This is a genomic window from Vagococcus silagei (assembly GCF_004795745.1).
In the GTDB taxonomy this organism is placed as follows: domain Bacteria; phylum Bacillota; class Bacilli; order Lactobacillales; family Vagococcaceae; genus Vagococcus; species Vagococcus silagei.
The window spans coordinates 1-57,671 of the sequence record NZ_SDGV01000026.1 but is presented as its reverse complement, the minus strand read 5'-3'; the positions used below and the strand labels follow the sequence as shown (position 1 = coordinate 57,671).

Annotated in this window: 55 protein-coding genes and 2 pseudogenes; 38 read left to right on the top strand and 19 right to left on the bottom strand. The window is 33.9% G+C overall.

Features of this window, described 5'->3' with window-relative positions:
• Positions 1–98 precede the first annotated feature (98 nt).
• A pseudogene (locus tag ESZ54_RS11040) lies at positions 99–1,173 on the top strand (IS3 family transposase).
• Between the two features lie 257 nt (positions 1,174–1,430).
• Here the strand turns inward: ESZ54_RS11040 and ESZ54_RS11035 are convergent.
• Positions 1,431–2,621: a MalY/PatB family protein gene (locus ESZ54_RS11035; protein WP_136137710.1), complete on the bottom strand. Its 1,191-nt coding sequence runs from the start codon at positions 2,619–2,621 to the stop codon at positions 1,431–1,433.
• A gap of 738 nt (positions 2,622–3,359) precedes the next feature.
• Positions 3,360–3,695: a RidA family protein gene (locus ESZ54_RS11030; RefSeq protein WP_136137709.1), complete on the bottom strand. Its 336-nt coding sequence runs from the start codon at positions 3,693–3,695 to the stop codon at positions 3,360–3,362.
• Between the two features lie 180 nt (positions 3,696–3,875).
• On the opposite strand from ESZ54_RS11030, the gene ESZ54_RS11025 reads away from it, so the two are divergent.
• Positions 3,876–4,538 (top strand): helix-turn-helix transcriptional regulator, encoded by a 663-nt coding sequence (locus ESZ54_RS11025; protein ID WP_136137708.1) that lies wholly within the window; start codon positions 3,876–3,878, stop codon positions 4,536–4,538.
• Positions 4,539–4,832: 294 nt separating this feature from the next.
• Here ESZ54_RS11025 and ESZ54_RS11020 read toward each other — a convergent pair whose 3' ends face one another.
• Positions 4,833–6,002, bottom strand: coding sequence for an IS256 family transposase (locus ESZ54_RS11020; RefSeq protein ID WP_136137707.1), 1,170 nt, complete (start codon positions 6,000–6,002; stop codon positions 4,833–4,835).
• A 515-nt stretch (positions 6,003–6,517) separates the two neighbouring features.
• On the opposite strand from ESZ54_RS11020, the gene ESZ54_RS11015 reads away from it, so the two are divergent.
• Both ESZ54_RS11015 and ESZ54_RS11010 read left to right on the top strand, forming a co-directional pair.
• The gene (locus ESZ54_RS11015; protein ID WP_136137706.1) at positions 6,518–7,711 is read left to right on the top strand and encodes an amidohydrolase; all 1,194 of its coding nucleotides are present in this window, start codon (positions 6,518–6,520) and stop codon (positions 7,709–7,711) included.
• A 68-nt stretch (positions 7,712–7,779) separates the two neighbouring features.
• The gene (locus tag ESZ54_RS11010; protein WP_136137705.1) at positions 7,780–8,967 is read left to right on the top strand and encodes a hypothetical protein; all 1,188 of its coding nucleotides are present in this window, start codon (positions 7,780–7,782) and stop codon (positions 8,965–8,967) included.
• A 130-nt stretch (positions 8,968–9,097) separates the two neighbouring features.
• Here ESZ54_RS11010 and ESZ54_RS11005 read toward each other — a convergent pair.
• Positions 9,098–9,409: pseudogene (locus tag ESZ54_RS11005) on the bottom strand (transposase); the annotation flags it as partial.
• Positions 9,410–9,628: 219 nt separating this feature from the next.
• Here ESZ54_RS11005 and ESZ54_RS12520 point away from each other — a divergent pair.
• From ESZ54_RS12520 to ESZ54_RS10935, 16 genes are all read left to right on the top strand, one after another.
• Positions 9,629–9,781, top strand: a complete 153-nt coding sequence (locus ESZ54_RS12520; protein WP_162615176.1) for a hypothetical protein — start codon at positions 9,629–9,631, stop codon at positions 9,779–9,781.
• A 77-nt stretch (positions 9,782–9,858) separates the two neighbouring features.
• Entirely contained in the window at positions 9,859–10,107 is a 249-nt protein-coding gene (locus ESZ54_RS11000; protein ID WP_136137704.1) for a hypothetical protein, read from the top strand.
• Between the two features lie 601 nt (positions 10,108–10,708).
• A complete protein-coding gene (locus tag ESZ54_RS10995; protein WP_136137703.1) occupies positions 10,709–11,689 on the top strand; it encodes an acetylxylan esterase in 981 nt (326 codons plus the stop codon).
• Positions 11,679–12,386: an N-acetylmannosamine-6-phosphate 2-epimerase gene (locus ESZ54_RS12590; RefSeq protein WP_204249548.1), complete on the top strand. Its 708-nt coding sequence runs from the start codon at positions 11,679–11,681 to the stop codon at positions 12,384–12,386. The genes ESZ54_RS10995 and ESZ54_RS12590 overlap by 11 nt, the downstream gene beginning before the upstream one ends.
• A gap of 51 nt (positions 12,387–12,437) precedes the next feature.
• On the top strand, positions 12,438–13,280 hold the full coding sequence (locus ESZ54_RS12585; protein WP_204249549.1) for an ABC transporter permease subunit: 843 nt from the start codon (positions 12,438–12,440) through the stop codon (positions 13,278–13,280).
• A gap of 12 nt (positions 13,281–13,292) precedes the next feature.
• Positions 13,293–14,135 (top strand): carbohydrate ABC transporter permease, encoded by an 843-nt coding sequence (locus ESZ54_RS10985; RefSeq protein WP_239433801.1) that lies wholly within the window; start codon positions 13,293–13,295, stop codon positions 14,133–14,135.
• 39 nt (positions 14,136–14,174) lie between these two features.
• On the top strand, positions 14,175–15,512 hold the full coding sequence (locus ESZ54_RS10980; protein ID WP_136137702.1) for an ABC transporter substrate-binding protein: 1,338 nt from the start codon (positions 14,175–14,177) through the stop codon (positions 15,510–15,512).
• A gap of 14 nt (positions 15,513–15,526) precedes the next feature.
• The gene (locus ESZ54_RS10975) at positions 15,527–15,976 is read left to right on the top strand and encodes a NanQ anomerase/TabA/YiaL family protein (RefSeq protein ID WP_136137701.1); all 450 of its coding nucleotides are present in this window, start codon (positions 15,527–15,529) and stop codon (positions 15,974–15,976) included.
• Positions 15,969–16,844, top strand: coding sequence for an ROK family protein (locus ESZ54_RS10970; protein ID WP_136137700.1), 876 nt, complete (start codon positions 15,969–15,971; stop codon positions 16,842–16,844). Before ESZ54_RS10975 ends, ESZ54_RS10970 begins: the two co-directional genes overlap by 8 nt.
• A gap of 13 nt (positions 16,845–16,857) precedes the next feature.
• Positions 16,858–17,688 carry a MurR/RpiR family transcriptional regulator gene (locus tag ESZ54_RS10965; RefSeq protein WP_136137699.1) on the top strand — a complete coding sequence of 277 codons (831 nt, stop codon included), beginning with the start codon at positions 16,858–16,860 and terminating at the stop codon, positions 17,686–17,688.
• On the top strand, positions 17,675–18,595 hold the full coding sequence (locus ESZ54_RS10960; protein WP_136137698.1) for a dihydrodipicolinate synthase family protein: 921 nt from the start codon (positions 17,675–17,677) through the stop codon (positions 18,593–18,595). Before ESZ54_RS10965 ends, ESZ54_RS10960 begins: the two co-directional genes overlap by 14 nt.
• A 761-nt stretch (positions 18,596–19,356) precedes the next feature.
• The gene (locus tag ESZ54_RS10955) at positions 19,357–20,892 is read left to right on the top strand and encodes an endonuclease MutS2 (RefSeq protein WP_136137697.1); all 1,536 of its coding nucleotides are present in this window, start codon (positions 19,357–19,359) and stop codon (positions 20,890–20,892) included.
• Positions 20,893–21,033: 141 nt separating this feature from the next.
• Positions 21,034–21,525, top strand: a complete 492-nt coding sequence (locus tag ESZ54_RS10950; RefSeq protein ID WP_136137696.1) for a TetR/AcrR family transcriptional regulator — start codon at positions 21,034–21,036, stop codon at positions 21,523–21,525.
• A gap of 35 nt (positions 21,526–21,560) precedes the next feature.
• The gene (gene speD, locus ESZ54_RS10945) at positions 21,561–22,898 is read left to right on the top strand and encodes an adenosylmethionine decarboxylase (RefSeq protein ID WP_136137695.1); all 1,338 of its coding nucleotides are present in this window, start codon (positions 21,561–21,563) and stop codon (positions 22,896–22,898) included.
• Between the two features lie 408 nt (positions 22,899–23,306).
• On the top strand, positions 23,307–24,572 hold the full coding sequence (locus tag ESZ54_RS10940; protein ID WP_162615174.1) for a DUF4767 domain-containing protein: 1,266 nt from the start codon (positions 23,307–23,309) through the stop codon (positions 24,570–24,572).
• A gap of 167 nt (positions 24,573–24,739) precedes the next feature.
• A complete protein-coding gene (locus tag ESZ54_RS10935) occupies positions 24,740–25,906 on the top strand; it encodes an iron-containing alcohol dehydrogenase (protein WP_136137693.1) in 1,167 nt (388 codons plus the stop codon).
• A 114-nt stretch (positions 25,907–26,020) separates the two neighbouring features.
• On the opposite strand, the gene ESZ54_RS10930 is transcribed toward ESZ54_RS10935, so the two are convergent.
• Complete coding sequence (locus ESZ54_RS10930) at positions 26,021–26,719, bottom strand: TVP38/TMEM64 family protein (RefSeq protein WP_136137692.1); 699 nt, start codon at positions 26,717–26,719, stop codon at positions 26,021–26,023.
• Positions 26,720–26,818: 99 nt separating this feature from the next.
• Between ESZ54_RS10930 and ESZ54_RS10925 the strand changes: the two genes are divergently transcribed.
• The 8 genes from ESZ54_RS10925 (at position 26,819) to ESZ54_RS10890 (ending at position 33,705) form a co-directional block, all read left to right on the top strand.
• Positions 26,819–27,232: a YbgA family protein gene (locus tag ESZ54_RS10925; protein ID WP_239433800.1), complete on the top strand. Its 414-nt coding sequence runs from the start codon at positions 26,819–26,821 to the stop codon at positions 27,230–27,232.
• A gap of 178 nt (positions 27,233–27,410) precedes the next feature.
• Positions 27,411–28,484: an SIS domain-containing protein gene (locus ESZ54_RS10920; RefSeq protein ID WP_136137691.1), complete on the top strand. Its 1,074-nt coding sequence runs from the start codon at positions 27,411–27,413 to the stop codon at positions 28,482–28,484.
• Entirely contained in the window at positions 28,485–28,901 is a 417-nt protein-coding gene (locus tag ESZ54_RS10915; RefSeq protein ID WP_136137690.1) for a PTS sugar transporter subunit IIA, read from the top strand. It abuts the gene before it with no gap.
• A gap of 12 nt (positions 28,902–28,913) precedes the next feature.
• Positions 28,914–29,387: a PTS sugar transporter subunit IIB gene (locus tag ESZ54_RS10910; RefSeq protein ID WP_136137689.1), complete on the top strand. Its 474-nt coding sequence runs from the start codon at positions 28,914–28,916 to the stop codon at positions 29,385–29,387.
• Between the two features lie 21 nt (positions 29,388–29,408).
• Positions 29,409–30,194 (top strand): PTS mannose/fructose/sorbose/N-acetylgalactosamine transporter subunit IIC, encoded by a 786-nt coding sequence (locus tag ESZ54_RS10905; RefSeq protein ID WP_136137688.1) that lies wholly within the window; start codon positions 29,409–29,411, stop codon positions 30,192–30,194.
• The gene (locus ESZ54_RS10900; protein ID WP_136137687.1) at positions 30,187–31,005 is read left to right on the top strand and encodes a PTS system mannose/fructose/sorbose family transporter subunit IID; all 819 of its coding nucleotides are present in this window, start codon (positions 30,187–30,189) and stop codon (positions 31,003–31,005) included. Before ESZ54_RS10905 ends, ESZ54_RS10900 begins: the two co-directional genes overlap by 8 nt.
• A gap of 83 nt (positions 31,006–31,088) precedes the next feature.
• Entirely contained in the window at positions 31,089–32,954 is a 1,866-nt protein-coding gene (locus ESZ54_RS10895) for a BglG family transcription antiterminator (RefSeq protein WP_136137686.1), read from the top strand.
• A 79-nt stretch (positions 32,955–33,033) separates the two neighbouring features.
• Positions 33,034–33,705, top strand: a complete 672-nt coding sequence (locus ESZ54_RS10890; protein WP_136137685.1) for a B3/B4 domain-containing protein — start codon at positions 33,034–33,036, stop codon at positions 33,703–33,705.
• A gap of 68 nt (positions 33,706–33,773) precedes the next feature.
• On the opposite strand, the gene ESZ54_RS10885 is transcribed toward ESZ54_RS10890, so the two are convergent.
• Positions 33,774–34,640 carry an aldo/keto reductase gene (locus ESZ54_RS10885; protein ID WP_136137684.1) on the bottom strand — a complete coding sequence of 289 codons (867 nt, stop codon included), beginning with the start codon at positions 34,638–34,640 and terminating at the stop codon, positions 33,774–33,776.
• A 500-nt stretch (positions 34,641–35,140) separates the two neighbouring features.
• Here ESZ54_RS10885 and ESZ54_RS10880 point away from each other — a divergent pair, with 500 nt between their 5' ends.
• Complete coding sequence (locus ESZ54_RS10880; RefSeq protein ID WP_136137683.1) at positions 35,141–36,070, top strand: EcsC family protein; 930 nt, start codon at positions 35,141–35,143, stop codon at positions 36,068–36,070.
• Positions 36,071–36,103: 33 nt separating this feature from the next.
• The gene (locus ESZ54_RS10875; RefSeq protein WP_136137682.1) at positions 36,104–36,949 is read left to right on the top strand and encodes a DUF4767 domain-containing protein; all 846 of its coding nucleotides are present in this window, start codon (positions 36,104–36,106) and stop codon (positions 36,947–36,949) included.
• A gap of 245 nt (positions 36,950–37,194) precedes the next feature.
• On the opposite strand, the gene ESZ54_RS10870 is transcribed toward ESZ54_RS10875, so the two are convergent.
• Positions 37,195–38,955 carry an ABC transporter ATP-binding protein gene (locus ESZ54_RS10870; RefSeq protein ID WP_136137681.1) on the bottom strand — a complete coding sequence of 587 codons (1,761 nt, stop codon included), beginning with the start codon at positions 38,953–38,955 and terminating at the stop codon, positions 37,195–37,197.
• Entirely contained in the window at positions 38,952–40,682 is a 1,731-nt protein-coding gene (locus ESZ54_RS10865; RefSeq protein WP_136137680.1) for an ABC transporter ATP-binding protein, read from the bottom strand. Before ESZ54_RS10865 ends, ESZ54_RS10870 begins: the two co-directional genes overlap by 4 nt.
• Before the next feature lie 294 nt (positions 40,683–40,976).
• Between ESZ54_RS10865 and ESZ54_RS10860 the strand changes: the two genes are divergently transcribed.
• Entirely contained in the window at positions 40,977–41,942 is a 966-nt protein-coding gene (locus tag ESZ54_RS10860; protein WP_136137679.1) for a ribose-phosphate diphosphokinase, read from the top strand.
• 88 nt (positions 41,943–42,030) lie between these two features.
• On the opposite strand, the gene ESZ54_RS10855 is transcribed toward ESZ54_RS10860, so the two are convergent.
• The 5 genes from ESZ54_RS10855 to ESZ54_RS10835 all read right to left on the bottom strand — a co-directional run bounded on the left by ESZ54_RS10855 (position 42,031) and on the right by ESZ54_RS10835 (position 47,326).
• The gene (locus ESZ54_RS10855) at positions 42,031–44,565 is read right to left on the bottom strand and encodes a sigma 54-interacting transcriptional regulator (protein WP_136137678.1); all 2,535 of its coding nucleotides are present in this window, start codon (positions 44,563–44,565) and stop codon (positions 42,031–42,033) included.
• Between the two features lie 167 nt (positions 44,566–44,732).
• A complete protein-coding gene (locus ESZ54_RS10850) occupies positions 44,733–45,560 on the bottom strand; it encodes a PTS system mannose/fructose/sorbose family transporter subunit IID (RefSeq protein ID WP_136137677.1) in 828 nt (275 codons plus the stop codon).
• Positions 45,557–46,369 carry a PTS mannose/fructose/sorbose/N-acetylgalactosamine transporter subunit IIC gene (locus tag ESZ54_RS10845; RefSeq protein ID WP_136137676.1) on the bottom strand — a complete coding sequence of 271 codons (813 nt, stop codon included), beginning with the start codon at positions 46,367–46,369 and terminating at the stop codon, positions 45,557–45,559. Before ESZ54_RS10845 ends, ESZ54_RS10850 begins: the two co-directional genes overlap by 4 nt.
• Positions 46,370–46,397: 28 nt before the next feature.
• The gene (locus ESZ54_RS10840; RefSeq protein WP_136137675.1) at positions 46,398–46,895 is read right to left on the bottom strand and encodes a PTS sugar transporter subunit IIB; all 498 of its coding nucleotides are present in this window, start codon (positions 46,893–46,895) and stop codon (positions 46,398–46,400) included.
• An 11-nt stretch (positions 46,896–46,906) separates the two neighbouring features.
• On the bottom strand, positions 46,907–47,326 hold the full coding sequence (locus ESZ54_RS10835) for a PTS sugar transporter subunit IIA domain-containing protein (protein ID WP_136137674.1): 420 nt from the start codon (positions 47,324–47,326) through the stop codon (positions 46,907–46,909).
• A gap of 307 nt (positions 47,327–47,633) precedes the next feature.
• On the opposite strand from ESZ54_RS10835, the gene ESZ54_RS10830 reads away from it, so the two are divergent.
• Both ESZ54_RS10830 and ESZ54_RS10825 read left to right on the top strand, forming a co-directional pair.
• Complete coding sequence (locus ESZ54_RS10830; RefSeq protein ID WP_136137673.1) at positions 47,634–48,092, top strand: cysteine hydrolase family protein; 459 nt, start codon at positions 47,634–47,636, stop codon at positions 48,090–48,092.
• Positions 48,092–48,952, top strand: a complete 861-nt coding sequence (locus ESZ54_RS10825) for a hypothetical protein (protein WP_239433799.1) — start codon at positions 48,092–48,094, stop codon at positions 48,950–48,952. Before ESZ54_RS10830 ends, ESZ54_RS10825 begins: the two co-directional genes overlap by 1 nt.
• A gap of 129 nt (positions 48,953–49,081) precedes the next feature.
• Here ESZ54_RS10825 and ESZ54_RS10820 read toward each other — a convergent pair whose 3' ends face one another.
• Positions 49,082–49,603, bottom strand: coding sequence for a hypothetical protein (locus tag ESZ54_RS10820; protein ID WP_136137672.1), 522 nt, complete (start codon positions 49,601–49,603; stop codon positions 49,082–49,084).
• A 117-nt stretch (positions 49,604–49,720) separates the two neighbouring features.
• A complete protein-coding gene (locus tag ESZ54_RS10815) occupies positions 49,721–50,932 on the bottom strand; it encodes an MFS transporter (RefSeq protein WP_136137671.1) in 1,212 nt (403 codons plus the stop codon).
• Between the two features lie 217 nt (positions 50,933–51,149).
• Between ESZ54_RS10815 and ESZ54_RS10810 the strand changes: the two genes are divergently transcribed.
• Positions 51,150–51,929 (top strand): C39 family peptidase, encoded by a 780-nt coding sequence (locus tag ESZ54_RS10810; protein WP_136137670.1) that lies wholly within the window; start codon positions 51,150–51,152, stop codon positions 51,927–51,929.
• A 56-nt stretch (positions 51,930–51,985) separates the two neighbouring features.
• On the opposite strand, the gene ESZ54_RS10805 is transcribed toward ESZ54_RS10810, so the two are convergent.
• The 4 genes from ESZ54_RS10805 to ESZ54_RS10790 form a co-directional block, all read right to left on the bottom strand.
• Entirely contained in the window at positions 51,986–53,209 is a 1,224-nt protein-coding gene (locus tag ESZ54_RS10805; protein ID WP_136137669.1) for an MFS transporter, read from the bottom strand.
• A 3-nt stretch (positions 53,210–53,212) separates the two neighbouring features.
• Positions 53,213–53,908 carry a hypothetical protein gene (locus ESZ54_RS10800; protein WP_136137668.1) on the bottom strand — a complete coding sequence of 232 codons (696 nt, stop codon included), beginning with the start codon at positions 53,906–53,908 and terminating at the stop codon, positions 53,213–53,215.
• Positions 53,883–54,623, bottom strand: a complete 741-nt coding sequence (locus ESZ54_RS10795; RefSeq protein WP_136137667.1) for an ABC transporter ATP-binding protein — start codon at positions 54,621–54,623, stop codon at positions 53,883–53,885. Before ESZ54_RS10795 ends, ESZ54_RS10800 begins: the two co-directional genes overlap by 26 nt.
• A 100-nt stretch (positions 54,624–54,723) precedes the next feature.
• Positions 54,724–55,356 carry a TetR/AcrR family transcriptional regulator gene (locus ESZ54_RS10790; RefSeq protein WP_136137666.1) on the bottom strand — a complete coding sequence of 211 codons (633 nt, stop codon included), beginning with the start codon at positions 55,354–55,356 and terminating at the stop codon, positions 54,724–54,726.
• A 364-nt stretch (positions 55,357–55,720) separates the two neighbouring features.
• Between ESZ54_RS10790 and ESZ54_RS10785 the strand changes: the two genes are divergently transcribed.
• The 4 genes from ESZ54_RS10785 to ESZ54_RS10770 all read left to right on the top strand — a co-directional run.
• Entirely contained in the window at positions 55,721–55,954 is a 234-nt protein-coding gene (locus ESZ54_RS10785) for a helix-turn-helix transcriptional regulator (RefSeq protein WP_136137665.1), read from the top strand.
• Between the two features lie 429 nt (positions 55,955–56,383).
• Positions 56,384–56,701, top strand: a complete 318-nt coding sequence (locus ESZ54_RS10780) for a hypothetical protein (RefSeq protein ID WP_136137664.1) — start codon at positions 56,384–56,386, stop codon at positions 56,699–56,701.
• A 60-nt stretch (positions 56,702–56,761) separates the two neighbouring features.
• On the top strand, positions 56,762–57,079 hold the full coding sequence (locus ESZ54_RS10775; protein ID WP_136137663.1) for a hypothetical protein: 318 nt from the start codon (positions 56,762–56,764) through the stop codon (positions 57,077–57,079).
• A gap of 250 nt (positions 57,080–57,329) precedes the next feature.
• Positions 57,330–57,671: transposase (locus ESZ54_RS10770; RefSeq protein WP_136137662.1), on the top strand; the 342-nt coding region annotated here is incomplete at its 3' end.

Sequence of the window (57,671 nt, the reverse complement as noted above, 5' to 3'; positions counted from 1 at the left end):
TAAGGTGTCTATACTTAATAAAAAAACAGAGTAGGAGCTTATCTCATGACAACCAACAGAAAACCAAGGCAACCTTCAAAGAATCATTTAAGAAACAAATGGTAGAACTCCACAAATCAGGAAAACCTAGAAAAGATATCTTAAGAAAATATGATTTAACTCCATCAACTTTTGATAAATGGTCAAACAATACAATCAATCAGGTTCATTCAAAGAGAAAGATAATTTGACACCAGAAGAAAAAGAATTACATGAATTACGTAAACTAAATAAAGAGCTATTGATGGAGAACAATATTTTAACGCAAGCGGCGTTGATATTCGGACGAAAGTAGAAATCGTCAGAAAAAATAAAGAGAAATACAGTGTATCAGCGATGTGTCGAGAATTAGAGGTTTCTCGTGGGGCGTATTATTATGAAGTCAAAAGAAAAGAATCAGAGGCTATTTTAGAAAAAGCAGTCATTGAGTCCTTCACAAACAGTCGTAACTCCTACGGAGCAAGAAGAATTAAAGATGATTTAAACGATCAAGGTTTAATCGTTTCTAGAAGAAAAATTCGAAGAATTATGAATAAGTTCAATTTAATTTTAAGATATACAACACTGACATTCAAACCTCAAGTGATTAATAAGAACAAACAAGAAATCGCTAATGTCTTATCGCGTCAATTTGATAGAATGCTGCCTATGGAAGTATTGGTAACTGATTTGACGTATGTTAAAGTAGGTCAAAAGTGGCATTATGTTTGTTTTATTGTTGATTTATTTAATCGAGAAATAGTCGGTTATTCCAGGGGTCCGAATAAATCAGCGGATCTCGTGTTACAGGCAATCGGAACGATTGAACAACCATTAGATGTTGTTGAAATTTTTCATACAGATCGAGGAATTGAATTTGATAACCAAAGTATTGACAAATTATTAGATGTCTTTCAGATTAAACGTTCCTTATCACGTCCACGTTGTCCCTATGACAACGCCGTGGCAGAAGCAACTTATTGAGCGTTTAAGACTGAGTTTATTTACCAACAATTTTTTGACTCATTATTTGAACTACAGTATGAGTTAATGGATTATGTCAATTGGTGGAACAAATTTAGAAAGCATGGAAAGCTTGGGTATCAATCCTCGATTAATTATCGTTTAGACTGGGAATTGAAACAGGCTATTTAGTAGATTATAAAATAACTATTTGGAAAAAATATAGACCTTATAATTTTTGTACAGAAAAGTGTTGCCAATTCATCTTGATTTCTTTAAGCCCTTCATTGTACTCGTAATTCAAGGGATTGTATAATTCTTCAAAAAATACGCCTTATTATACTATTCTCTTATTAATGCGTTATACGAATCTATCGTTTTAATTTTGCTAAACAGATTTCAGATACAAAGAAACCTAACGAAATCAATCGCTAGGCTTAAATTTTTACTTAAATTGACTGTATACATGAAACGATAGCTGCAACACCTTTTTCTAAGGTTTCTCTTGGACATCCAATATTCACTCTGAAGTACAACTCATCCTCTTCAAAGAAATCTTCTCCTGTTTGAATTGCTACTCCATAGTCTACCATTTTTTGTCTTAACTCTGGTCCACTTAATGGCAGTTTAGAAGCATCTATCCAAACTAAATATGTAGCTTCCAAATTAGTTACTTCTAATTCAGGGCACTTTTGAGCTAATTCTGATTTCAAATAATTATAATTTGAATAAAGATATTCAGTTAATGTATCGACATACTCTCCACCATACTCATAAGATTTTTCCAAAGCAATGTAAGAAAATGAATTTAATAAATCAGTTGTTTTAGAGTATTCTTTAACTTTGTTTATTTTTTCTTGAAACTCTTTATTTTCTGTCATATAATATGCAACTTGTAATCCTGCCATATTAAATGTTTTTGTTGGAGCTGATAGCATTACCAGTCTTTGCTCATAATTGATTTTTCTAGCTACTTCCATAGCAGGTGTATATTTATTGCCTGGCATAATTAAATCTCCATGAATTTCATCCGAAATAATAATTACATTGTGTTTTTTACAAATTTCAAACATTTGTTTTAATTCAGATTTACTCCATACTCTACCAGTAGGATTATGAGGATTACATAGTATATAAGCCTTTACATCATTGTCTATTATTTTTTTCTCAAAATCTTCGAAATCAATCTTAAATACTTTACCCACTTTTTTCATTTTGGATACAACGGGTTTTCTTTCTGTAAAAATGGGTTGTTTTTCTAATGGTCCATAAGTCGGATTTAGTACTAATACTGTATCTCCTTGATTAGTTATAGCTCGTAATGTATTGTTCAAGGCAACAACTACATTAGGAACAAAAAAGATATTTTCCTTTTTATATTCAATATTATTTCTCTTTAAATGCCAATTTATAGGTGCATCCTTATAAAATTCCCCTGTTAAAGAATACCCAAACACACCATGCTCGGCACGTTTAATTATTGCATCGATTACTTCTTGAGGTGCTCTAAAATCGGTATCCGCTACCCACATCGGTACTATGCCACTTTTACCATAATATAGTTCTAAACCATCCCATTTAGCTGAACCACTTCCAACTCTATCTACCATTTTATCAAAATATGAGAAATCATAAGCCATTTTTATTTCCTCCTAAATTTTTATTTAATACTATTCATAGAATTTTCTTCAAAATTCGTAATTACTAATATAATTACTATAAATAAAGAAAAAACAAAAACTGATTTTAAAATAATTAGTTACTAGATCAAGTATAAATTTGGCCATTAAATTAACTACTAACGGTTCTAAAGCAAAACCTAAAACTTGTTAGAGCTCAAAAAGCGCTAATTCCAACAAGAATAGAAATTAAGTTTAGTAAAAAAGTCAACAAATATAGTAACTCTGTCATAACTGTTCCATAAACAAGACAAAATATCAAGGTACCTACAATAATCCCAATTTTAAGGTGAACTAACGAAATGATTAGGAACCCAGACGAAACCTACAATAAATACTACATTGTTTAAAAATCCCACCACTTTCTTAGCAATAAAAACAGGTACAACAAATAGAATATTAAAACTATTAAAAGCAACTACAGGTAAACTTAATAAAAATGGACTTGTTAAAATGATCTTTTTTGCGAAAGATAACTTTACATTTTCTTGCAACTAACGAAATCAAAAAACTCATTAATGCAACAAGTAAAATAATCATCTGTAGTTTAGATTGACTTACTCCTAAAAAGCTATTAAATAGTGGGGCCAATGCTGGCACTTTTCCTATTACATATGAGCAAACGAAAATTCATGTTGTAAGCCCTAATTGTATCTTTTTAATCGTTTTTCCCTCTTTCATTCTCTTCTCACTATTATTCTAAAGACTTGCAATCGCTTCTATTTCAACAGCTGCTCCCCCAACTATGCCACTTACTTCAAAAAGACTTCTTGTTGGATAAGCTGCTTCAAAAAAGTCATTGAATCCTTTATTGATATCAGCTAATCCAGATAATTCCGTTGTGAAAACGGTCACTTTAACGATATTATCTTTAGATAAATTATTTTCAATGAGAATTTTTTCTAAATTTTTTAAACATAACATAGTTTCTTCATAACAATCACTAATTTGTAAACTATTATCTTCATCGATTGGTAATTGCCCTGAAATAAACAATAAATCGTTACTTTTACGAGTGACTGAAAAGTTTTTCATTTGAGTATCTCCTCTCTATTTCTTAATTTATATATAATATATTATCATATCGAGAATATATTATCAACAAAACTTTTATTTATTATATAAATAATTCATTTTCATTCAGATAATTTATTATCAACTTCGTGAGTTTAATGTTATAATGTAAACTACAAACTATTGAAAGGGTTTTTAATAATGAAAAAAGAAAAGCTAGAGCGATACAAATCACTCACAATTTTTTTAGGTGAGACACTAGGTACTAACTATGAAATTGTACTCCACACTGTTGATCCTAATGGTAATGTAGAAATTGCTGCTATCCAAAATGGACATATTACCCAAAGAAAAGTTGGTGGACCTACTTCTGAGTTTGCTATTAATCTAATCAAAGATAAAACTTATGAAAATAAAGAATATCTTACTAGTTACAAAGCTTTTGCTAAAGACCACACAACATTAAAAGGATCTACTTTCTTTATAAAGGAGGAGGGCCAGTTAGTCGGATTACTTTGTATTAACTTTAATCCTGAAAAATATGTGAACTTGGCTGAAGATATCTTAGGATTAGTAAATCTCCCCGTGTCCTTTTTACAAAATAGTCCTCAATTAATAGAACTTGATAATGAATCCCCAGTTGAATTCTTCTCTGAGTCTATCGAAGAAATTATTTATTCTCTCATTGATCCAGTCTTGTTAGATGATCGAGTGACACTTAATCCAAAAGAAAAGCAAGCAATTGTTGAAGAACTTTATCTAAAAGGAGTATTTAATCTCAAAGATGCTGTTCCAGAAGTTGCCAAAATACTGAAAAGTTCAATACCTACAATTTATAGATACTTAAAAAAAATTCAAAATTAGATATATCGTTTACTCTTGTAATTTTCTAATTTAATACAAAAATTCTATTTATTATCAAATAAAATAAATAGAATTAACTACTAAATTATTCATACAATTAATATTTTAAGCAATGAAAGCAGTTAACTTTTATTGCTTATTTATTTTTCTCTAACATACTACTAGCATAAATTAAAATACATTTATTACATTTAATGCTTTTATCCAATTAACAACTAATATAATCATCCATTTATTTTTCAAGGTTGCGTCAAGAATTATGTGTAAATGGAAAATCCATTCCATTATTTTAAGTTAAAACATTGATTCTAATGTATCTTGAATTTCTTTAAACTCTTTATGAACTCTACCTAAAAATTTTTGGTTATATTCATTGAATTGAGAAACAAGGAATCTCTCTAGAGATTCTTCATTGGGAAATTGTTCTTTTCTTTTTGTATATTTTTTTAACTGTTTGTTAAATCCCTCAATCAAGTTAGTTGAGTAGATGGTTCTTCTAATTGATGGAGGAAAGTTATAAAAAGTTAATATAGCAGGGTTGAAGAGTAATTTAATGATTTTTGGATACTGACTTTTCCATTTTTCTGTCATAAAAGTTACTTGCTCAAGAGCTTCTTCTTTTGAAGTAGCTTGATAGACAGTTTTAAAATCATCACAGATTTCTTTTCTATCTTTAACGCGAACTTTATGAGCAATGTTTCTAGAGACATGAACACAACATTGTTGAAATTGAGCATTTGGATAGATACTATAAATACTATCGTGAATACCACTTAAACCATCAGTTACCACTAATAAAACCTCTTCTAAACCACGATCTTTTAGATCTTGAAGTATCTCTTTCCAAACATAAGCAGAATCGGTTGGAGCAATAGTAAATCCTAGAACCTCTTTGGTTCCATCTAATCGAATACCTATCACAATATAAACGGCTTCTTTTGATACAGTTTGTCTCTTTAAAGGAATATGAGTAGCATCCATAAAAATGACGGAGTATTTAGCTTCTAAAGTTCTTTCTTTAAAAGCTAAAACATCTTCAGATACCATTTTACTCATGTTGGAAATGGTTTGTGGCGTGTAATAATGACCATACATTTTTTCAATTAGATCAGAGATTTCAGACATAGTTATTCCTTTTTGAAATAGCTGAATAATAGTTTTTTCTAAGGAATCATTCGTTCTTTTGTAGGCAGGTAATGTTTGTTGAGAAAATTCACCATTCCTATCTCTAGGAATGACTAAATTGAGTTCTCCATATTCTGTTTTAAAAGAACGTGAGTAATTCCCATTACGGGAATTACCTGAATTAAATCCAGCTCTATCGTATTTTTCATAGTCAAGAAATGCTGTTAATTCAGCTTGTAGTAAAGTGTTAATAGCCATTTCTAAATGATGCCGGAACAAATCATTCAAATCACCTTTATTAATTAGTGTTTCCATTATTTCTGTAGTAAAATTGGTCATGAGAAAGTCCTCCTATAAAATTGTGGTTGTGGTAACTTTAATTTTACAGAATGGACTTTCTTTTTTTCTACTCTAAATTTCTATTTACACAAAATATTTTACGCTATTTTTTCAATCGAACTGTAAATAGCCTTTTAACCTTATAAAAAATAAAATATATACTATACACATTATCAGTTCCTGTAAAAGACACAATTATAAACAAATATTTTTTTATAGTATCTTTTTTATTAAAAACTATTGACTTATCATCTTTGAAATGATATTTTATTATCAAGATAATAAAAAAATATTATAAAGATAAAATAATATCGAAAGTGAAAGGAGGTATATTCTTAATTGAATAATTAAACTTTATAAAATATCCAAATCTAATCTTTATAATTTATATTCTATCCATTTTGGATGGAAAAGAAATCGCTTTTTTATCTAAATTTTATTAGAAAAAATTACATCTTTAATAATTTAATCTCACAGAGTTAATTGTAAGAAAACACTATTAGGAGGGTAAAAATATGATAACAAAAGAAGATATCATAAAAAAAACAAAAGAAATGGATGATTATTTAATTAAGACTCGTCGTTTCCTACATGAAAATCCTGAAGTATCATCTAAAGAATTTAAAACAAGCGAACTTCTAAAAAAGGAAATTGCAAGCATTGGTTTGGAAATACACCCTGTTCAAGGAACTGGTTTTTATGCAATCTTAGATACTGGAAATCCAGGTAAAACAGTTGCATTAAGAACAGATATTGATGCTCTCCCAATCCAGGAGCAAAAGAACAATTTAAAACAAGAACGTATTGTATACTCTAAAAATGATGGTATATCACACATGTGCGGTCATGATGGCCACATGGCGGTTACCTTAGCTGCTGCAAAAGTTTTAGTTGATTTAAAGGATCAATTAAAAGGAAAAATTATTTTTATCTTTGAAGAAGGCGAAGAAATCGGAAGCGGTATCCATGCTATGGTGGAAGCTTTAAAACCTCTTAATATTGATGCTATTTATGGTACACATTTAACCTCATTTATGGATACAGGTACCATTTGTTTAGATGGAGGACCACGAATGGCTGGAGCTGTTGAAATTGATTTTAACGTTATTGGAAAATCGGGTCATGGCTCGAGACCAGACTTATCGATTAACCCTCTTTTTGCAGGCGCTAATATTTTAAATAATATTACAAGTGCTTGGGCCAATCAACTTGATGTTGGAAAAACTGTGACGCTAGGAATTACACAATTTCATGCAGGTACAGTTAATAACGTTATTGCAGATAAAGCACATATCGGGGGGAGTCTAAGATATTTTGATGTATCCGAGGGGCTAAAGGCGCTTGATCTAATAAAAGATGTTGCTGAAAAAGTAGCTGCTGCTCATAAATGTCAAATTGAATACACTAAACATACTCGCATTGCAACAATACCTGTTGTTAATGATGCTAATCTAGCAGCAATTGCTCGAGATGGTGTTGCTGAAATATTTCCAAATTCTTTAATAACTGATGTCAAATGGTACGCATCTGAATCTTTTGCTCATTACGCGAAAGTGGCTCCTTCTGTTTTCTCTTTCGTCGGGATTAGAAATGAAGATCTAGGCAGTGGTGCGGAGCATCATAATGATTACTTTGATTTAGACGAAGCAGCTTTACCTTATAGTTTGGGAGCAACATTAAATTTTGTAAATAAATATTTAAATGATTAAAAAATTATTTTACAACGTGGTGGGAGATTAACTAATAGCTCAACACATTTAAAAAGGAGGAAATTATTATGGATTTATGGACCCCAGCTTTTTGTTTTGCAGTTGTTGCTTTTGCGATGCTTGCTGGAGAAATTGTCTCAAGTAAAACAAAAGGGACAGTTCCACAGATGTTAATTGTTGCAATTATTTTCTTGATTGGATTTTGGACAATTTTCCCTAAGGATATCTTAGATATTGGTCATATCACACCGATTTCTCAAGTTGTTATATCTTTTATTTTAATTCATGTTGGTACAATGTTTGATATTAAAAGTATTAAACAAGAATGGAAAGTCGTTGTGGTAGTACTTTGTGCAATTGTCGGAATTGTAGCTATAACAATTGGTGTAGGTACAATATTCTTTGGTAAAGAGATTGGATTTACTGCAGCTGCTCCTATGACAGGTGGAGGTATGGCGGCCCTAGTTATGGATCAAGCTGCAAGAGCCGCTGGAAAACCTGAACTAGGTATTTTAGCCATGATGATTTTTATTATGCACGGCTTCTTCGGTTTCCCTATAACAGCCTTTATTTTGAAGAAAGAATGTCAAAGATTGCTTGTAGGTTTTCGTGCCAACGATCAAGAAGTAGTAACTTCAGCAGTAAAAGAAGACAAGGAAGAAAAGGAGACACCAAAAAAATTAATTGATAGAATACCTAAGCAGTATCAGACTCCACTATTCTATATTGCTCAACTTGCTTTATGGGCAACTGTAGCTATAATTTTAGAAGAATTAACAGGGGTAAATAACGCTATCATACAGGTTCTTTTAGGAATTACTCTTAGTCATTTTGGACTTATATCAACTTCTCCACTAGTAAAAAGTGAATCAGGTGGTATTTTGACTATGGCGCTATTAGCTAGCTTTATGGGCTCATTTGCTTTTGCAACACCAAAGATGATTGCAACTAATGCCTTACAGATTGTTGTATTAATGACAGTAGCAACAATTGCTATCTTTATTTGTACAGTACCAATTGGTAAAAAGCTTGGTTATTCATCTTATATGTCAATTGCTATCGGTTTAAACTGTTTCCTTGGATTTCCTTTTAATTATGCCCTTACCAACGAAGCCATTAAAGGAGCGACAAATAACGAGGCTGAAGCAGCCTATCTTAATTCACAGCTAATGTCAAAAATGATTATCGCTGGAATTGTTTCAGTTTCGATAGTTTCTGCAGTTTTAGCCGGAATCATTGCTGGTGCAATCTTTTAATACTTTAAAGTATGAGTGTTAAAATAATATTTTTCATTTCTGATATAAGCTTTTACGTTCAAATCTAACTAATTAATTTCATAAATTCTTTAAACTCTATACATACTAAATCATGATAGTCGAATAAGTTTTAATGAAGAGGCTGACCAAAAAGTCTCTTAAAATAGAACAAGCGTTCAAAAATGATTAATGTCATTTCAGAATGCTTGTTTTTTCGTATTTTTTGGCTAGTATCCTTCCTATTCTTTCTTAATTTTCTCAAGTTTAGTGCCATAAACACAAATCCTAGTTCTTGTGTTACTTTATCTTTTCCTCTAACAGATAATCGATTGAACGCCACATTAGCCTTCAGATTTCCGAACGCTGGTTCCACATCTATTTTTCTCTGACGATAACTTTTCCCTGTCAGGTCGTCTTGTAATAACTCCCTTGCGCGAGCCTTAAAGTATTCCCAGTTTCATTTTTTTGAATGAGGCAATTTTTATTGCTTTTGGCACGAGTACACAGAATATTAACTGGAGAATCTAAATAAGATTCGCATTTATACATTTTAAGTTTTCTTTTAAATCCGTTCTTATCTGTTCGAGTAGAATAATTTTTAAATTTAACTTTTTGATCTTTTTGGCAATTATATGTATCTTCTAATTCGTTATAAGGCCAGTTGTCATATAATCCATATCTATTAAATAATCAATCAATAAAAATTAAACACAATGAATCAGTAAAAATTGTGACTGCATCAATGGGCGTGGATTTTGGAGTTGGATTTACACCGACTTCTGGGGTTGAGGCATCGATTATGATGGCATCTTAATCAGCGATGGTTACCAAAATAACCTCAATCTATGGAGCTGACATTGATAAGAAAAAAATGAAACTGCTCTTGTGGGTATGCTAGGCGTTTATATGGCTATGAATTCTGGAAAATCAATTGCGAGTGGAATCGCTAAAATGGTACCTGGTGTAGGTACTAGTGGTAGTTTAATTTCAGTTGAAGTTGGCATGGTGATCACTGGAGCATTAGGCTATGCGTATATTGAATTAATGGAAGGACAAGTTGATTTAAGTTCAACAGCTCCAGAAGCTTTGACAGTTCTTTTGGTAGGGTTGTTGTCTAATTTTTTACCTAATGGTCAGTAAACGGGTCTGCTTAAAGTTAATTTGTTATCATATTTTTCATTTTTCTTGTACTATAAAAATGAAAGGAATGATGACGTGAGTATAAAAGTGGGCGAGCATTATACTAACTACACTGCAAGTGAAATCGATAAATTATAAGTATTAAGTGATTTGATACTATCTGTTGCTGAAGAATTAGATTAAACAGTAGCTGTAAGCATTGAATGGGAGAAATTATCATTTGCCTCTCAATTCGGAACACCTATTAGAATTGACCGTTTCGATATTGAAAGAATTGCATTATTTGTTCATTGTCAATACGCACAAACTGTTACCAATAAACGAGTTTAAAATGTGTATTCAAATGTCATTAACCTACAAAAATAATTAAAATGAAAAAATTCCAATTAACATTGTTAGTTTTGGGATTTTTTTGTTCAAAATGAATAAAGTAGGGATGTATGCTAAGCGTCGTTAGTCAATTTTGTTTAGATAAGTTTGTTTTTAAGTTAATAAAACTCAACTGAAAGAAAACAATTTTCTTATTAACTGTATTGATAAAATTATTTTCATGTGGTATATTTTATTTGAAAGCGATGCCAAAAGTCAGGGAGATAAAAAAATGCTAGATAATATGACATTAAAAGAAATGGAAAAATATCATGGTCAGCGTTTTAGACCAGTTGATTTTGATTCCTTTTGGGCAAGTGAAATAGAAAAATTACCAAAAGATATTTCATACAAAATAGTAAAAAGAGAGTTCGAAACAAATTACGTTGATTGTTTTGATATTCGTTTTTCAACAGCAAATGGCTCAGTTGTTTATGCCAAATATTTGCGACCAGTGACAAAAGCTAAAGTACCTGTAATTTTTCATTTTCATGGATATCAAGGTCGAAGTAGTGATTGGTCCGAATATTTTAAATTTATTTTGGCTGGTTATGCTGTTGTTGCAATGGATGTTAGAGGACAAGCCGGTTTATCAAGAGATAATGGTCAGTTTTCTGGGACAACAGTCAAGGGACAAGTCATAAGAGGAATGCTTGATGGCCCACAAAATTTATTTTTTAAAGATATCTATTTAGATGTTTATCAATTAATTGAAATTGTATCAAAATTAGAAGGCATTGATTCAGAGCGAATGATAACTTATGGTGCTTCACAAGGTGGTGCCTTAGCATACGTAGGTGGTGCATTGAACAAAAAAATTAAGCAAATAATTTGTATTTATCCATTTTTAGCTGATTTTGGTCGTGTTTTAGATTTGCAGTTGACGTGTGAACCGTATGATGAATTATTCAGATATTTTAAGTATGTGGACCCATTTTATGAAACAAAGGAAAAAATGTTGGGCACATTCGACTATATTGACGTTAAAAACTTCAGTGACCTTATAGAGTGTAACGTAAAGCTTGTGACAGGTTTAAGAGATGAAATCTGCGTACCATCAACACAATATGCGATTATAAATGGTTTAAAAACAAATAAAGAGCATATGATTTTACCAGAGTATGGACACGAAGCATTAAATGTATTTATGAATGATCAAGTAATGAATTGGATAACTGGAGAAAGAATTGGAGCGAAGAAAGATGAATATTAAAGAAAAAATTAATAAGGGATTAATTGTTTCTTGTCAGGCATTAGAGGATGAGCCATTGCATAGTTCGTTTATCATGTCTCGCATGGCACGAGCAGCAAAAGAAGCTGGTGCAATTGGTATTAGAGCAAATTCAGTGGTTGATATTCAAGCAATTAAAGATACCGTTTCGTTACCGATAATTGGTATTATCAAAGAAGTTTATCCTGATAGTGACGTTTTTATCACACCAACCTTAAAGGAAGTTCGTGCAGTTTGTGCGACGGGAGTAGAAATCGTTGCGATGGATGCTACGACAAGAGTAAGACCTAATGGTGAGAAACTAGCAGAGATTGTAGCAACGATTAAAAATGAATATCCTGACACTTTGCTTATGGCCGATACTGCATCTCTAGAAGATGTCGCGTATGCAGAAAAACTAGGATTTGATTTCATTGGAACGACACTTTATGGCTATACCGAAAGTACTCGGAATGCCAATATCGCAGACCAAAATTTTGAACATCTTAAAGCTATTATTGCGCAAACAACATTGCCAGTAATTGTTGAAGGTAAAATAGATACACCAGAAAAAGCGCGTAAATCCTTAGAGTTAGGAGGTTTCAGTGTTGTTTGTGGTGGGGCTATTACGAGACCACAAGAAATAACAAAACGATTTATTGATGAAATTGAATTAGGAGTTGAAAGGAGTAGAGCATAGTTGGAACTTAAAAAAGATAAGAAAAAAGTCTTAGATAGCATCAAAGAGTCAATGACCGGCTATCTTTTCGTGGGACCACAATTAATTTTGTTTGTCGTCTTTATTGTCTATCCGGTATTAGAAGGTTTCAAAATGAGTATGTATCGTCAAACTTATACTGAAGATTTGTTTGTCGGATTTGATAATTATAAAGAATTATTTGCTGATCCAGTTTTTATTCGATCTGTTTTTAACACCGTCCTTTTTGTAGTTGCAATCGTCTTTTTAACAATTGTCTTTGGTTTGTTTGTCGCCACAACTGTTTACGATAAATCATCCAAATACATCTCGTTTATCCGCGGCAGTTTCTATTTGCCAGTAATGGTTTCAATGGTTGTCATGAGTATGGTGTGGAATTTCTTACTGAATCCAGCAAATGGCTTAATTAGTTATCTTTTAGGAAATGCTGGGGTTAAAGATGTGAATCTCCTTGGGAGTGTAACCTGGGTTATGCCAACTATCATTTTTGTAACGTTTGTTGGAAATGTAGGTCAATCGATTATTTTATATATTGCCTCTATGATTGGAATTCCTGAAGACTACTTTGAGGCGGCTCAAATTGATGGCGCGACGAGGTGGCAAAGAATGACAAAAATTCTAATTCCATTAGTTAGACCCACAACTTTATATTTAATTGTCATTAACATTATTGCCGTTCTGAAAATTTTTGTTGTGATTCAGTTGTTGACAGGTGGAGGACCAAACAATGCTTCTGTCACAATGATGTATTATCTTTACCAAAATGCTTTTGTTTATAATAATACCGGCGTTGCAGCAGCAGTTGGTGTAATCATGTTTATCGTTGCTTTAATGTTATCCATTCCACAGTTTAGAGCGTTTGGAAATAAAAAATAAGGAGAGGGAAATATGCGTTGGGTTAAGAAAATAAAGAGTATGGAATGCTATGATTTGATTACCAATATTATTGTGATTATTCTCGCGATTCTAAGTCTGTTTCCAATTTACTGGTTGATCACGAATGCCTTTAAGACGTCTGCAGATATTTATAAAATGCCGCCAGATATTTTGCCTAAGTCGCTTTATCTAGGTAATTTTAAAGAACTTTTTCAAAATCAACCTGCACTCAAATGGACGTTTAATAGTTTCTTTGTATCAATCGTGACGACAACACTGAGTGTGATTTTGTCATCGGCGGCCGCTTATGCTTTTGCCAAATTGAATTTCAAAGGTAAAAAAGTATTATATGCATTGTTTATCGCATCTTTAATGGTTCCGAAAGAAACGTTTATTGTACCACTTTTTAAAACAGTCGTTGCTTTTGGCTGGGTTGATACCTATCAATCACTGATTGTTCCAAACTTAGCAATGTGCTTTGGTGTCTTTATGTTGAAATCATTCTTTGAGTCCATTCCAGATTCTATTAGGGAATCAGCGAAATTAGATGGTGCCAGTGAATGGTATATTTTTTGGAAACTGATGTTACCGATTGCAAAACCTGGAATAGGTGCCTTATTCATTCTAAATTTTGTTACATTTTGGAATGATTACCTCTGGCAACTGTTAATGGCACGTAGCAAAGGTATGAACACCTTAACGGTTGGTGTCGCAGGTTTAATGCAAGAAATCAATCCAAATATAGGATTAAGAGTTGCTGGTGCGGCAGTTGCTGCATTACCAATGATTATCATATTTATTATGTTTCAAAAATACTTTACAAAAGGAATTGCAGCTGGTGCTGTCAAAGAATAGGGGAGAGATAAAAATGAAAAAAATGTATTTCGTTCGTTATTGGTATTAGGTGTGGCAGGTTTAGCGTTAACTGGATGTGGTAAAGGACAAGAAAAAGCGTCTGAAGCAGATTCAAAAGGTAAATCTGGTGAAGTTGAAGTGTGGTTAACACCACAATGGAAAGGCGTCCAAGATCCTTCTGAAGAAGGTGCTGACTATGATAGTTTCTTTAAAGAAGCTGCAAAACGTTACAATGAAAAAAATCCTGATGTGAAAATTAAAGTTCAAGTTATTCCAGGTGAACAACGTTCAGACAAATTAAGTGTTGCGATGCAAACTAAAACATTACCAGACGTCTTTTTTGACTCAAGTTTTGCATTAAGTGAGTATGCGCATATGGGCGTATTGGCTCCTTTAGACGATATTGTTGATGAAAAAGCGAAGAAAGATATTCCAAGCTCGATTTGGGAAAATGTCACAATTAAAGACAATGTTTACTTCTACCCATTTGGTCATAATCCTGGAACATTAGCTTACAATGCAGATATGTTTAAAGCAGCGGGTTTAGAAAAATATGTTAGTGGTGAACATGATATTGCAAACTGGAGTATTGATGAATTCACAACTATTTTAAAAACATTAAAAGAAAAAAATCCTGATGTAGCTCCATTTGGATTATATGCAAAAAACAATCAAGGTGATACATGGAATATGTCATATATGAGAATGTTTGATAATCCATTCTTTGATAAAGATGGAAAAATTGTTCTAAATGATGAATCTGGTGAAAAAGCATTAACTTATATTAATGATCTAAGAAAAAATGGTTATACAACTAAAGGTGCTGAGTCATTAACAAGTAATGATGTTAATGCAATGTTCCAAAACAAACAAACAGCTGTTAACTTTACAAACAGTGTTTTATTCTCAGGCATCCAAAAAGATATGAAAGATGGAAAAGTTGAGCCATTTGATATGCGTTTGGCAAATATTCCTGGTGAAAAAAATCCAATTTCATTTACATATGTCACAAGTTCAGTGGTTTTTAATACTGGTGATGAAAAACGTATGGCAGCAGCAAAAGATTTTGTGAAATTCTATTCAACAGACGCTGAATTGGTTAAAGCATCAAAAAATACGTTACCAGTCAGAGAAAGTGTCTCTAAAGAATTATCAGGTGAGTTACCATATTTAGAAGCCTATAATAAAAATTCTGAAAATGTTATTAACTTCTCAAATAATACACCTGGTTATGCAGAATTAAGAAATGCCTTCTTCCCTGAGTTGCAAGCAGTTTTTACTGATGCTAAAACACCAAAAGAAGCTTTAGGAAACTTTACAGAACAAGGAAACCGCATTATTGAAACAAATAAAAAGAAATCAGTAATTCTAAAATAGAGGTGAATTGAGCGATGATTAAAGGTGAGTTTAAATTAATTGAACAAGATCAAGTCTTATGCAAAAGTATGCCGATTATCTTAAAATTTATCGCTGAATTACCGGAATTTGAATGTCAGTCAGTCCAACTAAATGAGTGGATTACGGCAAACTTTTTAGAGTATGAAACGTCAACCAGAAAAGAGCGAGTTTGGGAAGCACATAAGGAACATTTTGATCTACACTATTTGTTGGTTGGTCAAGAGTGGATTGATTTAGACGCGTCAAATAGTTTGGAAAAAGGAGAGTATCATAGAGAAGATGACTATTACCTTCTTTATGGTTCTCATACTGAGTCATGTGAACTAAATGCGGGACAATTTATGTTGTTAGACTTAGAAGAAGCCCATCGGACTGCCATAAATGAGCATAAAACAGTCGTAAAAAAAATTGTATTTAAGATTAGGAAGACAGCTGATGAATAATTATTTATGTGTTGACATTGGTGGAACGACAATCAAATCGGGGATTTATGATGAGAATGGGCAGGTCGTCTTGAGGTACCCTTTATCTGAAACGAATAATAGTATTGCGGAATTAAATATTGTCACGCGTTTAAAATATTTAGTTGAAGAGAGCATTAAAGACTATCCATTATCTGGTGTCTGTATTTCAACCGCGGGTGTTGTTAATCCAGAAACTGGTGAAGTTATTTATGCCGGTTATACAATTCCAAATTATTCAAATACGCCACTTAAGCAAATCATCGAAACAAATTTTCAGATTCCTTGTGAAGTTGAAAATGATGTCAATGCTGCTTGTTTAGGTGAAAAATGGCGTGGTAGTCTTCAAGGAATTGATGATGCTGTATGTTTAACTGTCGGAACTGGCATCGGTGGTGCTATTTTACAAGGTGGCTGTATTCAACATGGGGTAGGTTTTACAGCTGGTGAAGTGGGATATCTGCAAATTGATGGGGAGAATTATCAAGATATTGCATCAACTTCAGCCTTAATTAAAAAAGTAGCACGTATAAAAAATAAACAATATGATGGCAAACAAATATTTGAAATGGCACTAAATGGAGACAATGAATGCATCCAAGCGATTGATGAATTGGTGACAGCTTTGACAACAGGGTTAGTCAATATTATTTATTTATTGAATCCAGAAGCTATCGTTTTAGGTGGTGGAATTATGAGTCAACAAGCCTATCTTGAACCACTCATTTTGAAAAAAATAGCTACTAAAATTGAAGATAAACGATTCAATCAAACAAAGATAACTTTTGCAGCCTTGAAAAATGATGCAGGAATGATAGGAGCGTTGTATAATTTTAAGAAAAGACAATAAGTGAGGCAATCAAATGACCATTTTAGAAGATATTCAAAATAAATTTCCGTCTTTTTCAGAGAAAGAAAAGAAAATCGCAACGTATTTACTTAAGAATAGCGACACGTTAACGAATATAAATATTTCAACGTTGGCAAAAGAAACGGATACTTCTCCGGCTACAATCACGCGCTTTGCTAAAAAGTTAAATCAAGATGGGTTCGTTGATTTAAAAATTCAAATCAGTTCTTTGAAACAGACAAATTCAAGAGATAAAGACTTACAAAGTGATGTCTATGATTATTATACAAAAGTGATTGAGAATACTGAGCAACTTGTAAATAAAGATGATGTTGAGATGATTGTAAATAAGATTAAAGATGCGCCACGAATCTTTATTTTTGGGGTGGGCAGTTCTGGGCTAACAGCATTAGAATTAACACAACGTCTTTTAAGAATGGGGTTAAACGTAACCTCAACCACTGATTCTCATATGATGTTAATTACAAGTTCAATGGCAGTTGAAGGAGATTTAATTATTGGAATATCAGCGTCAGGAGAGACAGTCGAAGTCAATGATGCTGTAACTTATGCAAAAGCAAATGGCGCTCAGGTAATTAGTATTACAAGTTTTCCAGAAAGTACATTGTCAAAGATTTCAGATTTATCTTTAATTGCTTATAGTAGTGTCTTTATTGGCAATAAAAGATTCGTGAACTCTCAATTTGCTATTATGTACCAAATTGATGTGATTTCAACAATGTTATTAGAAGATGACAAATTAAATGAACGAATGAGTCAGACAATCAAAGTGATTACAAGAAGTAATCAAAATGAGGAGCGAAACAAAAATGACAAAACTTGATAAATATAAAGGTATCATTCCGGCTTTTTATGCTTGTTATGATGAACAAGGTGAAATAAGTCCTGAACGTGTTCAGGCTTTAACGCAATATTTTGTTGATAAAAAAGTTAAAGGGCTATATGTAAATGGTTCTTCAGGCGAGTGTATCTATCAAAGTGTAGCAGACCGAAAAATAGTATTAGAAAATGTCATGAAAGTAGCAAAAGGCAAGCTAACTGTTATCGCTCATGTAGCTTGTAACAGTACTAAAGAAAGTGTTGAATTAGCAAAACATGCTGAAAGTCTTGGTGTGGATAGTATCGCAGCAATCCCTCCAATCTATTTCAGATTACCTGAATATTCAATTGCCGAATATTGGAATAAAATTAGTGACGCGGCTCCAAATACTGATTTTATTATTTACAATATTCCACAATTGGCTGGAGTCTCATTAACTCCTAGTCTTTATCAAGAGATGTTAAAAAATCCTCGTGTCATCGGCGTGAAAAATTCTTCAATGCCAGTTCAGGATATTCAAACTTTTGTCTCACTTGGTGGAAGTGATCATATTGTCTTCAACGGTCCGGATGAACAATTTATTGGTGGTCGTTTGATGGGAGCTGAGGCAGGTATTGGTGGTACATATGGTGTCATGCCAGAACTGTTTTTACAGCTAAATGCCCTTTTTGAAGCTAAAAAGCTTACAGAAGCTAAAGAACTTCAATACGCGATTAATGATATCATTGCTTTAATGGTTTCAGGACATGGCAATATGTATGCCGTGGCAAAAGAAATTCTCCGAATCAATGAAAATTTAGATCTTGGTTCAGTAGCGTCACCATTAGCTCCAATTATTGCAAGTGACATGGAAAATATTAACCAAGCCGCACAATTAATTCAAAAAACGAAACAAGTATTTTGTAAATAAATGAGATTAAGGGATAACTGAAAAAGTTGTCTCTTTTTTGAATAAGAGCCACCGGAAAAAATAAAGTTTTTATTAAATGTGATAACATTTTTTTTGACAAAAAAATAATTGTCTGCTATATTACGTGTAACAAATTAACTAATCAAAGAAATGAGTGAACTTTTTGAGTGCGAAGATTATCTAAAACGAAACAATTGAACAACGAGGTTACCAATATACAGTAAAGTGTATGGTCTATTTTGTTCTACCCATTATTTTAGTTTGAGATATCTGTTAAGATTGCACTTTTTAAAAGTCGGCATTTTTTAAATAAGGTTAGTTTAACTTACCTTTATTTAGGCTTGATTTTTATAAGCAATTTTTAGAATATTAAACGACAAGTTTTGGGAAATTAGATTTTCTCAAAACTTTTTTGTTTAGTTTAAAAGGTTGAAGGCATGGAATAAAGTGCTTTTGTAGCGTCTGAGATAGACGGGATTTTATGTGCTGGAGCTTGGCATTAAGTCAATCATGATATTTTGACACAAACCGTCAAATTATCATGCCCGCCTTACTGATCAGCTCAAAGCGCTCACGTCACCACCTTTTTGACGGGGTTCCGCTGGCTGGGATTCGGCACCAAGTCAATCCTGGTAATAAATCAAAAACCGATTTTTTCCCAGGCTTGTCTTGCTGCTCATCCCAAAGCGCCAGCGTCACCACCTTGGTTAATTTGTTACGGCAGGTATCTCTTTTGACATTAAAGAAAAAGAGAAAGAAAAATGAAAAAACAAGCAATTGAACAAACACAGTTCAACGAAATAAAAGAATTGATTAGTAACTACGCCATCAGCAAGACAGTGAAACAACAAATTACGGAAGAAGAACCAATGAGTAATATCGGAAAAGTTAGACATGCTCAAAAAGAAACTGGCGAAGCACTAAACATTTTAGAAACGAAACAAAGTATCCCATTTATGGCAAGCGAACAGATTGATCGTCTATTCCAAAAAATTGAAAAAGGGTATGTCTTAGAACCAAAAGAATTATTAGAAATCGCAGAATTCTTAAGAACAATCCGTAAATTAAAAGATTTCTTCAACCGCAACATCGAGTTAGCACCAACGCTATCTGGATATGCAAGTAAGCTACAATCGTTTCGCTCAATCGAAGAAACGATTACAATTTCAATTAAGAATAACCAAGTCAGCTCAGAAGCTTCACGTGACTTGAAAAAAGTGCGTCAAAATATTCAAAAACATAAAGCAGATATTAACGACCGTTTGCATAAATTCATTAATAATGCTAGCAACCGTTCGAAGATTCAAGAATCAATGGTTGTTGACCGTGACGGTACCTTAACAGTACCAATCAAGTGTTCATTCAAACATAGCGTGAAAGGTCGTATCGTGTCAGAGTCAGGCAATGGATCGACTGTTTACATCGAATTAGACAATACACGCGAACTTAATCAAAAACTTCAAATGGCGCAAGCTGAAGAAATGAGTATCGTATATCAAATCCTAGCCAATTTAACTGAAGAAATTGCAACGGAACTAAAAGCAATGGAAAAAACAATGAAGATTATCTTTTCACTAGAATTAATCGTGGCTAAAGCGAAATTCAGCGAAGAAATTGGTGGCCGAAAAGTTAAAATTAACGATTCAGGTTACATCAATTTAGTAAATGCGAAACACCCATTACTAGGCGAGTCAGCCGTTCCATTATCAATTGAACTTGGTCAAACAGAGCGCGGCCTAGTGATTACAGGTTCAAACTCTGGAGGTAAGACGGTTGTCTTAAAGACTGTTGGACTATTGACACTCATGACAATGATTGGCGTCTTCATTCCAGCAGATTCAGAAAGTAATATTAGCTTATTCGATCAGATTTTGGTCGATATCGGAGACTACCAAGATTTCGATAATGCCTTGAGCACATTTTCAGGTCACATCAACAATATGAGAGAAATCCTCTCAATCGCAAATGATCGCTCACTAGTTTTAGTTGATGAAATAGGTAGTGGTACCGAACCAACAGAAGGTGCAGCGCTCGCAACAGCAATGCTCGAAAGTTTAGTGACCAGAAATGCAGTTGTCCTCGCATCAACTCATTATGGTGAGATCAAAGACTTTGCAGTCAAAGATCAAAACTTTATTACCGCAGCGATGGCTTTCGACAAAGAAACTTTAAATCCACTGTACCAACTACTTATGAATGAAGTTGGCGCAAGTAACGGTTTCTGGCTTGCGAAGAAAATGAATATTGGTTCAGATATCTTAGAAAGAGCAGCTTACCATTTAGCGAAAACAAACTAGTTTTTCACTCTAAAGTGACATCTTTGTCATTTTAGAGTGAAATTAATGATTTATAATTGAAATCTATTTTTTTTCGTGTTAAAGTGACAATGTTGTCACTTTTGGGAAAACAACTAAAATACAAATAAATTGGAGCTCAAGATGAAAATTGACGAAACAAAACAAAAAATAATTGAAAATTCAAAACAAGTCTTCATTGAAAAAGGTTTAAAAGATGTCACAATGACTGATTTAATCAGTGTTAGTGGATATAGTCGTGGTGGTGTTTATCGCTATTTCAAAACACCAACAGATATTTTTAAAGAATTAATGAAACAAAATATTTTGGATCTAAAAGAATCGTATCAAATGATTAGTTTTGCTGAATACTTGGCACAAGAAAAAGTAGAACTTTTAGATATTAAAAATAGTCTAAGTTTAGCAGGCTATGAGTTTATGACCAGTCGAGAAGATAAGGATGAACTGGGTTCTCTTATTTTTGAGACCCATTTAGAGATCATAATGAACACAAAAAATTGCTCCAAAGTGGAGGCTCAGCACATCTTCTTAGTTCTTGAAGGTTTAAGAGTCATGGCACTAACGGGCATTATTACTGAGAAAATTATTGAGGAAGCATTCTCAAGCTTTAATTAATTTAAAAAAATAATCGGAAAGGAGGACATCTCGAAATGGAAACACTAGAAATCATTCGTCATGACATTGGCTTATCACAGTCACTTGAGAGTTTTAAACTAGGATTGATTTATAGCTATCTTTATCAGACTATTTCAACTAAAGAATTGGCAAAAAAAATGGAAGTACCTGTTCCAATTGCGACGGCTTTTAAGAAAGAGCTTGTCAAGCATGGCTGGATGCAGCGCGCAAGTTTTTATACTTTGACTGAAGTTAGTCGCAATTATGTTTTAGAAGAGTTACATTATAAAAATGTGGATAAAGATCAGTATCTTCAAATATTAACTGATGAAACAAGTCAGGTGCTATTTTTAGAATCGATGAAAATTAAGCTGACAGATATTTACGCAAAACGTCCAGTGGCCAAGCGTGAATTAGATCAAGCCCACGCCACGATTGAAACGGTATTGAAACGAGTGGCGCTTTTATTAAATGATCCGCTAATTTTTGCTAAAGAAATTGCCTTCGTAGGTGATGACGATCTTGTGTCAATATTTTTAGCTCACTCACTTGCAAGTCTTGGCTTTGAAAGTAAGTCTAACCTATCTGTCTATGATATTGATGCAGATTTATTATTATATATTTCAGAAAATCAACCAGAGCAAGTGGAAATTAAGGTGTACCAGCAAGATTTTAAGGAAGAAATCCAAGAAATTGATAATCAAGTCGATATTGTTTTTACAGATCCTCCTTATACATCTGAAGGCATCTTAACTTTCATTGACACGGGAGCTAATCTCCTAAGAAATCAAGGTAAAATGTACGCTTCTTTCAACAATAAAACACCAGCATTTCAAAGTTTTATCCAACAAGAAATTGCTAAAAAAGATTTTAATTTTGTTGAAATTATTCCGAAATTTAATCATTATTTAGGTGGCTCAATTATTGGTAACGTTAGTCATTTGTATGTCTTACAAAAAAACAATATGGCGCAAACAAGTCTTGCGACTGAAAGTATTTATACATATCATTTGAAACGAAATAAAATGAGTCAACGGCTTGGCTTTCATACCTTATATGATTTACGTGGTTGTAATCAAGATTTATTAACGGATGTTGAATCCGTGACAGAAAAGCTGACGATGTTATCAAAGCAATTTAAGTTAAATGTTGTCACAGAAAACTTCCATCAATTTATGCCTTATGGTGTCAGTGGCGTCATGGTTTTAAAAGAATCGCACTTCACGATTCATACTTGGCCGGAATATGGTTATGCAGCTGTTGATTTATTTGTTTGTGAGGATACTGTCGATGAGCAAGCATTCATGAATGAATTGCAAAATGCTTTTGAATCAACAATGTGCGAAGTCAAAAAAATATTTCGAGAAAGTTAATTAATAATGCAACATCCGAATGAGTTTAATTTTCGGATGTTGTTTTTTTATTATCCTGTTTATCGATATATGTCTAATAAGTATATTTTGATACCAGTGTTCGCATCAATAATATATGTTTGCTGTCTTGAGCGATTAACAGTTACTATGTTATTATTTAAGATGTTATGAATTAATTAATATTTTTGGGGAGATTAAATGGTGGGATTAATACCGATGGCACACCAGCTAAAAGTCATATGTTTAATGCTTACTATAATATTTCGACAGGTGAATATGGTCTGTTTTAATTAAATATCAATCGTCTTACTTAATTTATGTTGATTAAGTAGGACGATTTTTTTTGAGATGACACATTTTTGAAAAAAGGTATAATTGAGATATGAAAAATAGTTAGGTGGTATGAAAATGAAGAAAAAAATGGGAGTAGCTTTATTTTTATTAGTAACGCTATTTACTTTTTCAGCTTGTGGTGGTGAAGCTTATGACCAATCAATGAAAAAAGTGAATGATGCAATCAAGGAACGAAAATTTATTCAAGCCGATATTTACGTCGAGAAAGCATTGGAGAAAAAACCGAAAGATCTGACGGCTCAAAATTATCAAAAACAGTTAAGCTTTTATCGTAAGAGTTTAGATGAACTAGAGAAGAAAAATCAAGATTTAGCCTTATCAAATTTAAAACAAGTTGTTGAAATCAAAGGTGGTTCAGCAAAATTGGTTTCTTATGCTAAAAAGGATATGGAGAAATTAGGAACATCAACGACTAAAACGAGTGAGACATCTAAACCAAAAGAAGAAAACAAAAAAACTGAGACCGTTTGGAATGCTGATAAAGAGAAAAAATTAAAGCAATATATGTCTGATTTTAGTCGAACTATGAAGCAACAATACGAAGAATATACATCAAGTAATAGTGTCGATATGTATGGGGCAAAATTGCCAGAAGATGTCTTTAGTGGCAAACACAAAATGGCTGTTAACGAACAGCCCGTAGAGATTGAATGGTCTGATACAGGTGAAGGTAAATTGCCATATCAGTTAGTCGCAGTCTATTCAGATGCAGCGACACAAAGTTATGGCGCAAAACATGTTTATTTTTTTGTGATTAAAAATGGGCAACCCAAAGTGTTTATTACGCAACAAAATCAAGGAATGCCCAATAATTACATTCATTTTAGTGAAACCGAAAATCAAGATTTACAACAAAATTTTGCCCAAATTGTAGGTGGAAATTTTGTGGCGAAAGAAGATAAAGCAAGTGCAACAAAAGATTATCCAAATAGTAAACTGCTCGCAGCTAAGGCAATGATTAAAGCTTTTAATCAAAATCCTGCGGATACGGATAATATTGGTCAGGCGAATGTTTCGTATGATTTAAGTACTGATGCCTCATATGAAATTTGGACAACGGGTGTCCATCTTCCAGAAGAAGTTACAATTGTTGCGGGTAGTCCAACTGCTGCAGGGTTACTGATGTATCATAATAATAATGACGGAACAGTAACGGTTTATCCAGTGCCATCTCATTATCAAGATCATGATTGGGATGATCCAGTTAAAGGTAAAGCAATGGCGTATGATGTTATCAATCAGGCGAGACAAATTGATATTAGTGATGTTCCAGATGATGCGGCTCAAAAACTTGTTGCCGTTTTTAATGGCGATGTTTAATCATTTCAGTAGTTTGTCATCTATTTATCAAAAAAAGCCTATTTTACAAAAAAGTCCTATTATTTTGTGACATTAATCACTAAGGAAAGACAATGTAAAATGATCCCTAAAGAGCTAAACTATAGGCAATGGAAAAAGCACAATTAACTATAAAGGGATGGTAAACGATGAAAGAAAATTATGATTTTATGATGCCAAGTGTTAACTTTTTCGGACCAGGAGTCATTAATAAAATTGGTGACCGTGCAGAAATGTTAGACATGAAAAAAGTTTTAATTGTTACTGATAGCTTTTTAAGAAATATGGAAAATGGACCTGTTAAACAAACTGAAGCAAGTTTAAAAGCTGCAGGTGTTGATTATGTCATCTTTGATGAAGTTGAACCTAATCCAAAACTTAGAAATGTTAGAGCGGGTGTTGCTTTTTATAAAGAACATGGTTGTGACAGTATTATCTCTGTTGGTGGTGGTTCAGCGCATGACTGTGGTAAAGGAATTGGTATTGCCTTAACAAATGGCGAAGATGTGACGAAACTTGCCGGAATTGAAACATTGACTAATCCGTTACCCCCATTAATGGCTGTCAATACAACAGCAGGAACAGCATCAGAAATTACACGTCATGCCGTTTTAACAAATGAAGAAACCCACTTAAAATTTGTAGTGGTGTCTTGGCGTAATGTACCACTAGTTTCTTTCAATGATCCATTGTTAATGTTAGAAGTACCCACTAAATTAACGGCAGCAACAGGGATGGACGCTCTTTGTCACTGTGTGGAATCATATGTTTCCGAAAATAGTAACCCAATTACAGATGCGCAAGCCATTCAAGGAATTAAATTAATTGGCGAAAACTTACGTCGTGCTGTTGCCAATGGTCATGATATTGAAGCAAGAACAAATATGGCATACGCATCATTATTAGCTGGAATGGCTTTTAACAATGCTGATTTAGGTTATGTACATGCGATGGCTCACCAATTAGGTGGACAATACGACGCACCACATGGTGTATGTTGTGCTGTGTTAATGCCAACTGTTGAACGCTGGAACATGATTTCTAGCCCAGAACGCTTTAAAGATATTGCTATTTTATTAGGTGAAAATGTTGAAGGTTTATCTAAAATGGAAGCAGCTGAACGAGGCATCAAAGCTTTAGAACGTATTTCGGAAGATGTTGGTATTCCAACTAATATCAAATCAATCGGAGCGAAAGAAGAAGACTTTGAATTGATGGCAGAAAATGCACTTAGAGATGGTAATGCTTTCTCAAACCCTCGTAAAGGGAATAAAGAAGATATTATTGAGTTGTTTAAACAAGCTTATGAAGCGTAGTAAATAAAAAATTGAGAAGTCATCATCTTGTGTGTGACTTCTTTTTATCTCTTCACTTTTGGTAACATATCATTAAAATTCTAACCACAAAACAAACCACCTAAAACAACAACACTAACTCGTTTTAGGTGGTTGTTTTCTTTCTGCTTGGCGTTTATCTCTCTCAATCAGAACAATCAACAATGTGAAAACAAGTACACTTGCAATCAATACTAATGAGGTTTTGGTATGACCTTTAAATAAAGCATCACCTCCAAAGGCGTAGATAATTGAAGTTGGTAGGACACCGATTACAGTGATTTTGATAAAATCTCGCCATGGAATTTTTAATAAACTAGCGGTGTAATTTACTAAAATTGTAGGAATCATAGGAATCATATAGCCGAAAGTTAAACTGAGATAAGGATGTTTTGCCTCAGATATTATTTTCACCCAATGGTTCGATGCTTTACTTTTATCAATTAATTTAAATTTTGGAATCAAATAAAAGACTAGCGAGTTACCTAAGATATTTCCTAAGATATTGATCATACTACCGATCAAAGGTCCGTAACAAAGACCGACGAGGACACCAATTACAGCAACCGGAAAACCTGGAATGGCTGAAAATAAACAAAGGAGTAAGACTAATAGAATACCAGTACTGAATCCGTGCGAACGAACACTCTTCATGAGTAGTGCTTTTTCTTTTGCATTTTCGAGTTTAATAAAAGCTTGAATATCTGGTAAGAAATTTTGGACGAGCTGATAAACAATAAGTGCAATAATTACAAGTCCAATGGTAAGAAAGAAGTATTTAATTTTTTTATTCATTCGGGTAAGTCTCCTTTCTTTTATTTTAGTACTATTAGTATACTATAAAGCTTAACTTATTTATTATTTATCACGTGTCTTTCTACTGGAATTGTTATAATGAGTGTAAGAAAAGAGGCGGGTATTATGGCGGAAGATAATAAAGAGTTACTCCATACGTTTCAAAAATCGTGGGCCCAGAATAAATACTGGGTGATGTCTCGTTCGCAACAACAATATAATGCGATTCGTTTGCTGGCTAAGGGAAATGACTGGTCTGAGGAAAAACATAAGCAATATCAAGAAATTTTGCAGCGTTTAGAGCATGTTTCACCAACTGAAAAAACGTTGCGTGTCACTTATCAACATATTTGGGGTTACTTTAAACGAAGTGCCACCCTTGATGAAAAAAATAAATTTAAAGAATTAAGTACGAATTATCTGGTAAATCAACCGCAAATTGAACCATTTTTAAAGACATTGGCTGATAAGTACAAACAAGAATATTTGTTAAATATGAGATGGCTATTGTAAATGAAAACGACAGTATTGTTTTAATATGTATTTTTATTATTGTTGATTTTTTGAAATGATGAACTAAAATATCCTAAAAACGGAAAATATTACAGGAAAGTGCACCTTACGAGGTGCACTTTTTTGAGTGGAAGCGATTTACTAGTTGTTTTATAGTGTGGTCAAAGGGGGAGACGAGATGACACAAGAACAAAGTATGTTGGAAGTCATTCAAAACATTCCAAATCAAATTTTAAAACGATTGCAAGCTAGTGGCGAGTTTAGTCAAAAATTGACTGGCGTGACACAAGATAAAGTTTTAATCGTTGCTTCAGGAACTTCTTATAATGCGGCTTTTACCGTCAAAGATTTTACTGAGAAAAAATTAGGTTTGCCGGTGACTATTGACTATCCAAACCATTTTTATCATCACTTCAATGAAAGTCTTTATGACGAACGTACACTTTACGTATTTGTTTCGCAAGGGGGAACAACAAAAACAGTTTTAGAGACCATTGAAAAGGTTAACAACTTAGGTGGGGTAACAGTTAGTTTAACCGAAAGTTTGGCAACACCGATTGCGAAAGCAGCGAAAATTTCCTTTGAAATTGGTAGTGAGAAGGAACCGTTTATTTTTAGAACTGCGGGGTACAGTCTAACAGCGGTTACTTTATATTTAACATTACTAGCAGTTGCTTTAGAAAAAGGAAAAATCACTAAACCTGAATGGGCGGACTTTTACAATGAGTTAGTCGGTCTGAAAAAAGATTTACCTGAAGTGATGACATTAGCCGAAGAATGGTATCAAAAAAATCAGGATATTTTATTAAGTCGTAAAGCATTGTTTTTTGCTGGTGGTGGGTCACTTTGGCCGATTGCTCAAGAAGCAGATATAAAGTTCATGGAAATGATACCGATTTTCACGAATAGTTTTGAAATTGAAGAAATTATTCACGGACCGCAAAATTGTTTTAACGATAGTATGGGCTTCTTCTTCTTAGTCGAAAATAAAATGGATGAAGAAAAAGCAGTGAGTATTGATTCCTTTATTAAGAAAGAAGTAGGCGCATTTTCACAAATTCTAACAACAACAAAGACGGACAGTGAGATGCTCTATATTGCATCTAAGAGTTCAAATTTCCATTCACTTGTCTTCATGACATTCTTCCAAGTTGTTGGATTTAAACTTGCGACAGATAGTGGTCGCAATCTCACTCAAAAAATGTATCCACAAATTGATCATTACATTAACAAAACAGTGGAGGTGAAGTAAGTGAAAGTAATTTTAGCAAGTCATGGCCAATTGGCAAGTGGGTTAAAATCGTCAATTGAAATTATTTTGGGGCAACAAGAACATCTCTATGCTTTAGATATGTATATCGATGAAGAAACACTTGAAGAAAAAGTCCAAAGTATTCTAGCAAGAACGGATAAAGATGAAAAAGTAACCGTTTTAACTGATGTTTTTGGTGGAAGTGTAAATCAAAAAATGATTAAACTTTTTGATTTAAATAAAGTGAATATTCTGACAGGTATGAATTTACCGATGTTGTTAGAATTATTAACAGCTAATTTAGACGAATTAGACAGTACTAAGATAAATAGGATTATCGCAAGTACGAAAGATCAAGTGATTTATGTGAATGATTATCTGGCAACAGATGATGACGAAGATGATTTTTTAGATTAGGAGGAAGAAGAAATGATTCAATTAGTAAGAATAGATGATCGATTATTACATGGTCAAGTTGCCTATAGCTGGAAAGCTGAACTAGGTTATGAAGCAATCGTGATTGTTAGTAATAGTGCTGCTGAAGATAATATTCGTAAAGCAGCAATTAAAATGGCTAAACCTGATGGTGTGAAATTGGCAATTCGTAACGAAGAAGAAGCAGTTGCGTTACTAAAAAACAGCAAACTTGAAGCCTTAAATGTTTTTGTTGTGGTTGATTCAATTCAAACTGCTGACTACGTACTAAGAGCACTTGATCAAAAAGTGAAGCTTAATATTGGTGGTATTCAAAAAGCTGACAATAAAGAACCTTTAGCATCATTTGCTTATGTAACAAACGACGATAAACAAATGTTAAGAGACTTAGAAGCGGACGGTTTTGATATTGAATTCAAACTTGTACCTTCTGACAAACCGAAGAAGTTAACTGAATTAGATAAATAAAAAAATAGGAGGGGATTGAAAATGACAGAAGCACTATTAGTTGGTTTAGTTGTTGCTGTTGTATGGTTTTTAGAAAAAATGGGTGGTACGCCCATGGTCAACCGACCAATCATTATTTCAACATTAATTGGACTTGTTTTAGGTGATTTAAAAACGGGTTTAATGATTGGCGCAAGCTTAGAACTTGTCTTTATGGGGGCCATTCAAGTTGGAGCTGCGGTTCCACCTGATGTACTTGTCGGTGCAAGCTTGGGGACAGCATTTGCGATTATGACCGGACAAGGCGCAGAAATTGCTTTAACTTTAGCTTTACCAATCGCAATATTAGCACAATCATTGAAAGTTATTATTTTTATTGTTAGAAGTTGGTTTATGAACTTTGCGGTTTCTTTAGCTGAAGACGCAAATGTTAAAGGGATGTTTGCCCTAAATATGTTTGGCTTACTCTTACAATGTTTAATGTATTTCATCGTTGTTTTTGTAGCAGTTCTATTCGGTTCAAATGCAGTTGAAGCCTTTGTAAATAATATTCCAGAAATTATTATGAATGGTTTACAAGTTGCGGGTAACTTATTACCAGCAGTCGGTTTTGCATTGTTATTACAACCAATGATGACCAACAAAAATATCCTGTACTTTATTTTAGGTTTCATTATGATTTCTTACGGCAAGCTACCAATTATCGCCGTTACAATTATTGGCGTTGTGATTGCCTTTATTATTGTCTTTGAAATTGGCAGTGGCCCCAAAGCTGTTGCAGCAGTAAATGATGGAGATCAAGAATTGGAGGACTTATTTGATGAGTAAGAAAAATTATACAAAAGAAGAGAAAAAGTTCTTTCGTGAAATGTTTTGGTATTCGTTTCTATTAGAAAATTCATACAATTATGAACGTCAACAAGCCTTGGGTTATTCATTAGGGATGTGGCCAGCGATTAAACGTTTTTATGATACTAAAAAAGACCGTGCCGCCGCGCTAACACGTCATATGCAAATTTTTAATACCACACCTCACTTGGTGACAACCATTACTGGTATTTCATCTGCAATGGAAAAAGAAGCCAGCCAAAACGAAGACTTCCAAGTGGATACGATTAACAACATTAAAGTGAGTTTGATGGGACCCCTTGCAGGTATGGGGGACTCATTCTTCTGGGGGACGTTAAGAATTATCGCGGCTGCTGTTGGGTTGCCGTTGGCACAACAAGGAAATATTTTAGGCCCAATTTTATTCCTATTAGTATTTAATGTGCCACATATTTTAATGCGATATTATGGTGGTGTTTTTGGATATTCATTAGGAACATCAATTTTGACGGATATTTCCGAGTCGAATGTCTTCCATAAGATTTCAAAAGCTGCAACGATTGTTGGTTTAATGGTAATTGGTGCCATGAGTGCACAAATGGTTAAATTGGAAACTAAAATTTCTTTTAATTTTGATGAAACCGTCTTTAAACTACAAGATTACATTGATCAAATTTTCCCATTAATGTTACCATTAGCTTATACATTATTTATGTACTGGCTTTTAAAATCTAAGAAGAAAAATTCAATGTTCTTACTTGGTGTAACAATTGCCTTTGGTTTAATCGGGTCAATTATTAGCTTATTCTAAAGAATTATATGATAATATAGAAAAAAGTACGAGAATGTTTCTTGTACTTTTTTCGTATCTTTAAAAAGAGAAAGGATGTCGGGATGAGTCGCTATTTTTCGAATCGAGAGATGTTAATATTGGATTATTTAAAACGCCATGATCTTGTTACTTCAGATGAGTTGGCAAACTACTTGTCTGTTTCAAAAAGAACGGTAAAAAAGGATATTGCCTATATTCGTGAAGTGTTGAATCAAGAGCAGGAGATTCTACAGTCGGTTCATGGTAAAGGTTACGCACTTAGTAAATCCTATATGAGTGTGATTGATCATAACTTTTTGTCACGAGATAAAGATTTGATTTTGAATAATTATGACCGCATCGCCTACATTATTCAGCGTTTACTTTTGGCGGAGACCGAAATTCGCTACGAAACTTTAGCGGATGAATTATTCATCAGTCCTTCTAGTTTAAGTAAAGATATGAAAAAAGTACGCTCATTTTTACGTGAGTATCAATTAACAATTGAGCACAGACCTGCATATGGTGTGCGAATTAAGGGAAGCGAATTTAATCGACGAATGGCGATTTCTTACTTCTTTTATCACAGTTTCCTCGCTTATCTCACAACGTATCGTCAAACTGTTTATAAACAAGATGCGATTATTCTAACGTATATTGAAAAAATAATTCGTGAGGTCTGTACCGATTCGTATATCAAAGTATCGTCGAATACGATTAAAGATATTAGTATTCATATCTTTATTGCGTTTGAACGAATGGCTTACGAAGCAGAGCTTTCCGAGTTAGATGAAAAAATTGATTTTAGAAGTTATCAAGCTGCCTCTGAAATTGTTCAGCGAGTGTCAGGGTTTATTAAGAGTAAGGAAAGTTCTAAGGCAACCATTGATTATATCTACTTACATCTCAGTCATAAACGCATGCTGAGTACGCATATGAATACAGCTTCCGAAGAAATTAAGGCGACAATTAAAGAAATCAATTTTGAAATTAAACAGAATTTTGATATTGATTTTTCAGCGGATTGGCAATTAAACCATGCTTTGGAGCTACATCTACAACAGTTAATTAAGCGGGTAGAGAATGAAGTTTCGATTCCTAACCCCTATGTTTTTCAACATTTTCGTGACTATTTATTTGCGGCAAAAATCTGTATTTCGGCGATTCAAATCATCGAAAAAAATCTATTAACACATGACGTGCCACTTGATGAATATGGCTATTTGATCTTGTATTATCAATATGGATTGAACCAACAGAGTACGCAAAAGTATCGGATTGCTTTATATACAGGTAATAATCGAGCGGAAGAGATGATGTATGAAACCTATCTACAAACACTTTTGAATGAATCTTTATATCAAATAAAAGTGATCTCATCGTTGGAGCAATTTGATGATCGCTTTGATGCATTGATTTCAACTGTTGCCGATCGACAGTTGAAGAAATCATCTAAATTGACCATGACAAACGTCACCAAAAATGATTTATTAGATATCGAATCACATTTTCGGAGAAAAGTTGGTATTAAAACGTTGCTTAAGAAATATCTTTCTGAATCGAGCATTGTCCGTTTGAATGTAACTTCTAAAAACGAAGTTGAAGAACAAATTATTTGTCATCTTGAACAAAATGGCTTTTTGAAAGAGGATTATCCGAAACGTAAACTTGAATATCATGAAGTCGGCAATGGAATGGTGCATATTCAAGATTTAAATAAAATGATAAAGCATCGGATTTGTTTAATTGTCCACCTCACACATCCAATTCTTTGGGAAAAGACAGTGATTAAGTCACTCTTTTTAATTAAAACTAAAAAGGATGGCGATAAAGACTTAACTGACCTTTGCGATATTTTTTCTAATTGGGCTAATTTTCCTGATAAAATTCAAGAAGTGTATGAGACGCAGGACTACTTAGAAGTTATTCAAATCTTAGGACAACAATAAAATGATTATTATCCGAATAACGTTTCTTTTTTGAAGTTAATGGTATACTAAACATATCAAGAAAAAGGGACGTGAAAAGATGGATTATAAACTAGATGATAGTTTAAAGACACTAGGTATTGATACAATTGTCGTTGCAACTGTTCATGGCTTAGACACTTTGGCCGCTTTACCAGAACAACTTGAAACGGAGTTACAACAAATTGAAGCAGCCGTGTTAAAACAATCGCTTGAGAGCTTAGAAGATAATCAAGTGGTCCAAGGCTACTATGAGATGATTCAAAAAATTAAGCGTAGTAAGAAAAAATATCCCCCAACTGTTGAAGCTTTAATTAAAAACGTTCAACGCCGTGAGAGTTTGCCGCGTATTAACAGTGTCGTTGATTTGTATAATTTAGAAGCATTGACTTCTTATTTTTCAATTGGTGCCCATGATTTACGAAAAATTACCTTTCCGATTGAGTTTACCGTTTCAGGTCGCGAAGATGTCTTTCATCCGATTATGTCGTCTGAGAAAAAAGTCATGCCTTTTGATTACTTGTATCGAGATCAAAATGGCGTGTTAGCGTATCTTGACTGTCGTGATTCAGAAGACTACAAGTTGGATGAACAAACAACTGATGCTATTTTTGTGATCCAAGGTAATGAGTATACGTCAACTGAAAGCCGAGTAGAAGCATTGGAGCGCTTCATCAAGAAATTACAAGTAATGACACCCGAAATTACGTATCAAATTGAAATAATAACTTAAAAAAAATGCAGAACCCTTTGAATAAGAGTTTTGCATTTTTTAGAATAAACCATCTTATAGAAGTAAATTTATTTTGTGCCTTCACTAAAAACTTTAAAGACTTCAGCATCACCATAGTTTGCGATAGTGTCCATTTTTTTGAGTTGTTCAAGATCATCATGAGAAAGGTTAAAATCAAGTTGCGCGTTTGCTTCAATGTGTGCAGGATTACTTGATTTTGGTAGAGGTAAAAGGCCAAGTGCTAAACAATATTTAATACAAAGTTGCGGAACAGATACGTTGTATTTTTTAGCCATCGTTTGGATATCAGGATGATTTAAAATTTGACCATGCGCAATTGGAGAATACGCTTCAATTAAGATGTCATTGCTTTGACAGTAATGAATCACTTCGTGTGGTGTATTTGTAATATGCGCTAAAAATTGATTGATGACAGGTTTTGATTTGCTATGAGCGATGAGATGCTCTAAGTCACTAACTTTGAAGTTCGAAACGCCAATTGAACGGACTAAGCCTTCATTTTGAGCTTCTTCTAATGCTCGCCACACTGCGAGATTCTCTTCAAAATATGTTTTATTTGTTCTAAAATCGGCCCAAGGTTGTGGACTGTGGATTAAAATTAAATCTAAATAATCCAATTCCATGATTTTAAGTGAATGCTTAATTGAAGCAAGTGCGTCATCATAATTTTTGATTTCTGCTTCAACTTTGGTTGTTATAAATAATGCTTCACGTGGTACGCCGCTCTTACGAATACCTTCGCCAACGCCGCGTTCATTGCCGTAAGCTTGTGCTGTATCAATATGACGATAACCAAGTTCGATAGCCGATTTCACGACATCTGCAACTGCCTCGTCTGCGATTTCCCATGTCCCTAAACCAAGTTTTGGGATTGATTTTCCGTCTGCTAATAAAAATTGTTCTTGTAAAATCATAATGTGAAGACTCCTTTAATTATATTTTAAAACCATCTTTATTGTAGGTAAAAGATGAGTATAAAACAAGTGTTGTCTTCTTTAATATGACTGAATTCAACAAAACTTCCGCTTGGATGACAGTTGAGGAAGGTGATAAACATGATTCAGTTTAAATAAATTGAAGCTGATAATATCGAAGATGTCGTTGTAATTGAAGTTTCAATAGCACAACAACGCTATTTGGAGACAACAAATCTAAGAAATTTTGCATTTCTTCTTCACCATATCGATAATCAAGCAACACAAAAATTATATCAATCATTTGATTTTTTAAGACGGATGTTATCGAAGATCACTCAGTGTTCAAAGTTAAAGCACTCAATTGATTTATTGTGTCAATGCGATTTTTTAAAGTTTTCAAAAACTGTTGTATAATAGAAGCACGGGATAATTGAAGTAGAAATCCAGACTTCAACGGGGGAACAAAATATTAATAAAAATGAATGGACGTGGACAATATGAGTAAAACAAGTCACGATAATTTAGCTGTAAATTTAATGAATGAAGCTTTGAAGTTACCATGGATAAAAGTCAATCGTACAGAATTTTTAGTCAAACTTTTTGGGAATCAAGTCCTTGATTTAAATCAATTAATCGCAAAAGGGCCACAAGTTTATTTCTCACAAGATGAATTGGATCAATTGGTTCAAGAGCGGATTAATTTACTCACGACACAATCAAGTTTTGTTTCATTTGCGACAGGTATTCCTGGTGGCTTTGCGATTGCTGCAACTATTCCAGCCGATATCGCTCAATTTTATGCATATTGTTTGAAACTAGCACAGGAAATTGCTTATATTTATGGTTATGAAGATATCTGGCTGAATGAAAATCAACTGGATGAAAATGCTAAAAACACTTTGATTCTTTACATCGGAATTATGTTAAATGTTGATACAGCTGCATCTGCACTGAGAGTGTTATCAAGTAGGTTATCTGCTAAATCAATGAAAAAATTAAATAATGATACATTGAATCAAGCAATTTATCAGCCTGTGACAGAAAATGTGTTGGCTATTCTTAACGAGAAATTAGCTAAGGTTTCCGTAACGAAGGGTGTTGCAAAATTAATCCCTGTAGTTGGTGGTGTTATCTCTGGTGGGACAAATTATGTTGAAATGAAGAAAATGGCTGAGAGATTGAAAGTTGAGCTTGGCTTACTTCCATCATATAATGTCGTTGATTTAGAAAAAGATTTACAAATGTTAAATCGGAATGGGATTCATGTAGAAGCGAAGACCAAATCAAAAGAAAAAAAAGAACATTCAAAGAAACGTAAACATGATTTAGAAGCGTTAGAAAAAGCGTTCCATCTCATGAATAGTGGTGTGATTTCAGAGCATGATTTTAAAGAAATTAAACGTAATATTTTATCGAAAATGAAGTAAGCATAATCTTTTTTGAAGTAAGGGGAGGGTACTATGAAGAAAATTTTGTTAGTATTGAGTATGATGGTGGTTTTAGTTGGTTGTACTAAAAATGAAACCTATGAACAAACGATGTTAGAAGCTAAAGAAGCTATTTTTGAACGTAAATTTCCTCAAGCCGAAGAGTTAATTGAAGTTGCGATCAAAGAAAGCAAAAAGGATGATACTGCGAAATACATTCAAAAACAATTGAAATTGTATCAATCCGGGCTGAAGAATGTGGAAGGAAATAAGAAAGATATCGCACAAGGTGAATTTGAAGAAGTCATTGCGACAACTAATGGTTCTCCGCAATTGATTATTTTTGCGCAAGAAGATCTAAAAAAAATCACTGATGAAAAGAAAAATAGTGAGGAAGCAAAAAAGGAAGTAACACAAGATAAAAAAGCTGATGAAAATTCATTATGGAATGAACATAAAGATACTGAATTGGCAAATTATATGGTAACGTGGGGGCAAACAATGAACCAGCAGTATCAACAGTATAGCAATCAAAAAAATGTTGATTTGTACGGTGTTCAAGTCCCTGAAAATGTTTTAAAAGGTGAGTGGACAATGGCTGTTGATGAGTCACCAGTTACGGTTGAGTGGTCACAAGATGGTACTGGTACTAAAGACTACCAACTTGTTGCAGTTTTTTCTGATGCTGATACACAACCTTATATGGAAAAGCATGTGTACTTTTTTGTTATTCATCAAGGCACACCTCAAGTCTTGATTACCCAACAAAATCAAGGCAATGACCATAATTACTTGTATTTCCATGTGACCTCAAGAACCGATTTAATTTCTGCTTTTACTGAAATAGTAAAATCTCAAGCAGATGAATCAGCCCAATAGAAAAAACCAAGTAGATTCGCTTTTTTTACGCGTTTCTACTTGGTTTTTTTGATGTGCGATATGGAAAGTGAAATGGTCCAAATTACTTACGACTCAGGTCAAAGCGCTTTTCTTCGCACGTTTATAGTGGTATGGCTGCGTCAAGCTGTCCTTCGGTCCTAAGTTATCCTATCAATCAATTCAAAGAGCGAATTGTTTGTTAGGATAATCTTATGACTCAGGCCAAAGCGCTTTTCTTCGCACGTTTATTCTGCTTCATTCTGGAATTGACTATTGTATAGTTTTTCGTAGAAGCCTTTTTTGGCAATCAATGTTTCGTGATTACCTTGTTCAATAATTTGGCCTTGATCCATAACTAAGATTAAGTCTGCATTTCGAATGGTTGAGAGACGATGGGCGATGACAAAGCTTGTTCGGCCTTCCATGACTTTATCCATAGCTTTTTGAATTAAGCTTTCTAATCGCGTATCAACTGAACTGGTTGCCTCATCAAGAATTAAGATCTTAGGATCTGAGATAACGGCACGCGCAATCGTTAATAGTTGTTTTTGTCCAAGCGAGACGTTGTCGCCTTCCTCATTGATTTGCATGTTATAACCATCCGGCATTGTCCGAATAAAGTGATCAACATTGGCTGTTTTTGCAGCATCAACGACTTCATAATCAGTCGCGTCTAAGTTACCGAAACGAATGTTTTCGCCAATTGAGTCATTATACAACCAAGCATCTTGTAGCACCATGCCAAAGAGTGAGCGCACGTCACTACGATTCATTTTACGCGTATCAATACCATCAATCTTAATGGCGCCGTCTGTCACATCATAGAAACGCATTAACAAATTAATTAAAGTGGTTTTACCAGCTCCAGTTGGTCCTACGACAGCCACAGTTTGTCCCCGTTTTACTTCAACGGTAAAGTTCTGAATTAATGGTTTTTTAGGGTCATAACTAAATGACACATTTTCAAATGAAACATCACCATGAATCGTTTCCGGTAAAGGAATATCAACTTCATTTAGAATTTCTTCTGGTTCATCCAGAATTTCAAAAATACGTTCTGTTGCGGCAGAAGCACTTTGAATAACAGATGATAGCTGGGTAATTTGGCCCATTGGTTGGCTGACTTGCCAAACATATTGGATAAAGGCTTGTAAGTTACCTAACGTAAGAGCGCCTTGCATGATGAAGTATGAACCAGCAACAGCAACACCAATATAAGAACTATAAGCTGTTAAGTTGACAAGAGGCATCATCAACCCAGAAATTGCGGCGGCTCTAAAACCATTATGAGCTAAGCGATTGTTAACTTTACTAAAATCTTTAATGGTTTGTTCTTCACGACCATAAAGTTTTAACACGTTATAACCTGTTAAATTCTCTTGCACAAAACCATTCAAGTCGCCTAAAGAATCTTGTTGGGCTTTGAAGTATTTTTGCGAGATTGAGATGATTGTTTTTGAAATAATAATAGATAGTGGAATGATAATAATGACGATGATTGCTAATTTAGCATTCAATATTAACATCGCACTAATTGCTAGGACAATTCCAAGTAGCGCATTGACAATTGAAATAAAACTTTGTTGTAACGCATTGCTGACAGCATCTACGTCATTTGTCACACGTGATAAAACTTCACCAAATTGATTTTTATCAAAATAAGAAACAGGTAGTCGATTGATTTTTTGATCAATGTCACGGCGTAAATCACGCATTGAATGTTGGACAACATTTGTCATAAAGACTTGTGACAGGAAGTTTGTAATACAATAAATTGAGCCGACAATTAAGAGGATTAACAAGATTTTCCAAATGTAATCAAAATCTACAGTTTCGCCATTTTTCAGGTTTTCAGCTACTTTTGTTGTTGGTAAACCTGTGACATAAGGGAGAACAGCATTTACAACAAGCGTGATAATTGCCATTAAAAATGCCATGATAAAACTAATTTTATATGGTGCAATATAAGTAAAGATTCGTTTAAACGCTTTTAGTGATTTTTTCATGCTAATTCCTCCTCTGTCAATTGTGATGAGGCAATATCGTAATAAATAGAACATGATTGAAGTAGTTCGCGGTGGGTACCAGTTCCTACAACATTTCCTTCGTTTAAGACAATAATTTTATCGGCATGCATAATCGTGCTGACACGTTGCGCCACAATTAAAACGGTTGATTGTGTGGTTTCTTTTTTGAGACGTTTTCGTAAAGTTGCATCTGTTTTATAATCTAAAGCAGAGAAACTATCATCGAAAACATAAATCGCTGGCTTACGGATTAAAGCACGTGCTATGGCAAGACGTTGTTTTTGACCACCAGAGAAGTTTGAACCACCTTCAGAAATAGGTTCTTCTAAACCAAGTTCTTTTTGCGAAATAAACTCTGTGGCTTGTGCGATATCAAGAGCTTCTAGCATCTCTGCTTCAGTCGCATCTGACTTACCATATTTTAAGTTTTCTGCAATTGTACCTGAGAAAAGTAGTGCTTTTTGAGGAATATAGCCAATTTTTTCACGTAATGTTTTAAGTGGATAGTCACGAACGTCAAAGCCATCAATCTTAATTTCACCACGCGTTACATCATAGAATCTAGGAATCAATTGTACAAGCGTTGATTTACCACTACCTGTACTACCGATAAAAGCAACTGTTTCACCAGGATTAGCAGTAAATGAAATATCACGAATAACTGGACTTTCACTTTCGCCAGGGTAAGCAAAACAAACATTGTTAAATTCAAGGACACCGTTTGTTGCGGCTTCATCAATTTCCATTGTGCCATCTTTAATTGCAGGTTCAATATCTAAGACTTCTTGAATACGTCCAGCAGAAACAGCCGCACGTGGATACATCATGAAGACAGTTGAGAAGAGCATAAATGAAAAGAGTGCATGGAAAATATATTCAATAAAGGCAATGAGATTTCCGATTTCAAGTTGACTATTATCAATTTGAACAATACCAAACCAAATAACTAAAACAATCACGATATTAAATAGGAAGAAAAATGCTGGCTGTGCGACAGCCATTAATTTGAAAAGTTTTTTAGAACTCTCTGAGTAATCTGTATTGACTTTATCAAAACGTTTCTCTTCAAACTTCTCATTTACAAAGGCACGAATGACACGCAACCCAGTTAAATTTTCACGTAATATCATATTGATATTATCCAAATTACTTTGTTGTTTGCTTGATAACGGGCCTGATTTCTTTCCGATTAGAATAATCCCACCAAGTAAAAATGGCAGGGCACCTAAAACAAAATAGGTGAGTGAGGGACTGGTTCTAACAATCATGAATAAACTGAAGATAAACATGATTGGTGTAATAAATCCAATTCTAAGAATCATTCCCATAAAGAGCATGACTTGGTAGGCATCATTTGTAATTCTTGTAATTAAAGATGAGATGCCAAGTTTTTCATATTCTTGATGCGATAAATCTTGAATGCTATCCATCATATCAGTTCGCATATCACGGACGAGTCGAGTATTTAATCTCGCACCCACAACCGCTAGTCCTAAGTAAAGGACAATTCCAACTAAGATTGTCGCAATCATGATGAGACCTATTTGTTTTACATAATCAAAATCATTTTTTGCGACACCTTGGTCTAACATTTTAGCCAGTAACGTTGGCAAACCGAGCTCGATAATCACAAAACCGAATGCACAGACTAGATTAAGTACGAGCATACTTTTTTGTTTCATGACGTAATGCCACATAGTTTTCATAAATTTCTCTCCTTTTCTGTTAAAGTGCGCTTCTTATATTGATGAGTCGTACTTCTTTTTCGTAAAAAAGTGAAGACTAAAAAAGCTTGTTTCTCCATTATAACTACAATTGACGAAAGAATGCTACTAAAAGTTAAATAAAACCGTAAACGATGCAAAAATATTCTAAATAAACTAAAATACATAGTTAAGATTCGTGTTAATTCATGTATAATGTAAAGATGAAGGACTCATTTATTAGCAGTCATGAGGAAATGTTTGAGCCAAAATAGAAAAAGAGGGAATCAATAAAAAATGAATAATAAAAAATTAAAACTGATCAGTTTAAATGGAAATATACCGTTAGCTGAGAAAATTGCTGATCTATTAGAAATGGATCTATGTAAATGTAGTATTCAACAATTTAGTGATGGTGAGATTGCGATTAGTATTGAAGAAAGTATTCGTGGGGCAGATGTTTTCATCATTCAATCTACCAACCACCGAGCCAACGATTATTACATGGAATTAATTATTATGATTGATGCCTTAAAGAGAGCAAGTGCGAAATCAATTAATGTCGTCTTACCTTATTATGGGTATTCAAAATCTGATCACACAAGAAAACCGCATAATCCAATTACAGCTAAGGTCATTGCTAATATGATTGCTGATGCTGGAGCGACACGTGTGTTAACTTTTGATTTACATAATGCCCAAGTCCAAGGATTCTTTGATATTCCATCTGATAACTTATTTGCAGTTCCTCTTTTTGCAAAATACTTTCAAGATACTGGCAAATGTGGGGAAGATTTTGTAATTGTTGCGCCAAAATCAAGTGGGATTAAACGTGCACGTAGTTTATCTGAGTATCTTGACACAACATTAGCTATCGTTGATAAAGGTGAAAATCATCCTTATATTATCGGTAATGTGAAAGGTAAGAACTGTATCATTTTAGATGATATGATTACAACGGGAAACACATTCCTTGAAGTTTCAGAATTATTGAAAGAGAATGGTGCGAACGACATTTTTGGTTGTGCTTCTCACGGTTTGTTTGTCGAAGGTGCGAAAGAAAAATTAGAGAAATCACCAATCCAAGATATTTGTGTAACGGACTCTTGTTTGGTTGCTGAAGATCGGGTTGCGGATAACGTGACATATATCAGCTGTTCAGAATTATTAACTGAAGCGATTAGAGGCATTTACTTAGAAAAATCATTAAGTAAATTATTCCAATTAGAAGGCTTAGATGAAATTATTGATTTTGATAGATAAAAAATAAAAATTGTCAATTTTACGTAAAAACGTAGCGCCCCCCAAAAGTAAGACCAAAACTCTAACTTTTGGAGGTCGTTATTTTTTATTATGGATTTAATATTTCATAAAGTACAAAATGTTCCCAGTCAGAAATCGTGATGCGATAAAACTGTTCAAGGCCAGAGACAATATCTTTCATATTTTGATAAAAATACTTTTGATTGATTTTTAGTTCAGATAAATCGCAAGGAACAGGGTAATCTTGATCGCCTAACATCATCCGTTCGACCATTAAAGCGAGATGCATCGTTAAGTTGAATTTCATTTTTGCACTGAGTTGAAGATTGAAGCGTTTTTCTGTTTTTTCAGTAATGGCCTCAACTTGACGGATAATCACATCAGGGTTTAAGAACTCAAGTTTTTCTGATAAACCTTCTTTTGAGAAGAAATGAATAAACTCATTTAGAAAATTTGGAATATTATTAGGGTGAATCAAATTTTTAAAAATAGACTGCATTTGGTCTTCGGCATCAACATCTAGAACATCTAGTAAGTTAATACTTGGAACGTCAGATTGATTGTCTAAATACGATGTTGTTAAAATTAATGAGGTTTCCTTTAAATAATTCTGATCAGTTGTCGCCCGTTCAAGAATATTTCGAAGTTCATTGAAGTTTAGAACAATCAGTTTGATATCAGGGTTTAAATTCTTCTCACAAATTTCTTTTAGTTTCTTAGAAACATCAGAACCTGAAATACTTGAAATAATAATATTTTTTTCAACAGAAAATCCTTCAAAATATTGAACATTTGTGACAAAAGTTTTTTCAGCACTACGGGCAATTTCATAGAACATCTGTCCATTGACCAATTGATTACCAACTTCAAGAGCGTATGATGTGGTCAAGTTATTGATGACTAAAAGTTCACCCAAAATTTGAGGTTTTAAACTTTTATAAAGTTGTGTTAATGAACCCATATCAACCAACATGATAACACCTTCAGAGGTATCTCGTTCTGAGAGCCAAATTTTAACTTGGGTGATGACATCTCGAATGGATGAAGTCAGAGGCATATTGATTGCATCAAAAATATATTCCCCAGACAGTTTGTTGGCAACAGCTTGAATACTTGTCGCGGTGGTTTCACCATGTGCTACTAAGAGGGCATGATATTTGATATCCTCAGAAAATTTATCTACAAGTAAGATGCCCAAAATAACTTCGACAAATAAACGAACCTCTGGTGATAGACCATCTGTCACGTAATGAGCAAACAATGTAGTTCTAGGATAGCTTTGACTAAGTTTGTTTTTGACTTGTTTTAATAGCTGTAATGACACTGTGTTTTTGTTTACTTGAAGTAAACGAACAACGCTTGTGAGCGCACGTTTTGTTAAATCAAGATTATCAATCATTAGACGATTATTTTTTTCAATTAATGAAATAATTTGATTGGCGTAAACATCTTGCTGAGAATGAAAATTACCTTCCAAAAAATGGGCGTCAAATTGAAACAAATCTTCTTTTAACTCAGGAATACTATCATCAGAATCAAGAATTGAAATAAATGCGTCATTGAGCTGTTCTAAATAATTACTTTTGACTTTTGGAGTGGTTTTTTCAGATGTGATAAAAGTGTAGCCGTGGGCGTGGTCCGACCCGATAATCAAATGCTTTTCAGAATCGTCTTTTCGCAATGAATCAGCACAGTACATCTGAATTTTATTAACCAGACTGCCAACATTACCTGGAATTTGCACGTCAATCAGTTCTTTGAATATCTGATTATCGACTTCAAAGTCACGATTCAAACGAATTGCTTCACGCGCAAATAAATGGTGGAGCAGGGCAATTCTTTCTAATATTGGACGTTCATGTAAGGCAGGAAGGTTTACGGTTACTGAAATACGGCGATAAAAAGTTGGCAAAAGCACATCTTTGGGTTCTTCAGTTGTCGCAAACATCAGTCTGACTTTTGAAGAAATCACTTTCGCTTCTTCACCAATTGGTCTAAACTGACCACTATCCATAAATTGAAATAGTTTTTCTTGGTTTTCATGAGAAAGGCGATGGACTTCATCTAGAAATAAAACGCCACCGTCAGCCAATGCAAGTAGCCCTTTTTTTTCTGAATCCGCACCAGTAAAAGCGCCCTTGGTGTGTCCAAATAAGATTGAAGACAACAACTCAGGATTGTTGGCGTAATCCGCACAGTTAAAAACAATAAATGTTTGGGCTTCATCTTTACGTTTTTCTTTTAAATATTCAAAAATCAATTTGGCTAAATAGCTTTTACCAACACCACTAGGTCCAGATAAAAGCAAGGGTAGTCCTACAGGAGGATAGAGGATTGCGGCTTTGCACTTTTCAATAGCCTCTTGAGCACTCCCGTCGTATCCAATATACTGTTCAAAGACATCACTAATTTCTTTAATGTTACGATTGTCAATTGATGTCCAGTAAACGGGACGAATCCCCATTTGTTTGATTTCATTATTTTCTAAAAGTTCATTTAAGTATAAACTTGTCGCAGAACGACTCAGTTTTAATAGTTCTGCAACTTCAACAGTTGTTAAACCCTTATTTTTACTCTCACTTTCCAAGATATTTAAGATTAAATCGTGTGTTTCTTTTCTCAACGAAAATCACTCCTTATGCTCTTATGCGTGATCGTTTAATTTATGTATTATTTACTTTTATTATCGTCCAAAAAAACAACGCAACACCTCAAAAAAGATGGGAATGCGTTGTTTTTGGGACGAGACTCTTTATTATACTTGAAAAATTAAGTTATCCCTAATCAAGTTTATGCAATACCTAGTAATCCTAAGATAATACCTAAGAACATAATACCAAACATCACCACGTTAACATTGACTTTTTTACGTAATAACCAAAATGCGCCAAGTGTTACGAGTAAAGGTACAAGTCCTACAAATAATTGATCTAAGTAATCTTGCATTTTCATGACTTCTTTACTGCCTTTAACACTAACTTCTAAAATTGTTTTGAATTTAACATTAGAAGCAGTCATACTCCCCATCATCATTAATCCTAACATACTTGAAGCTTTTGTTAAAATTTTCATTCCGCCAGATTCGTACATACGCTCGATAAAGCTTGCGCCAACTGAGTAGCCGCTATATAACGCATAGTAGTGAATTAAGAAGGCAGGAATATTATACAATAGTAAGAAGACAATTGCGCCAAGTGGTGAACCTGTAGCAGCAAGTGAAATTCCAATTCCGGCAGCAACAACACGAAGGATACCCCAGAAGAACGAATCGCCAATACCAGAGATAGGTCCCATTAATGATGCTTTAACGGCTGTAATAGAACTATCGTCAAATGTTGGATCTTCACTATTTTGTTTTTCCATTGATGCAACAAGTCCCATAATAAAGTTGTTGATGTGCATTGTTGCGTTAAACCATGTTGTATGACGCACGATGGCATCAGCTTGTTCTTCTTTTGTTTTATAGAATCGGTTGATGACAGGTAGTAACGTGTAAATTACCCCAACCGCGTGATATTGTGTTGCTCCAGTTCGGCTGGCATTCATTGTCCATGATCGCCAAAAGACGGAACGCATCATTTTTTTCTCTTCTTTGTCTAAATTTTCTTGGAATTTCATGCGAAAAAGTCCTCCTCTTCATCCTCTTTTGTTGCTGGTGCAGCATTTGCAGTTTTAGTTGCGCCAGTTGAGATGTTTTGAATTTCAAAGTCACGTAATGCGCTAATGACACAAATTACCACACCTAGAACAGCTACAGCTACCGCTGGTAAGTTCAAGTAAGCAGTTAAAACAAAACCTAAAATATAGAAGACTGATAGTTTATTGTCCCACAGTAATTTCATTAGCATTGCAAACCCGACAGCTGGTAGTAAGCCACCTGCAGCACTTAATCCATTCATTAATCGTTCAGGAATGTGGTTTACGAATGATTCAACAGGTCCACTACCTGCTAAAACACCAATAAAGGTAATTGAGGCAATAATCAAGTAGTAAATTAGCCAAGTACCATAGTGCAAGGCAACAATCATTTTTTGATTATTTTCACGAGCTGCTTTATCAAGCATTGGCGCAAAGATATTCATAAAAACGTTTTTCAAAAACATTACAACGAAAGCAGCAAGCATACCAATTGGTACAGCAAGTGTTAAGGCTGCTTTTTGTTCAACATTAGAAATAATAGCAAAAGTTGTCGCCATTGTTGTTGCAGTAACAGGTTCTGCAGCAATGACGCCCCCAATATTTACGTTACCTAAGAAAATGGCTTCAAGAGCAGCACCCATTAAAACCCCAGTTTTCATATCTCCAAGTAAAAGACCTGTGACCAACCCAACGACAAGTGGTCTTTCCATCATGCTTTGGCCAGTTAAATAGTTACCTGCAAAACAGATAAATACTGCCAAAGCAGCCATTATTGCATTCATCAACATATTTTCTTACCTCCAATAATCCATTTTTTTATAATTTTTCAAGTGCTTCTTTTAAACTTTGTTGAGGGTTTGTTGGTAGAACTTGATTGTAACTATTGACACGATCAAGACTTGCTAATTCTTTTGCGGCTTCGATTTCTGCTGGTCCTAATTGAACACTAGGGAAGACCATTTTTTTATCAGCAGGATCAGTTTTATCAAAACGACCAGCATTTGCCACGTTCACAGTCTCAAGATCTTCAACTTTTTGAGCAATGCGATTTGCATCAGAAATGCAGTTTACAATTACAAAGATTCTTTTATCTTTGCCACGTGGATCATTAAATAGTTCGATTGAATCTTCAACTGAACGAATTAATAATTTCATGCCATTTGGGACAGCCATTTTTAAAGTCATTTGCATCACTTTGTTGTTTGCTGCTTCATCATTCGCAACGACCAATAGTGGTGCATTTAATTCTTTTGTCCATACAACTGCAACTTGACCATGAATTAAGCGGTCATCAACTCTAATTTGTGTAATCATTTTATTTCCTCCTAGAAAATGTCTTCTTCGTCTTCTTCAATAGTTGTTGGTACCAAACAAACTTGACTTTCATTAATTGTGTTTTCAAGTTGTTCTTTTGTGATCGGTTGATCCTCAGGCAAGAACATTGTTGAAAGCACAACAGCTAAGTTTGCGTTGGATACAACAAAAATATTTTCTTTACCAGCAGTTAGCACTTCGGTTACGACTTTTTGGTTGACACTTCCGCCGAATAAATCAGTAAAAATAATTGCTTGTTCATCGTCTTTAATGCTTGCGACAAATTCAGTAATAATAGGGGTGTAGTCTTCTTCAGTCATATAAGCGTTGATTGCTGTAATACTATCTCCTTTCTCTGCAAGAATGTTGAGTGAACTTTGAATCCCTTTTGCCAGTTCACCATGGGATGCCACTAAGTACTTCTTTTCCATATTTATTTCACCTCACTTATATATTAGCAATTAGCGTGCCAAGTTTTATTTTTGTGCGGAAAGTTGATACACTAAGCTATTTTTGACCAAAAATAGTGTTTAAACACTATGACTTTTAGATAGAATTGTTTAAACACTAATCATAAGTATGTGGAAAAAGCACCGATTTACATATGATAAGGCACACGATTGAGTAATGAGATGGAAATACGGATCAAGCAAAATTTTTTATAGGAAAAAATGATATAATAAAAATGGTAGGGAAAAAATACGGGTGATGTGAAAAGAGGATAATAATGAAAAAAAAGTGTTGTTAGTAATTGATATTCAAGCGGGAACAGCCAATTTTCTTGCAGGGAGGGATGCCTTTATTGAGAGAGTAAATCAAGTGATTCTATCTGCAAAAGAAAAAGAGATTCCTATTATATATGTCAAGCAAGCCATGAGAGGCAATTTGGTGAATAATCTCATTTCTGAGGAAGCTGATCCAGTCGTCACAAAAATGAGACCTAGTGCATTCACCTCACCTTCATTTTGCGAAATCGTTAAAAAATTGGAAGTTGATAGTTTTATCGTTGTAGGATTAATGAGTAATGCCTGCATTCAAAGTACTGTTAAAGCGGCGCTAGACAGACAATATCCTGTTACTTTAATTGAAGATGCGCATGATTCAGTCATCAAACCAATGCGTCAAATTTGGAATAAAAAATTGAACGCGCTAGGTTGTAACCTTGTTTCAACCAATCAGTTTATCAGTGAAAACTAATGGATGAAATATTGACGTTAAGAATGAATCATCATCAAAATATTAATTGTCAGACTACTGTTCAAATGATCGAAAAATCAAAGATAGTTAAAAAAATCACCTCTGAAACAGATTTAAATACATTGGGGAAGATTTATAAAATTCTTGCACTATCTGAAATTCCTTTTGCTGCTGAACTAGCCTACACGAAAAAACTGATCAACGAAATAAATACAGAAATATCTACTGTTGAAGGATTTTCTTATACTGGCAAGGTAGAAGATATTGTGCCTTGTTACAACGCAATGCTTTTGGGTGCGTATTGTCGATTAGGACTGGGGCACACTCAAGAGGCGCAAAAAGCTTTGAATTGGATCAAAAAGTATCAAGTATTTCAACGGAATCAACTAACAAGATGGTCTCATAAAGGCATTTGTAAGCATGGTGGTTGTCTAAATGCGGTTACCTGTTACATCGGTATTGGAAAATCAATCAAAGGTCTGCTTATTTATCGTGATTTGGTATCCCAAAATGATTGTGACGTGAATCAGTTGATTGATCAAGGCATTGACTATATGTTAAAACATCAAATGTATTTGAGATTATCGGAAAATGTTCCGATTAGCCCTCATATTACAGACAGCATTTTTCCAGAGACGTATCCATTATCATTGACTGACTTAGTTGAAATTGTTGGAAGGGCGCAATTAAAAAATAGAATAGAGGTGCAACCTTTATTAAATCTGATAGAAAGTAAAAAAACAGTAGACGGGGGATGGAAAGTCGATTATCGATACCATTATCAAGGCTATATGCCATTTGAAACAAGACGAAAAGATTCAGAATGGCTAGCTTATTTTTACAATAATTGGTTGGGGTAGGGTGTTATTCTTCTGTCTATTACTCATCATCAATCTTGCTATTTTATTTCAATCAAAACATCCTACTCTTGATAAATCGAAAAAAGCGAAGCATCCTAATTTTGAGGATGTTTCGCTTTTTATGTAAAATTATGAGTGTTGTTTTTCTGGTAAGAGTTCTTGAATTTTATGGAGCGCAGTAAAACCAAAACTACATAGAATACCAATAAAGAAGTTAATGACGCCGACTTTTATTAACAAGAAATTTAAACTGTGTTCTAAACTAGGGTAATAGAATGGTAATAGTGAAAAAATATATCTTGATAAAAAGATACCCATTACCTCAAATAGCACGATAAAATTAGCCTTCTTATGAATGTCATTATTTTGAAGTGTAAAGATATTTAAACTTTGATGTAAGTATTTGAAGAGAAGTAACGCAATAACAAAACCAATAACGCCACTCGCAATCACCAAAGGTATAGAGTTTGCAGTTTTGACACTGTAAATATTGATTCCAGCAACGACCATGGGAACATAAATTAAACGATGACCGAAGCCTTCATTTTCAATGATTCTTTCTTGGGATAAACGGTAGCCTAAAAATAGAAGTACAACTAAACCAATCCAAACTGTAACGGGTGTTCCAATAATAAATTTCATATTATTCATCTTCATTTTTGAAATTTCGAATCACTTTCATAATGACTTTCATTTTTGATTCGGCTCATTATATACCCGCAACTTTATTTTTTTCAAGCGAAAACATTGAAAAAGACAAACGATTGTTTAAGGAGTGGCTGTCATTTTTTTTAGCCCACAATGAATGCTTATAAATCCGAATCCTGTGACGATAATTCCAAAAATTAACAAAGGCGTTGGACTAATAAAAGTTCTTAAAAAGAAACTGCCAATTAAATTTCCTAGAACACCACCAATTGTCATTGTTGCTGTAATCAAAGATTGTCCAAGTGTGTTGTCAGAGGGATCTAAATACTGATTAAAAAGGTAAGCAGATGCAGGAATAAAGAGTGCAAAACTCGTTGATTGTAAGAATTGTGTGCTGATCATTAAGCTTGGTGTAAAGGCAAGAAAGAGTGCAATGCTTCTAATGAAAAAAAAGATTGCAGAAAAATTTACCCAATACTTACTGTCTTTGATTTTGATTAGACTTGAAAAGAAGAACATCGCTGGAAGTTCACAAAAACCAGCAATCATTAAAGCAATACCGAGGTTTGCAGATGTACCTCCTCTCCCAGTTAAAAGATGGCCAAGTAAAGAAGTGACAAAAGTATGGAAAATAAATAGTGAGGAGAAACCAATAAGTAATTCAAGTAAAAATGGGTATTTTGAAAATAATAGCGTCATCTTTGTTTTTTCAACGTCCTGACTTGATTCTTGATGATGTGATGAAGATTTTAATAGCAAAACTGGGACAAATAGTAACAGACTTAAGCATAAAACAATGAGAGGTAAATACTTAGGTGAATATCGTGAGAGTATTAGGCCAACAACAAATGATGATAATGCGAATCCTATCGAACCGGCACCTCTTGAAACACCAAAGTTAATTGGAATATTGTGATTGATAAAATCGAAGCCAAGTGCATTAATAAAAGGTTGCATTGTGAGAATTAACACGAGGCTGATACCAAACCCAAATAAAAGAAAAGCTCCAGAATTGAGGATGAAAGGTAAAATCAAGAGCGAGAGAGAAGTCAATGTATTTAAAATAATAATTATTTTAGTGAGCGAATAATGATACTTTTTGATAATGGCTTCACTAATATAGGGTTGTAAAAAAGCCGAAATGAGATTTGCAAGAGATAGCATGATACCAAAAGACAGAGTACCATTTGAGATGGGTTTGCCTTGATTTTTAACAGCGTAGATAAACAACATACCTGCAAAACTATAGATACTACAATTCATCGCCCAATAAATAAACTGTAATGTAGCATAAATAAAAGTCGTATGTTTGGTCTGTATCGTATTTTCCATTGATTTGTTCACTCCTAATCTTAATTGATGCTAAAAAACGCAATTTGTATTTTCATAGTACCATATAGGTAAAAAAATTGTGAAAGTGTTTTTAAGTTTTTTGCTTCTGAAAGTAAGATATCTTCTAAAACCTTAGGGTAATTTAAGAACCTTAAAGTAAAATATTTAAGTATTATTTGGTATAGTAGTGTTAATAGACCTTGCAAGGAGGAATGTCATGAATCAGCCAATGAAACCAAATCAAACGAATAAACAAATCAAGAAAAAAAGAGCGCAATTTATCATGATTATGATAGTCCTTGTTTTATTTATTTTTGGGGTTGTGAAAATTGTAAACAGTCAAAAGAAGTCGGCGCTTGACCATACAGAACCAAAGCAAATTCAGACGACAACATCAAAAATAAAAACAACTGAAAGTAGCGCAAATTTACCATATGAACTAACAACACCTGCCTTTAGTCAAAAAGCTGGGAAAAGGATTCAGGAACGTACTAAGAATAAGGATTTAAAATTGATTATTCAAACAGATGAGCGCTGGGGCACTAAATTTTACGGAACAGATGAAAAAAAAGATACAATTGCACAAAATGGCTGTGCAATTGCAGTTTTGGCAATGATTGATTCGTATTGGCAGAAAAAGAATACGTCTATCGATGATATATTGAAATGGTCTGGAAATCAGTATTTTCATCAAGATCAAGGCACAGATTGGATTATTTTCCCAATGTTTGCGGAAGAATTTGGTTATCAGGTGGAGCAAACGTTAGACTTTGATAAAATTGAAAAAAGTATATCCGATGGTATTCCAATCGTTGTATCTGTCTCACCAGGAACTTTCACGGATAATGGTCATTTTTTAATTCTATTTGCTGATTCTAACGGAAAATGGATGGTATTAGATCCTAATGATAGTCCGAAAAAGAAACACTATGAACAAAATTTTGACCGTGAATTATTTCAAAAAGAAGCACTAAATTTTTGGATATTTACAAAATAGAAAGCCACATGTCGAAAACGCCTATCTTTGGGAGTTTTTTTGACATGTGGTTTTTTTTAGTGTTGCAACGTAATCAAAGTCTTACGAAATAGCATAGTGATTAGACAAACGATAAGGGCAATTGACCAGCCTACTCGGATATAGTCTTCTTGATTGAGCGTTTGGATGATTTGTCCCCATATGAGTTGACCCAATGGCGTCGCAAGTGTTGAAAGTAAGAGAACAAAAGACATCATGCGCCCAACCATATTTGCGTGAACCTGAAGTTGAATGGCACTAATCAGATGTACTGAAATATAGGAAATTAAACAGAGGATAATACTAATTAAGCTTAAGATAAGATAAAAAGTTAGAGATGAATCAAGCTTAAATTTGAGAACATAGCCAAAAATGATAAAAATAAAACCAATTATAATCATAAATGTTATCAAAGGCTTATGTTTTATCTTGGCGAAAAGGCTGTAGAGAATGGCACCAAGCAATCCGCCAAATGCAAAAAAGGTTTGCAAGATGCCATATTGTTGATCAGTTACCGCTAAGATTACGCGTGCGAGATAAGGAATCACCACTTGTACAAATGAGGCTAGAATAACATTTAATAAGAATGCGAAAAGACAAATTTTTAAAATAATTGGTTGTTTTTTGAGTTGTTGAGTAACTTCAAGATAGTCTAAGCGAACGCTATCTCTAAACGAATGAATTTGTTTTTGTAACTTCTCAGGTATATTTAGAAATAGTTCGCAAATCCATGCTGCAATGAATAAAATGATACAGATCGAATAAGAGAAGTTTACAGCGTTAAAACGATAGATCAGACTTGCTAATATTGGTCCTATCAACGAACCAAACATACTGATTGCTGTCACAAAACCAGTCATTTTTTGAATGCTTTCTTCGTCATATAGAAGAGATAAACTGGCTTGTGATAAGGGTGTTTCAAACGCTGAAATTAGCCCGATAATAAATACAAATATCAGAAAAAACAGATTACTTTGTTTGTATTGATTAAGCAACATAAAAAGTGCTGTGATTAGAAAATAAGCACCATCTAATGCCATCATCATTTTTTTCTTAGACATCTGGTCAATCATGACACCTGCAAAAGGTAAACAAAGCACGCGCCCAAAAAAAGTAGCCGCAATAATTAAACTAAACATTTGAGCAGAGTGTGAGAGATCAAGAACGTAAAGTGCAATCACAAATTGTAGTATGGTTGTACCAATAACGGAGAAAAGTTGACTGAACAATAAGAGAATGGTGTTTAACGATTGTTTTGTCATATGCTAAGCCTTGATTTTTTTTATTTTTGAAAAGAGTCGTGATAATTGAATAATGGCAATTGTCGTTAAAGTCAATGTCACCAGACTTAAAACTAAGGGTCCAAGCGCTAGGAAATTACTTGGTATTGAAAAAATAAGAACGCCCATTGTAACGGTCAAAGCAATTGATTTTTTTCGCCAGCCAATAAACAGAGCGATTAACATGATACTACTGACCAAAATGGCGGCAATAAAAATCATGGGTATGGTTCGCAATACATATACAAAGTGCATTGGTTGTTGTAAGATTGGTCTGATTTTTTCGCTTGTAAAAAAGAGTAGCGTGGAAAAAAGACCACTGATGATGACACTGGACATACAAAATAGGATACAAGTCGCAAGTTTGGCTTTAAAGATTTTCGCTCTTGAAATGGGATAGCTTAATGTGAGATAGATGGTGTTTTCACGATAGGCATCAAGAACAATTCGGCCTAATAAAGCCGTTCCGATACAAACAAAGCCAGCGATGTTAATCATGAGTCCTAGTGCAAAGATAAATTGAGGATTTGTCAGTTCGAAATCAGCTGTAACAGAAGCGTCAAAGTGAGGTACAAAAGATAGAAAATACATAAAGCCAAGACTAACAATTGGCATCACAAGGCTTGCAATCAGATATGGGATAAAATTAATTTTTTTAATTTCTAATTTGATAAGTTTCATTTAGTGGATCTCCTTCCATTTCTTGAATTAAATAGTCTTCTAATTGTTCGCCGTATTGTTGTTGGAGTGATGTAAGTGGCGCACTAAATCTTAGGACACCGTGATTCATCACGCCGATTGTTGTGGCAACAGCTTCGACTTCCGAAAGAATATGACTTGACATTAAAATAGCGAGGCCTGATGCTGCAAGATTTTTCAGAAGGATGCGCATTTGACGAATGGCATTTGGGTCTAAACCATTAAGGGGTTCATCAATCACCAATAAATTCGGCTCATGAATGAGGCATCGTGCTAGCATTAAACGTTGTCTCATGCCAAGCGAAAAATTTTTAACGGATGTTTGATTTTCTGGAGCTAATCCTACTAATTTGAGAGTATCACTCAAATGTGATGTAGAGAGCGGATAGTCCATATAGGTACAATGAATGCGTAAATTATCTTCGGCAGTTAGGTCCTCATAAAAAACGGGTTGGTTGATACTCATGCCAATTTTCTTACGTGTTTGTTGGGTGATGGGATGGCCACCAATGCTTATTGTGCCATTTGTCGGCAAGGCTAATTCAGCAATCAACTTAAACAAAGTTGACTTTCCAGCGCCATTTTTCCCAAGAAGTACATAAATTTCACCTTTCGCAACAGATAATGAGAGGTGATGGATGACTTCCTTAGTGCCGTAGTTCTTTTCAAGGTGTGATAAGGTTAAATAATTTTCCAAAAAAATCCCTTCTTTCTCGATAGATACTCTCGGTATGTATCGCATAATAAAAATATACATACTATAGGTATGTATTATCTAAAAAAAATAATTAGAGTAGCTAATTATTTTTTAAATAATAAATTAAATGATTTGCCGTTTGAATTAGTTCGTCATTCAATAATGGAATACCAAGTCCCTCAAACGTTTTTTTTACAAATCTAACTTTTCGGTATAACTCTTCTTCAGGTAATGATGTAATTTGAATACCAATCCATAAATTGAGCGTGAGCATCATTAACTCGGCTACTTCTTTTGGATCATCAGTCGTGATTGAACCATCCTCAATCCCTTCTTCAACGACTTTAGTTAGTTCGGGAACGATTTGTTCAAATGTCATTAAATATTTTTCACCGAGAATGCGTGGGCTTTTTAGTGTCACGCCTGCTGAATAGCCAATTTCTTGTTTTCTGAGACTACTGAAAGAATCCATTAGTGAATTTTGGAGTTTTTCTAAACCAGTGTTACCACGCCAGTTTTGAAGATTTTCTTGTGTATCACTTTCTTCCATAACTGCATTCAGAATATCAATTTTTGAGTTGAAGTGATGATAGATAACGCCTTTTGTCATCCCTCCAAGACCTTTGACAATATCTTGAATAGTGGTTGCATCATAGCCTTTTTCCAAAAATAATTTTTCAGCAACTTCTAAAATTTTTTGACGACTTTCTTCAGGATATTTATTTCTTGCGATTTTAACAACCTCCCTCGAAACAATAATCTTAAAGACAGTATTACATACTGTTGGTATCTATGTCAAAGGAAAATTTAAAAAGGGGAAACCAATGAAACAGAAAATGTTGACTTTTAAAGTGAACCAACTTGATATATGATAAAAGAGTAAATGTTGTATAGAAACAGGGAACACGATCCTTGTTAATGAAATAAAAACCTATGTGATGTTGATTTATGAAGAACTTAACTGTTATCTTTAGTAAGAATGTGGAAAAGAATTAGTCGCGACACTTCAAAAAATGTTTAATGTGAAATTCAGCGATTGATAAGGTCAGTTAAGAAATCAGCATAAGTAGATTAACTATTTTGAAAGGAATGTTTTTATGGCAAAGTCAAAGTTATCCAGCTTTGAAAGTACGATACATGTTCAACGCGCGATACATCGGATGACCCAACAAGAACTTGCTGATAAAGTAGGGGTTTCACGGCAGACGATTATGCAACTTGAAAAAAATAAATACAATCCTTCCTTATTGTTGGCACATGACATTGCTTCACTTTTCGACGTGCCAATTGAAGAACTATTTATATTTAAAAAAATCGAGGAGGATAGATAAGAATGAAAGAATTTTTGGAGAATTTACCGGTAAATCATTGGTTATCGTATACTTTATTTTTTTTAACGATTTTTGCTATTATTTATAATTTCAAATTTTTCTTTAGTAGAGAAGGAAGAGACTAAAGAGGGCGACTAGTATTCGCGAGAGCAAGTATGTGTACCTTTTTTATCACTATTGTTTTGTTCAGTTACTATTGGTTTCATATAGGACTCTTTAGTATCAGTGATAAGGCGACCAGTTTCGTAATATTGTCAAGCATAGCGTTGATTTGTATTTCTCAGTCGTTAGCTATTATTATTTTTAAGCATATAGAAAACTAGAGACAATGATTTTTATTAAAGTAAAGAGAGTAAAGCAAAATTATAGATTTTTTTTGATTTTTTTACAGTGCTTTTTAAATTTATAAACTTAGAGAGGAGAAATGCTATGAAAGAATTCTTAGAAACGTTACCGGTAAATCATTGGGTAGTACTCACAATGCTTATTGTCGGTGCACTTGCATTTATTTATAGTGTTTACTATTTCTTTAGTAAAGAGGGACGTGATGAACGAGGGCGTTCGGTTTTTGCTAAAGCAAGTATGCTTACTTTTGTCAGTACAATTATCATTTTTTCTGTCTATAGCGCGTATCCTGAATTATTTGTAATAAGTATGAGAGCGTCTAGTTTTTTGATTGTTTTGGGACTAGCTATTGTTACAACGATTCAATTTATAGGAATCGTATTGTTTAATAAGTTTTTGTAGGAAAAATCGTGAGAAACCAATAAAATGTGCTTTATTAATAATTTTGGAGGAGAGATAAGGATGAAAGAATTCTTAGAAACGTTACCGGTAAATCATTGGGTATCAATCACGATGTTAATTGTGTGTTTACTTACATTTATATATAGTGTGTCCTTCTATTTTAGTAAAGAGGGACGTGATGAACGGGGGCGTTCAGTTTTTGCTAAGGCGAGTATGCTTACTTTTGTCAGTACAATTATTATTTTTATTTTGTTTAGTGCATATTCTGATTTATTTGTAATAAGTTCAAAATCAGCTAGTTTTTTGGTTCATTTGGGGCTAGCCCTTGTTACGACGATTCAATTTACAGGAATTGTGCTGTTTAATAAATTTTCTTAGGAAAGTCGTGAGGGTGTTCTAGAATGTATTTGATTATTGAAATAGTTTTTGTACTGGGATAAGGATCAAGACCTTTTCATCAAATAGACTGACAAATTATACTTCTTAGTCATCATTTTACTTACTGAGCAAATTTCATAATCGTAATGCCTTGATACATTAACGTTCTAAAAGCAATAAAAATAAGAACCTCCCCATCTGTTATAATTAAGATGTCACGACAGACCCTTAAACAGAAAGGAAGATTCCTATGTCTATCATACAACAACCAACGCTTTTTGACATCCAAATTCTACAAGAACTTGAGATTGAAGTAAAATATCAAGAGTTTTTCTCCCCGTTAGAGCTAACGCCATTGATTGCTTTATTTCAAAAAGAGAATACTGTCGGCGCGCCAGTTACCATTAATTACGAAGCAGCACTTCGTGCTGTTTTAGTGAGCTTTTTAGAAGGCATTCCAACAATTAAAGCTTTAGTTATGAGAATTAAGCAAGATGTTCGATTTAAGCTTAGTTTAGGATTTCTATTTGGCGATAGAGATCCATCTGAAGCCACATTTTCACGAATCTTACATGTATTATCCCAAAGAATT

Bases quoted from the DNA above. Each gene is read 5' to 3' on its own strand.
- ESZ54_RS10935 (WP_136137693.1), top strand. From the start codon at position 24,740: ATGAAAGAAAATTATGATTTTATGATGCCAAGTGTTAACTTTTTCGGA.
- ESZ54_RS10905 (WP_136137688.1), top strand. From the start codon at position 29,409: ATGACAGAAGCACTATTAGTTGGTTTAGTTGTTGCTGTTGTATGGTTT.
- ESZ54_RS10780 (WP_136137664.1), top strand. From the start codon at position 56,384: ATGAAAGAATTCTTAGAAACGTTACCGGTAAATCATTGGGTAGTACTC.
- ESZ54_RS11020 (WP_136137707.1), bottom strand. From the start codon at position 6,002: ATGACCAATTTTACTACAGAAATAATGGAAACACTAATTAATAAAGGT.
- ESZ54_RS10950 (WP_136137696.1), top strand. From the start codon at position 21,034: ATGAAAATTGACGAAACAAAACAAAAAATAATTGAAAATTCAAAACAA.
- ESZ54_RS10910 (WP_136137689.1), top strand. From the start codon at position 28,914: ATGATTCAATTAGTAAGAATAGATGATCGATTATTACATGGTCAAGTT.
- ESZ54_RS10960 (WP_136137698.1), top strand. From the start codon at position 17,675: ATGACAAAACTTGATAAATATAAAGGTATCATTCCGGCTTTTTATGCT.
- ESZ54_RS10900 (WP_136137687.1), top strand. From the start codon at position 30,187: ATGAGTAAGAAAAATTATACAAAAGAAGAGAAAAAGTTCTTTCGTGAA.
- ESZ54_RS10845 (WP_136137676.1), bottom strand. From the start codon at position 46,369: ATGTTGATGAATGCAATAATGGCTGCTTTGGCAGTATTTATCTGTTTT.
- ESZ54_RS10775 (WP_136137663.1), top strand. From the start codon at position 56,762: ATGAAAGAATTCTTAGAAACGTTACCGGTAAATCATTGGGTATCAATC.
- ESZ54_RS10965 (WP_136137699.1), top strand. From the start codon at position 16,858: ATGACCATTTTAGAAGATATTCAAAATAAATTTCCGTCTTTTTCAGAG.
- ESZ54_RS10975 (WP_136137701.1), top strand. From the start codon at position 15,527: ATGATTAAAGGTGAGTTTAAATTAATTGAACAAGATCAAGTCTTATGC.
- ESZ54_RS10840 (WP_136137675.1), bottom strand. From the start codon at position 46,895: ATGATTACACAAATTAGAGTTGATGACCGCTTAATTCATGGTCAAGTT.
- ESZ54_RS10850 (WP_136137677.1), bottom strand. From the start codon at position 45,560: ATGAAATTCCAAGAAAATTTAGACAAAGAAGAGAAAAAAATGATGCGT.
- ESZ54_RS10825 (WP_239433799.1), top strand. From the start codon at position 48,092: ATGGATGAAATATTGACGTTAAGAATGAATCATCATCAAAATATTAAT.
- ESZ54_RS10955 (WP_136137697.1), top strand. From the start codon at position 19,357: ATGAAAAAACAAGCAATTGAACAAACACAGTTCAACGAAATAAAAGAA.
- ESZ54_RS10810 (WP_136137670.1), top strand. From the start codon at position 51,150: ATGAATCAGCCAATGAAACCAAATCAAACGAATAAACAAATCAAGAAA.
- ESZ54_RS10985 (WP_239433801.1), top strand. From the start codon at position 13,293: ATGCGTTGGGTTAAGAAAATAAAGAGTATGGAATGCTATGATTTGATT.
- ESZ54_RS10785 (WP_136137665.1), top strand. From the start codon at position 55,721: ATGGCAAAGTCAAAGTTATCCAGCTTTGAAAGTACGATACATGTTCAA.
- ESZ54_RS10940 (WP_162615174.1), top strand. From the start codon at position 23,307: ATGAAGAAAAAAATGGGAGTAGCTTTATTTTTATTAGTAACGCTATTT.
- ESZ54_RS10920 (WP_136137691.1), top strand. From the start codon at position 27,411: ATGACACAAGAACAAAGTATGTTGGAAGTCATTCAAAACATTCCAAAT.
- ESZ54_RS11010 (WP_136137705.1), top strand. From the start codon at position 7,780: ATGGATTTATGGACCCCAGCTTTTTGTTTTGCAGTTGTTGCTTTTGCG.
- ESZ54_RS11000 (WP_136137704.1), top strand. From the start codon at position 9,859: ATGCTAGGCGTTTATATGGCTATGAATTCTGGAAAATCAATTGCGAGT.
- ESZ54_RS12585 (WP_204249549.1), top strand. From the start codon at position 12,438: ATGACCGGCTATCTTTTCGTGGGACCACAATTAATTTTGTTTGTCGTC.
- ESZ54_RS10875 (WP_136137682.1), top strand. From the start codon at position 36,104: ATGAAGAAAATTTTGTTAGTATTGAGTATGATGGTGGTTTTAGTTGGT.
- ESZ54_RS10885 (WP_136137684.1), bottom strand. From the start codon at position 34,640: ATGATTTTACAAGAACAATTTTTATTAGCAGACGGAAAATCAATCCCA.
- ESZ54_RS10800 (WP_136137668.1), bottom strand. From the start codon at position 53,908: ATGAAACTTATCAAATTAGAAATTAAAAAAATTAATTTTATCCCATAT.
- ESZ54_RS10895 (WP_136137686.1), top strand. From the start codon at position 31,089: ATGAGTCGCTATTTTTCGAATCGAGAGATGTTAATATTGGATTATTTA.
- ESZ54_RS10870 (WP_136137681.1), bottom strand. From the start codon at position 38,955: ATGAAAAAATCACTAAAAGCGTTTAAACGAATCTTTACTTATATTGCA.
- ESZ54_RS10995 (WP_136137703.1), top strand. From the start codon at position 10,709: ATGCTAGATAATATGACATTAAAAGAAATGGAAAAATATCATGGTCAG.
- ESZ54_RS11015 (WP_136137706.1), top strand. From the start codon at position 6,518: ATGATAACAAAAGAAGATATCATAAAAAAAACAAAAGAAATGGATGAT.
- ESZ54_RS10970 (WP_136137700.1), top strand. From the start codon at position 15,969: ATGAATAATTATTTATGTGTTGACATTGGTGGAACGACAATCAAATCG.
- ESZ54_RS10815 (WP_136137671.1), bottom strand. From the start codon at position 50,932: ATGGAAAATACGATACAGACCAAACATACGACTTTTATTTATGCTACA.
- ESZ54_RS10880 (WP_136137683.1), top strand. From the start codon at position 35,141: ATGAGTAAAACAAGTCACGATAATTTAGCTGTAAATTTAATGAATGAA.
- ESZ54_RS10930 (WP_136137692.1), bottom strand. From the start codon at position 26,719: ATGAATAAAAAAATTAAATACTTCTTTCTTACCATTGGACTTGTAATT.
- ESZ54_RS10820 (WP_136137672.1), bottom strand. From the start codon at position 49,603: ATGAATAATATGAAATTTATTATTGGAACACCCGTTACAGTTTGGATT.
- ESZ54_RS10925 (WP_239433800.1), top strand. From the start codon at position 26,819: ATGAGTGTAAGAAAAGAGGCGGGTATTATGGCGGAAGATAATAAAGAG.
- ESZ54_RS11030 (WP_136137709.1), bottom strand. From the start codon at position 3,695: ATGAAAAACTTTTCAGTCACTCGTAAAAGTAACGATTTATTGTTTATT.
- ESZ54_RS10860 (WP_136137679.1), top strand. From the start codon at position 40,977: ATGAATAATAAAAAATTAAAACTGATCAGTTTAAATGGAAATATACCG.
- ESZ54_RS10865 (WP_136137680.1), bottom strand. From the start codon at position 40,682: ATGAAAACTATGTGGCATTACGTCATGAAACAAAAAAGTATGCTCGTA.
- ESZ54_RS12590 (WP_204249548.1), top strand. From the start codon at position 11,679: ATGAATATTAAAGAAAAAATTAATAAGGGATTAATTGTTTCTTGTCAG.
- ESZ54_RS10890 (WP_136137685.1), top strand. From the start codon at position 33,034: ATGGATTATAAACTAGATGATAGTTTAAAGACACTAGGTATTGATACA.
- ESZ54_RS11025 (WP_136137708.1), top strand. From the start codon at position 3,876: ATGAAAAAAGAAAAGCTAGAGCGATACAAATCACTCACAATTTTTTTA.
- ESZ54_RS10805 (WP_136137669.1), bottom strand. From the start codon at position 53,209: ATGACAAAACAATCGTTAAACACCATTCTCTTATTGTTCAGTCAACTT.
- ESZ54_RS11035 (WP_136137710.1), bottom strand. From the start codon at position 2,621: ATGGCTTATGATTTCTCATATTTTGATAAAATGGTAGATAGAGTTGGA.
- ESZ54_RS10835 (WP_136137674.1), bottom strand. From the start codon at position 47,326: ATGGAAAAGAAGTACTTAGTGGCATCCCATGGTGAACTGGCAAAAGGG.
- speD (WP_136137695.1), top strand. From the start codon at position 21,561: ATGGAAACACTAGAAATCATTCGTCATGACATTGGCTTATCACAGTCA.